Consider the following 56559-nt stretch of genomic DNA (forward strand, 5'->3'; position numbering starts at 1 on the left):
GCGCACGAAAATTTGCGCTATTCGGGCCAGAACGTGTTCAAGGCTCTGCACAAACGGCACCCGGAGATGACCCAGGAAGACGCCAGCGCCATTGCTTCGGGTGGGCCGGAGAAGGTGGCTGAAGCCATCTATGGTGGTCGCCGCGATCTTGGCAACACTGAGCCGGGCGATGGGTGGAAGTATCACGGCCGCGGCTTTGTTCAATTGACGGGCCGCTACAACTACGAGCGCTATGGCAAGGCGCTTGGCCTGGACCTCGTGAATCAACCCGATTTGGCTTCAGAGCCCGCGAACTCGGCCAAGATCGCTGTGCAGTATTGGAAGGAACGCGTGGTGGCACGCGGCCATCAGCACGATGTCACCCGTGCCACCGAAGACATCAATGGCGGCCGGAATTCCCTAACAGAACGCAAAGCCGCCGCCACGCAGTGGGAAACCAAACTCGCCCACGGCTACAAGCCCGGCGATCCGGAGCCTGGCCAGTCGCTGCAGGACAGCCCGCTGTTCAAGCAAGCAAAATCTGCCCTTCAAGAGATCGATGCTCAGTTCGGCCGCAAGCCCGATCAGTTGACCGACAACGCCGCGGCCGCCATCGCAGTAGCCGCATTGCGCGGCGGCTTGACCCGCATCGACCACATGACGCTGGGCGGCAACGACAACAGCACGATCTTTGCGATTCAAGGCAAGCCGGGCGCGGCGCTTTCCAAGTTTGTCGATGTACCGACAGTGGAGTCGATGCACACGCCGGTCGCTCAAAGCTCGCAGGCGTTCACAGTCGTGCAGCAGGCACAGCAGGCGCAGCAGCAAGTTCCTCAGCAGAACAACCAGCAGACCGCGCAGCAGGCGGCGCCTGCGATGGCTCGCTGAGAAGCCGAGTCACCCGCCAATGCCCATGAATACCGCAACACCGGTCCCCTCGCTCAACCTCCTGCCCAAGGGCTTTCGCATCCTCACCGGCCAGTCGCGCGAGCCGATGATTGCCCTGGTGGCCAGCATGAGCCGCAACGCCTTGATCGTGATCGCCGCAAGCACCATGGCCCTTGGGGGATCGGACCTGCACTCGATCTTCACGAACGGTCTGCTCAAGGAGATCAACTACATGGTCACCGGCGAGAAGGAATCTCCCGTCTCGGCCATCGACAAGAACCTGGTGCTCACCCAGGTGGTCATGTCGGCCATCGACAACGCACAGGGCCTGGACGTGAGCACCAGCGGCTCCAACGTCACCAGCGTGGGCGTCTCCTCGCTCGTGGGTGCGCTGGGCGTGTCCAGCCCGGCGATGACGGCCGGGGCGCTGCTGTTGACCTACCAGGTGGGGTTGGCTCTGTTCATCAGCCTGGGACCGCTGTTCATCCTGTGCCTGATTTTCAAGCAGACCGAGTCGCTGTTTCACAAGTGGCTGCTGTACGGCATCGGGCTGCTGTTTTCGATGGCGGTGCTCAGCTTCATGGTGTCGCTGGTGCTGGAGTTGAACCTGCGCATTGCTGCGGGGCTGTGGGCGAGCAAGGCGATCACCAGCTTTCTGGGCGTGGGCGGCAGCACGGGCCTGACCAGCCAGGCGATGCTGCAGGGGGGCATCGGGATGCTGCTGACGGTGCTGCTGGTGACCGCGCCTGCGGCGGCGGCGCAGTTCTTCGGGGGGACGCTGGGGCAGTTCTATACGAGCTCGGTGCTCGGTGGCGGGGCTGGTGCGCAGCAGGGGCCTGGGGGGCAGGCGCCAGGGACTTATGCGCCAGCTCCAAATAGGACGGAAACGGCTACCCCGGTAGAAAGAACCGGAGGTGGACTCGGCGGCAGCCTCAACCGCGTCTCGGCACAGCCACCTACTGATGAAATCAGAGCCGCATCAGTCCCCCTCGCCACCAAAGGCACTCAAGGTTGATGGAAAAGCATGATGAAGACGTTAGCGCGAACTTTGTTGACGATGGTGGCGGGGTTGCTTTGGAATGGCCTCGTGCATGCCGAGGGCGGATTCTGCCCACCCGGCTCTATCGACCATAACAACGGCAGAGCAGGCGCCATTGTTTGCTCGCCGATTCCGGGATATGGGCAGCAACAAGCGCCGCAGCAACCAGCAACGCAGTGGGAAAGCCGGTGGGGGGCGATTGCAACCTCCGTACCAGATGGAATTCTCGGCGTAGCCACCGACAAGCGAAGCAAGCAGGAAGCGTCACAAGTGGCCGTGCAGGATTGCCAGTCAAAAGGTGGTTTGAACTGCAAGATCAAAATTCCATATGACAACCAGTGTGCTGCGATTGTTGTCGGCGACGGTGGCTACAACGCATCCAGCGCTATCACGGTAGATAGAGCCGTTGAGTTGGGCATGAAGACATGTCGTGACGGTGGACTCGCCAACTGCCACACCTACTACACCGCCTGCAGCCTGCCAGCCCGCATCCGGTAGCTGCGCCGCCGCTTCACAAGCCAAGCAATCCACCAAATCCTATGAATACTGCGCACCCACTTAGCAGTTGGATAGCAAACCTGCGCCAACTCCTCGCGCCCGCATTTGCACTTGGCGTCGCACTGTGCGTTACCTTGCCTTGCACTGCGGACGAACGCAAGCTGTCGATCAACTGCGGCCAAGCCCATGCCACCCTCCAGTGCACTCCCCGAAACGCGAATTGCACACGCACAACGGTAGGTCTTCAGACAAGTGACGGGGCTTCGCTAAAGCCGTTGAGCAAACCCCAGGGGATGGCCCGCTACACGGCGATCGGTCTGGCATGCGCCCTCGCAAAGGACAACACGCCCTATTTGTTGGTGCAATTTGGCGAGCGCCCGGAGGGATGCAAGTTCTGCGAATGGCTTCATGTCTACACGCTGCGAGGCAAGCTGTTGACGAAAAGCAAGCCACCGATTCTTCGCGACAACACACAGCCCGATCAAAGCACCCTGATGCCGAACAACAGCGAATTCAATGCCTTGAGCAAGAAGCTCGGCCTTGAGCGCCCCCAGTTCGTGTTCTTGAAGTAGCCAGCCCCCTTATCCACCCCATCCTCAGGAAAAATCATGGCAAGCACCGACACTTATGACGCATTGGTCCAGCCAAAAGGAAAGGCATACCGCGACGAACAGATCACCACCTACAGCCACTACAACGATGCAATCGATCAGACGCCCGGACGTGCTGCCGGAAACTCGCGTGTCTGGGGCGATGCCAGCCCCGCGGCCCAGTCTAGGGCGATCGATGAGTTAATTGCGGCGGGCGAGCGAGCCGACCTGAAGCCGCGCGAGATTGCCTATGTATTGGCCACGGCGCGCGTGGAGTCCGGGCTCAACCTCGACGCTGCCGCTGGCACCACTTCGGCGGTGGGGCTGGGTCAGTTCATTGACAAAACGGGAGCCGCCTACGGCATCAACGATGTCAATCGTGGCGATTTGAGCAAGCAGGCAGAAGCCCTGGTTGCGCACTACATGGACAACGCCCGACTGGCAAAGTCGCACGGCGAAGGCGAGGCATACGTCTACAAGTACCACCATGACGGCCCGGTCAGTGACTATGGCGGACTCGATATCGCCAAGAAGCATGTCCTACCTTATCTCGACGTCTACGAGAAGTTCGTGAACGAGCATCAGAAAAAGTACGGTGTGGAGGCCACAGATCCCAAGTTGGTCAGCGGGCAGACTGCTGGCTCGCGAGGCCAAGCCCTGAACCAAGGCGCCCATGGCCCAGTAGTGAGCGAGCTTCAAGCCAAGATTGGCCAGTTGGGCTATACCGGCGCCAATGGCAAGCCGATCAATGCCGATGGCAATTTTGGGCGCGGCACGCGCGACGCCGTCAAAGCGTTTCAGCGCGACAACCATCTAAAGGAAGATGGGACTGTCGGGCCGGGCACGTTGCAAGCCATTGATGCCAAACTCAAGGAGCGCGTGGCTCCGTCTCTGTCACCGGGGCTGATCACCGACGCCAGCCACTCCGGCCACGCGATGTTTCAGCAGGCCAGGTCGGCCCTTCAGAAGATCGATGCCCAGTATGGCCGCAAGCCCGATCAGTTGACCGACAACGCCGCGGCGGCCATTGCAGTGGCCGCATTGCGCGGTGGTTTGACCCGCATCGATCACATGACGCTGGGCGGCAACGACAACAGCACGATCTTCGCGATTCAAGGCAAGCCGGGCGCTGCGCTTTCCAAGTTTGTCGATGTGCCGACGGTGGAATCGATGCACACGCCGGTTGCCCAAAGCTCGCAGGCGTTCACAGTCGTACAGCAGTCGCAGCAGCAAGCTTCTCAGCACAACAACCAGCAGGCCGCACAGCAGGCGGCGCCTGCGATGGCTCGCTGAGCCTCTCATTCATCAGCCAAGTCACCGCCAGCGCTCATGAATATCGCAACACCGGTCCGTTCGCTCATCACCCCGACCAAAAGCTTTCGCATCCTCACCGGCCAGTCGCGCGAGCCGCTGATCGCCCTGGTGGCCGGCATGAGCCGCAACGCCCTGATCGTGATCGCCGCAAGCACCATGGCCCTCGGGAGCTCGGACCTGCATTCGATCTTCACGAACGGCCTGCTCCAGGAGGTCAACTATATGGTCACCGGCGAGAGGGAGTCGCCCGTCTCGGCCATCGACAAGAACCTGGTGCTCACACAGGTGGTGATGTCGGCCATCGACCAAGCGCAGGGGCTGAACGTGAGCACCAGCGGCTCGAACGTGACCAGCGTGGGCATGTCTTCGCTCGTGGGTGCGCTGGGCGTGTCCAGCCCGGCGATCACGGCCGGGGCGCTGCTGCTGACCTACCAGGTGGGGTTGGCTCTCTTCATCAGCCTGGGCCCCCTGTTCATCCTGTGCCTGATCTTCAAGCAGACCGAGTCGCTGTTTCACAAGTGGCTGCTGTACGGCATCGGGCTGCTGTTTTCGATGGCGGTGCTCAGCTTCATGGTGTCGCTGGTGCTCGAGTTGAACCTGCGCATTGCCGCGGGGCTGTGGGCCAGTTCGGCGATCACCAGCTTTCTGGGTATCAGTGGCAGCACGGGCCTGACCAGCCAGGCGATGCTGCAAGGGGGCATCGGGCTGCTGCTGACGGTGCTGCTGGTGACCGCGCCCGCGGCGGCGGCGCAGTTCTTTGGGGGGACGCTGGGGCAGTTCTATACGAGTTCGGTGCTCGGTGGTGGAGCCGGCGCCCAGCAAGGGCCGGGGGGGCAGGCGCCGGGGACTTATACGCCTCCGGCTAGTGGTACCAATACCCCTGTACAAGGAGGAAGCGGAGGCTACGGCAATACACAGCCACAAGTTGGCAGCAATGCTTCAAGCTCGCGTACCTCGCCACAACCACCTGCTGACGAGATCAGGACTGCTTCCCTTCCCCCGCCACCAAAGGCGCTCAAGGTCGATGGAGAAGCATGATGAAGATGTTGGGGCGAGCTTTCTTGTTGGTGATAGCGGGACTTCTTTGGAATGGTCTCGCGCATGCTGAAGGCAACTGCCCTCCGGGGCAATACCCTGTTGGCGGACAAGGGTGGCAGGGTTGCAATCCCATTCCGGGCTACGGAAACCAGCAGCAAGCGCCACAACGGCCCGCAGAGGTTTGGCAGGATCGGTACGGAGCAATTGCGGGCGATGACAAAAACGGCATCCTGGGCTTAGCCACAGATATGCGTGCCGAAGGAGTGGCCAAAGATGCGGCCATGGTGGATTGCAACGCCAAGGGTGGTGTCGACTGCAAGGTAAAGATCGCCTTTAGAAATGCATGCGCAGCATTCTCAACAGGCGATAGGCAATACACCGTGGTGGCGCGCCCAAGGCTGGAGGACGCAGTCTCGGCCGGCATAAAAGGTTGCGTGGACACAGGCGACAGAAACTGCCGCACTGCTCTCAAAGTTTGCAGCCCCCCCGTGCGGGTTCAATAACCACCATGAAGCGCCTCTTCGCGTTCTCCGTCTTTCTTGCAATCACCACCGCCGCTTGCGGCCAAGCCATGAAACAACCCGATATCAAACTCAATCCGCATCCCAAGATGCGCTATGAAATCACGTTAACCATCGAAGACGCGCCTGGGCCGTTCGATGCCGTTGAAGGATCCGCCGGCTACCAAGTTTCGAATGACCGCTGCGTACCGCTGCAACCCATTAGTGGAGCGCAGCACACCCCCAGAAAATTCGTGCCGCTGAGCCTGACCCGCGTAAGCGACAAGGTCTACAAGGGCATGTTCTACGTCGACTACTTGCAGGACGAGGACTACTTCGGCCTGGGCGTGTGCCGATGGTCGATGACGTTCGTCGGCTTCAGTCTGCAGATCGGGAACTTGGTATTTAGCCATTCCCTTGATCTCAACGAAGCCCTGGTGGGCAAGCCAGTGCCTAGGTATTTCAACAATCGGTCTTACTTCAGCGAGGATGCCAAGTCGAAGCGGGACGACCATCCGCGTATCAGTAGTGGCAACGCACAACGCTCCGACTTCAAGGAGGATTCGAACAACACCTTCTCGATGACGCTCACTGCCAAGGAGAATTTCCAGTGACGATCAACTCCACGGATTACGCATTGCTGGCCAAGGATTCGTACAACGATCCTGATCCCGATCCGAAGAAAAGAGAGATCACCCTTGACGGTGTCAAGTACAAAATCGTCGACCATGTAGACAACCCGACGACCGGCTTCCAGGCGACGGCCTACCAGCGGGTCAATACGGGCGAAGTTGTCATTGCATTTCGCGGCACCGAGTTCGACCGCGAGCCGGTGCACGACGGCGTCGTCGATGTCGGCATGGCGTTGGCGGGCGTCAACGTACAAGCGGCCGATGCCGACGCTTTCACGAAAAGGGTGCTGAAACAGGCGGAGGCCGATGCACAAGAAACCCAACGACCTCTCAACGTCACCGTGACCGGTCACTCGCTGGGCGGCACGCTGGCCGAACTTCAGGCCCACAAGTTCGGCCTCAAAGGCGAAACCTTCAACGCCTTCGGCGCGGCCGGGCTGGTGCATGGCGCTCCCAAAGGCGGCCACCAAGTCATCAACCACGTTCGCGCCGGCGATCCGGTGAGCGCTGCCAGTGCGCACTTTGGCGAGGTGCGGGTCTACGCCGCCCAGCAGGATATCGACACGCTGGGCAAGGCGGGATACCGCGATGATGGCGGCGGTCTGACTATGCGCAATCCTGTCAAGGCGACCAATTTCAGCGCACATTCGATAGACAACTTCGTGCCCAACAGCGACACGCTGGGTCACTCGATCATTGCGCCAGAGAACCAAGCGCGCTATCACGCCCATCACGGCATGATTAATCGCTATCGCAACGACGTATACGCCGCCCGTGCCATCGCATCCGTTCCGCTGCAAACCGGGGTGCAGGCCGGCCAGGCGGTCGGCCAAGCGGCGGGGCAGGTCTACGACACCACAAGCACCGCGGTCATCCACGCGACAGAAACGACGGGCAAGGCGGTCGTTTCAGGCGCACAGGCGGTCGGCCACGCGGCCGAGCGAACCTACGATGCCACGCGCGAGCAGGTGATCACGGGCACCCAGCGGGCCGGGCGAGCGCTGGAGCAAGCCGGTGAAGCGGTGCGCGAGGGCGCCTCCCGCGCCATGGACAAGCTCACCGACAAGTTAGGGTCGTGGCTCAGCAGCGAGGCAGGGCCAATGCCGTTGTTGAACGATGGCCAGCATCCCGGCAACGGGTTCTACAAGCAGGCCTTGGCCGGGCTGGAGAAGATCAACGCCGAGCGCGGCATCCCCTCCGATCAACGCACCTGCAACGCCGCCGGCACGTTGGCCGCATCGGCGTGTGAATCCAGATTCAGGCAGATCGATCATGTGGTGTTGAACGACAACGGCAGCAAGCTCATTGCGGTGCAGGGCCAACCGGGCGCCGCGCTGTCGAAGGTGATCGGTGTGGACACGGTGGTGGCGCTGAACACGCCGCTTGCAGAAAGCTCGCAGGCCTTTGCCGTTGCCGAGGCGCAGAACCAGCAACAGACCCAGCAGCGCTCGCAGCAGGTGAATCAGCCTGTCCAGGCGCAAGCCGGGCCGGTTCTGGCTTGAGCTGGCGCTGTCAGTCATTCCAGCCCATTGCGTTACCCAAGGGAATTTGAAGTGAAATCAAAAACACACATCACGAGCATCGCTCTCAGCGTCTTTTTCAGTGTTTTCATGACACCCCTTGCCGCCCACGCGCAGGACAAGATTGTCAGGGTGCAAACTCTCCAGGACGCGTGGCAGGTACGCCGCGCGGAGACGCGTGCGTTCATCACGGCAATTGGTGACGAGAAAGCCACTCAGGCGCAGCACGCCAGCGCGCTACGCGACTTTGATGCTCGTTTGACTGCCGCCGAGAAGGGCGAACTAACGCCCATAGAGACCATGGAACTGTTTCAGGTCTTCTACATCCCCAAGGCGCTGCAGCAAAAGCCGCCGCGTTTCGACACAATGCTTCGAATCATTGCCGCGCAGGCCACGATGGGTTGGTACGACGCGTTGCGCTTCGCAGACGACAGTGGCCGGGCCGAGATCTCGAGCAACGAGGCCTTTTTTACGCTCGCCTTTGATAAAAGCGCTCGGGACTTTGTCCGATTCATGAAGGAGCAGCCTGATCAGGCCGCCGCAGCGGTCAAGGCCGGCATCCAAGATGCCCGCGACAAGATCGCGGCCAAACACATCAACTACGACGCGACTTGGCCGGCCTCCTATGGCATATTGCGCATGCAGTGCGCCATGAAGAACGCCAAGACATGCGAGGGGCCCGCGCCGCGCCCCGCTGGCGACTGGCCTGCGCTGCTCGATCAAGCCGCTCAGCGGGTCAGCACCGTCTACCGGGCCGCTAAAGGCGAGTAAATGACACGTGCTCCGTAGACCGTCGATGCCATGATTATTCCTTGCTGCCTGGTCGACCTGAATCCGGCGCCCTGCACCATCAGTTGGCCAGCAACTGCCGCAGCACAAACGGCAGGATGCCGCCATGCTTGTAGTAATCCACCTCGATCGGCGTGTCGATGCGCAGGCGCACCGTCACCTCCTGGTGCGAGCCGTCGGCGCGATGCACGACCAGCTTCACATCCATCTGCGGCTTGAGCTGGCCACCGATCACCACATCGATTTTTTCGTCGCCCTTGAGGGCCAGCGTCTGCCATGAATCGGCGCCGCGGAACTGCAGCGGCAGCACGCCCATGCCAACCAGGTTGGCGCGGTGGATGCGCTCGAAGCTGCGAGCCACCACGGCCTTGATGCCCAAGAGCTGCGTGCCCTTGGCGGCCCAGTCGCGCGACGAGCCCGTGCCGTATTCCTCGCCGCCGAAGACTACCGTCGGCACGCCCTGCTCCATGTATTTCATGGCGGCGTCATAGATGAACATCTTTTGATTGCCGGGCTGGAACAGCGTGACGCCACCCTCTTCCTGAGTGCCGTTGACGTCGGGCGGAATCATCAGGTTCTTGATGCGCACGTTGGCAAAGGTGCCGCGCATCATCACGTCGTGGTTGCCGCGTCGCGAGCCATAGCTGTTGAAGTCGGCCTTCGGCACGCCATGCGCCTTGAGCCAGATGCCTGCGGGCGAGCTTTCCTTGATGGAGCCGGCCGGCGAGATGTGGTCGGTGGTGATCGAGTCGCCGAACAGGGCCATGACGCGCGCGCCTTTGAAGCCCGCGTCCGATGCATGCGGCGCCATCTTGAAGTCGGAGAAGAACGGCGGCTCGGCGATGTAGGTCGACTTGGGCCAATCGTAGACCTGGCCCGCCGTGCCTTCGATGCTGCTCCAGAACTTGCCCGGGTCGCTCTTGACCTTGTCGTAGTTGTCGCGGAACGACTTGGCGTTCATCGCAAAGCGCAGGTTGTCGTCGATCTCCTTCGGCGTCGGCCAGATGTCGCCCAGGTATATGTTCTTGCCGTTCTTGCCCTTGCCCACGGGCTCGGTCATGAGGTCGACCATCACGTTGCCCGCGATCGCGAACGCCACCACCAGCGGCGGCGACGCCAGGAAGTTGGCCTTCAGGTTCGGATGGATGCGCGCCTCGAAATTGCGGTTGCCCGAGAGCACGGCCGCGCCGACCAGGTCGTTCTTGACGATGGCGTCGTTGATCTCCGGCGTGAGGTCGCCCGCATTGCCAATGCAGGTGGTGCAGCCGTAGCCGGCCAGATAGAAGCCCAGTTTCTCGAGGTACGGCAACAGGCCGGCTTTCTCGAGATATTCGGTGACGATGCGGGAACCGGGCGCGAGCGAGGTCTTGACGTGCGGCTTGACCGTGAGGCCCGCCTCCACCGCCTTCTTGGCCAGCAGGCCGGCCGCAAGCATCACACTCGGATTGGAGGTGTTGGTGCACGAGGTGATGGCCGCGATCAGTACATCTCCGTTGCCGATGGTCACGCCATCGGCCTTGGGCGCTGCCGGCGCGGTTGCGTTCACGTGGGCGGCTGCCTTGGTCGACCGATTGGCCACCATCTCGACCACTTCGCGCGGTGCGCCCGGCGGTGGCGGCGCGGCTTCCTCGTCGTCGCCTTGGCCGCTCGTGGTGAGCGGATAGCGCAGCTTCAGCCGCTCGGGTGGCTGGTTGAAGCCGTTGGCATCGTTGGGCTTGCTGAAGAGCTCGGAGAACTTGGTCGACAGGTGGCCCAGATCGATGCGATCCTGAGGACGCTTCGGGCCCGCAAGGCTCGGCGACACGGTGCCGAGGTCGAGCTTGACGATCTTGGTGTAGTCGATGTCGCCCGGCGCGGGCATGCCGAACAGGCCTTGCGCCTTGTAGTAGGACTCGAAGAGCTCGACCTCTTCCTTGGTGCGGCCGGTGCCTTCGAAATACGCGACGGTCATTTCATCGACCGGGAAGAAGCCCATGGTGGCGCCGTACTCGGGCGCCATGTTGCCGATGGTCGCGCGGTCGGGCACGGCGATGGAGGCGGCGCCTGGGCCAAAGAATTCGACGAACTTGCCCACCACTTTTTCGGCCCGCAGGATGGACGTGACGAACAGCACCAGGTCGGTGGCCGTGACCCCTTCGCGCAGCTTGCCGGTGAGTTCGAAGCCCACCACGTCGGGCGTCAGCATGTACACGGGCTGGCCCAGCATGGCCGCCTCGGCCTCGATGCCGCCCACGCCCCAGCCGACCACGCCCACGCCGTTGATCATGGTGGTGTGGCTGTCGGTGCCGACCAGCGAGTCGGGGTAATAGGTGGGCACGTCGGCGTTGTCGCTCGAACTCTTGTAGACGCCGCGCGCAAAGTATTCGAGGTTGACCTGGTGCACGATGCCGAAGCCCGGCGGCACGACGCGGAACGTGTCGAAGGCCTGCATGCCCCACTTCATGAACTGGTAGCGCTCGTTGTTGCGCTGGAACTCCAGCTTCATGTTCAGGTCGAGCGCCTTGGGCGTGCCGTAGTAGTCGACCATCACCGAATGGTCGACCACCAGATCGACGGGCACCAGAGGCTCGATGGTCTTGGGCGATTTGCCGAGCTTGGCAGCCACGCTGCGCATCGCGGCCAGGTCGGCCAACAACGGCACGCCGGTGAAGTCCTGCAGTATTACGCGGGTCACGACAAACGGAATTTCATCGGTGCGCTCCGCATTGGGCGCCCAATGCGCCAGCTCTTCCACGTGCTTGGCCGAGACCTTCTGCCCGTCGCAATTGCGCAGCACCGACTCGAGCACGATGCGGATCGAAACCGGCAGTCGGTCTACGGTGGGATATTGCTTGGCCAGTTCCTTGAGAGACCAGTATTTGCCGGATTTCCCCGATGCAGTCTTGAAGGTCTTGAGGGTGGACGCAAAGGCGTGTGCCGGTGCTTTGGCCATTGAGGAACTCCTGTGTGTTCGGTCGATTCGTGGAAGCACCTCAAAGATAGCAGGGATCGATGTCAGTTGTTGTAGTCTGCCTTCCCTGCCGCCCTCTTGCGACGACCTTTTCCTCATGGCGAAAAATGCCCGCGAGACGGGTGCGGCGGGCATTCCAACACTCACGCCAGCGCCATGTTCGTCCCGCCACGCGTGCGGCGCAAACCGGTCCATTGCAGTTCGGCCAGCACCACCACGCACAGCGCCTGCGCCAGCACCCACACCATGCCCAGCGCGCTGATCGCGAACATACCGCTCATCAGCAGTGCGATGCAGGCCACGGCCCAACCGAAGTTGCCGACCACGACGAGGCCGATCAACGTGCGCGGCGGCGTGCGGCGGCTGGCCATGAACGCGGCGGCGGCCGCATAGGCGAGCAGGAACACGCCCGTTCCCAGGAGCAGCGGCGCCGGCAATCCAGTCAGCCGTGCGAGCGCACCGGTGAACGCAACCTGCAGCGCGCCGGTCGCGGCGCAAGAGGCGGCGTCGGCCCACATCACGTTGGGCAGGAAGCGGGGGGATGCAAAGACGGACATGAGAATCTCCTTTGGGTTGGTTACGCCGCAAGCCTGTCCTGCCGCGTTGGAGCCAATGATTCCGAAGGCTGCGCACACGGTCGATAACCTGTGAGGTCATGGCGCGGCCCTGGCGCCACGCCAAAATCAGGGCCATGAACACTTCCCGCCCCCACTCGTCCAAGGCCAGCCAGCCCGGCGCGCGCGACCCGTTCGGCGTCCACCTGCGGCACTGGCGCACGCACCGCCGGCTGAGCCAGCTCGACCTCGCCCAGGAAGCCGAGGTATCGACCCGCCACCTGAGCTATGTGGAAACCGGCCGCGCCGCCCCCAGCCGCGAAATGGTGCTGCGCCTGGCCGAGCGGCTCGAAGTGCCCCTGCGCGAGCGCAATGCGCTCCTGGTGGCGGCGGGCTTCGCGCCGATGTACAGGCAGCGCTCGCTCGACGACCCCGCCATGGCGTCGGCACGGCGTGCGGTGGACCTGGTGCTCAAAGGCCATGAGCCCTTTCCCGCGTTGGCGGTGGACCGCCACTGGAACCTGGTGGCGCACAACGCGCTGGTGCCAATGCTGATGGCCGGCGCCGCGCCCGAGCTGGTGAAGCCGCCCATCAACGTGCTTCGCCTGAGCCTGCATCCCGACGGCCTGGCCTCGCGCATTGCCAATCTTGCGCAGTGGCGTGCCCATCTGCTCGAACGATTGCAACAGCAGATCGCCGCGACGGGCGACACGGCGCTGCAGGCCCTGCACGATGAACTCGAGGCCTATCCCACGCCCCAGGTGAGCCATGACACGCCCGCCGTGGACACCGAGCTCTCGGGCGTCGTGGTGCCCTTTCAACTGGCCACGCCGAATGGCGTGCTGAGCTTCATCAGCACCACGACCATCTTCGGCACGCCGGTGGACGTCACCCTGCAGGAGTTGGCGGTGGAGTCGTTCTTTCCGGCCGATGCGCAGACGGCCGCGGCGCTGACCGCATTGGCGGCCGGCTGAAGAAAGCCAGCTAGCGCCGGACGTAAAAAAGCCCCGCGCAAGCGGGGCTCTTCAGGTTGCGACGCAGCGCGTGGATCACGCCACGGCAGCCGCTTCGGTCTTGTAGTCGTCGATCTTGTCGAAGTTCAGGTACTGGTAGATCTGGGCGCTCGACGCATCGAGCACGCCGGTTGCGGCCATGTACTCTTCCCGCGTCGGGATGCGGCCCAGGCGCGAGCAGATCGCCGCCAGTTCCGCCGAGCCAAGGTACACGTTGGTGTTCTTGCCCAGGCGGTTGGGGAAGTTGCGGGTGCTGGTCGACATGACCGTGGCGCCTTCGCGCACCTGTGCCTGGTTGCCCATGCACAGCGAGCAGCCCGGCATTTCGGTGCGCGCACCTGCATTGCCGAACACTCCGTAGTGGCCTTCTTCGGTGAGCTGCTGGGCGTCCATCTTGGTGGGTGGCGCGATCCACAGCTTGACCGGGATGTCGCGCTTGCCTTCGAGCAGCTTCGACGCGGCGCGGAAGTGGCCGATGTTGGTCATGCACGAGCCGATGAACACTTCGTCGATCTGCGCACCGGCCACGTCGCTGAGCGTCTTCACGTCGTCAGGGTCGTTCGGGCAGGCCACGATGGGTTCGTGGATCTCGGCCAGGTCGATCTCGATGACGGCGGCGTAGTCGGCGTCGGCATCGCCCTTGAGCAGTTGCGGGTCCGCAAGCCAGGCTTCTTGCGCGGCGATGCGGCGGGCCAGCGTACGGGCGTCGGCGTAGCCTTCGGCAATCATCCACTTCATCAGCGTGATGTTGCTGTTGATGTACTCCTGAATCGGTTCCTTGTTCAGGTGCACCGTGCAGCCGGCGGCCGAGCGTTCGGCCGAGGCATCGCTCAGCTCGAAGGCTTGCTCCACCTTCAGGTCAGGCAGGCCTTCGATTTCGAGGATGCGGCCCGAGAAGATGTTCTTCTTGCCTTGCTTGGCCACGGTCAGCAGGCCGGCCTTGATGGCGTACAGCGGAATGGCGTTGACCAGGTCGCGCAGCGTGACGCCGGGCTGCATCTTGCCCTTGAAGCGCACGAGCACCGACTCGGGCATGTCCAGCGGCATCACGCCGGTGGCGGCCGCGAAGGCCACCAGGCCGGAGCCTGCGGGGAAGCTGATGCCGATGGGGAAACGGGTGTGGCTGTCGCCGCCCGTGCCCACGGTGTCGGGCGTCAGCAGGCGGTTGAGCCAGCTGTGGATCACGCCGTCGCCCGGGCGCAGCGAAACGCCGCCGCGGTTGGCCATGAAATCGGGGAGTTCATGGTGCATCTTGACGTCGACCTTCTTCGGGTACGCCGCCGTGTGGCAGAACGACTGCATCACGAGGTCGGCCGAGAAGCCCAGGCAGGCCAGGTCCTTCAGCTCGTCGCGCGTCATCGGGCCGGTGGTGTCCTGCGAGCCGACCGAGGTCATCTTGGGTTCGCAATACGTGCCCGGGCGAACGCCCTGGCCTTCGGGCAGGCCGCAGGCGCGGCCGACCATCTTCTGTGCGAGCGAGAAGCCCTTCTTGGTGTCGACCGGGCTTTGCGGCAGACGGAACAGCGTGGAGACGGGCAGGCCCAGCGCCTCGCGCGCCTTGGCCGTGAGGCCGCGGCCGATGATCAGCGGAATGCGGCCGCCGGCGCGCACTTCGTCGAACAGCACGTCGCTCTTGACCTGGAATTCGGCGATGACCTTGCCGTCTTTCAGGGCCTTGCCTTCGTAGGGACGCAGCTCGACCACGTCGCCCATGTTCATCTGCGTCACGTCGAGCTCGATGGGCAGTGCGCCCGAGTCTTCCATCGTGTTGTAGAAGATGGGAGCGATCTTGCCGCCGAGGCAGACGCCGCCAAAGCGCTTGTTCGGCACGAAGGGAATGTCTTCGCCGGTGAACCACAGCACCGAATTGGTGGCGCTCTTGCGCGACGAACCCGTGCCGACCACGTCGCCGGCGTAGGCCACGAGGTGGCCGCGTGCGCGCAGGTCTTCGATGAACTTCACAGGGCCGCGCTTGCCGTCTTCTTCAGGGACGATGCCGGGGCGGGCGTTCTTGTGCATCGCCAGGGCGTGCATCGGAATGTCGGGACGCGTCGTCGCATCGGGTGCGGGCGACAGGTCATCGGTGTTGATTTCGCCAGCCACCTTGAAGATGCTGACGGTAATGCTTTGCGGCACTTCGGGGCGGCTGGTGAACCATTCGGCATCGGCCCAGCTTTGCAGCACGCCCTTGGCGTGGGCGTTGCCCTTGTCGGCCTTTTCCTTGACGTCGTGGAACTGGTCGAACATCAGCAGGGTTTTCTTCAGGCCTTCGGCCGCCACGGCGCCAACTTCGGCGTCGTCGAGCAGGTCGATCATCGGGCTGATGTTGTAGCCGCCGAGCATGGTGCCGAGCAATTCGGTGGCACGGGCACGCGAAATGAACGCGTTCTTCTCGGTACCGTGGGCCACGGCCGCCAGGTAGCTCGCCTTGACCTTGGCCGCGTCATCGACGCCGGCGGGCACGCGATAGGTGAGCAGATCGAGCAGGAAAGCACCGTCCTTGGCATTCGCGCTCTTGAGGAGCTCGATCGCTTCGGCGGTTTGCTTCGCGCTCAATGGCAGCGGCGGAATACCGAGCGCGGCGCGTTCGGCAACATGGTCAACGTAGGCTTGCAACATCTTCTTTTCTCCGGAAACTAGGCTGGCGGGCGTGCGGTACGGCAAGCAAGAGCCGCGCCGCACCCCGTGTGGGGACTCTTACTTCTTGGCTGCGTCAGCGCCTTCGAACAGGCTCTTCGGCGGGTTCTTCTTCATTTCTTCGGCAAACGCAACCTGCTCGGCCGTCTGGCATTCGTCTGCAATGCGCAGGCCCGCCTTCTGGTTCATCAGCATCGACTTGTTGCCAAGCTGCAGCCACATGGCGCCTGCGCGGGGGTCTTCGAGGCGGATGGCGCCGGTGCGGCTTTCAACCGGGTGCATGCGGTACTTCACGCCCTTGGTCGACACGTTGAAGAAGCCGGGCTTCTTCTCGTCGGCGGCCACGGTCACGTCGGCGCCGAGCTCGCACTGGGCCTTGCCGAGCGAAACGCGCTTGGCGACTTCGAGGTCGGAGTCGGTCAGCACGATGTTGGTTTCATCGGCGATGGGCGTGACTTCCTCGACCGCCTTGGCGGCCTTGCGGGTGACCTGCTTCTTGGGGGGCGCCTTCTTGGCTTCGGCCTTGGGGGCGGCGGTCTGCGCCGTGGCGGCAAACGGGAGCGCCAGGGCCAGGGCTGCGATCAGAACAATTTTCTTCATGGGTGTTTCCTTGAGGCTGGATTCGGAGGTTTCAGGAGGCCGCGAGTGCAAACCAGGCTTTTGCCTCTGGAGGCAACACGCGCCCTGTTGCGTGGGCACGCGTCAGCACTTGCCAGAAATGGCGATAGCTCGCGCGGTCGTGCAATGTGCCATCGATTTGGGTCGGAGCCCAATTTGCGCTGGCCGCATTTGTAATGATTTTTGTGGCAATTTGAATTTGCGCCTCGTCCGGCGCAAAAGCCTCGAGGATGGGCCGGATCTGGTTCGGATGAATGCTCCACATGCGTGTGTAGCCGAATTCGGTGGCCGCCTTGCGGGCTGCCATGCGCATGACGTTGGTGTCGTTGAACTCGGTCACGACGCAATGCGACGGCACCTTGCCGTACGCATGCGCCGCGGATGCTATGGCCAGCTTGGCGCGCACCACCAGTGGATGCGTGAATTGACCGGCAGCCCCCATCCCATCAGCGGGAATGGCGCCCGCATGGGCGGAAACGAAATCCATCAGGCCGAAACTCAGCGACTGCACACGCGGATGCGCCGCAATTTCGAAGGCGTTGTGCACGGCCAGCGGCGATTCGATGAGGACGTGCAGCGGCAGCGCGTCTGCATCCGCGGCCTCGAGTGCCGCCACCGCCTGCACCACGTCGGCGACGGACTCGACTTTGGGCACCATCAGGTGGCTGAGCCTGTGGCCCGCGCGGCCGGCAATGGTGATCACGTCGCCGGCAAAGGCCGGATGATCGACCGGATGCACGCGCACGCCGACCCGCATGCCCGGCTTGGCTGCCAGCGCGAGTTCGGTCACGAGGGCGGCATGCTCCGCCTCGCCGCCCACCGGGGCACCGTCTTCGCAATCGAGCGTGACGTCGAACACGCAGGCGCCGAATTCATCGGCCATCTCGGCCTGCAGTGCCAGGCTCTTCTTCATGCGCGCTTCAACGCCGCTGTAGTGATCGCACACGGGCAACGTCACGGCACCGGCTTGCGCGCCGAGCAGCACTTCGCCGGGATGAACGGACTTCGTCATGCTTTTCTCTGCGCCACGATGAACATGCGCGGAAAGGCCAGCAGGCGCTTGCCGTCGGTGCGGGCGGGATAGGCTTCGTTCACGCGGCGCTCGTACTCTGCGAGATAGCTGGCCTGCAAGTCGGCCGGCAACCGATCGACAAAAGGCTTCAGCCCCGTGCCGCGCACCCATTCGACGATGGCCGCGGCATCGGCCATCGGGTGCTGGTAGATGGTGTGCCACACATCGACCTTGGCCGCATCGGGCGCCAGCAGGTCGTAGTAGCCGCTGTGCGGCAGCAGCAAGGTGCGCAGCCGGTCGGCATTGCCGATGGGCTCGGCCCAGGGCGCCTCGGCCGCCACGGCGCGCATCAGGCGGTGCGTGGGCTCCTCGCGGTTGTCGGGCATCTGGATGGCGAGCACGCCACCCGGGGCCAGTGCAGCAAACAGGCGCGGGATCAGCTTTTCGTGGTCCGGCACCCATTGCAGGGCTGCGTTGGCATAAATGAGGTCGGGCGCTTCTTGCGGCGCCCAGGTCGCGATGTCGCTCAACTCGAAGCGCGCCTGCGGCAGGCGCTCGCGCGCACTGGCCAGCATGGCTTCGGAGTTGTCGGTCCCGACGACTTGCGCCTTCGGGAACCGATGGACCAGCAGCTCGGTGGAATTGCCCGGCCCGCAGCCGAGGTCGACCGCACGGGCCGCCTCTTGCAACGGCACCCGCGCCAGGAGTTCCTGTGCGGGTCGGGTGCGCTCGTCCTCGTAGCGACGGTAGAGCGCGGGGTTCCAGTCGAGCATGCCGGCCGTCTGCTTAGATCAGGTGCGCAACGCCGGCTTGCTCGCCTTGCAGCTCTTCCAGGGTCTTGTTGATTCGTTCCTGGCTGAAGGCGTCGATCTCGAGGCCTTCGACCAGCTTGTATTCGCCGTTTTCGCAGGTGACGGGGAAGCCGAACATCGTGTCCTTCGGAATGCCGTACTGGCCGTCCGACGGGATGCCCATGGTGACCCACTTGCCGTTGGTGCCCAGGGCCCAGTCGCGCATGTGGTCGATGGCTGCGTTGGCGGCCGAGGCAGCCGACGACAGGCCACGTGCCTCGATGATGGCTGCGCCGCGTTTGCCGACAGTCGGCAGGAACACGTTCGCGTTCCATTCCTGGTCGTTGATCATCTTGGCGACGCTGTCGCCCTTGATGGTGGCAAAGCGGTAGTCGGCGTACATGGTGGGCGAGTGGTTGCCCCACACGACCAGCTTTTCGATGTCGGCCACGGGCTTGCCCGTCTTGGCAGCAATCTGGCTGGCAGCGCGGTTGTGGTCCAGGCGCAGCATGGCGGTGAAGTTCTTGCGCGGCAGATCAGGGGCGCTCTTCATCGCGATGTAGGCGTTGGTGTTGGCAGGGTTGCCGACCACCAGCACCTTGACGTTGCGGCTGGCAACGGCGTTCAGTGCCTTGCCCTGCGCCGTGAAGATGGCGCCGTTGACGGCCAGCAGCTCGGCACGCTCCATGCCCGGGCCGCGCGGACGCGAACCGACCAAGAGGGCGTAGTCGGCATCCTTGAAGGCGGTCATCGGGTCGCCGTGGGCTTCCATGCCGGCCAGCAGCGGGAAGGCGCAGTCGTCGAGCTCCATCATCACGCCCTTGAGGGCCTTCTGGGCCTTCTCGTCGGGGATTTCGAGCAGCTGAAGAATGACCGGCTGGTCTTTGCCGAGCATTTCGCCGGACGCGATACGGAACAACAGGGCGTAACCGATTTGGCCGGCGGCACCGGTGACGGCAACGCGGACGGGTTTTTTGCTCATGGGAAGACTCCAGAAGGTGGTGAAACGGTATCGGCGGGCGCGCTTGGCGCCGACGGTGCTGCAGGGCGGGAATCCTTCCCGCGGCGCAGGCCGGCCCGCATTTTAAGCCGATTCGATCAACGCCGTCTTATGTCTTATATAAGATATGCTCGGAGGTTCCGCCACGGCGCACCCCACCGCTGCCATGAATGCCGCCAACGTCCTCGAAGATTCCGCGACGCCCTCCTTCAGTCCGCTCTACCAGCAGATCAAGACATTGATCCTGCAGAGCCTGCAGGCCGGCGAGTGGAAGCCGGGCGAGCCCATTCCGAGCGAGATGGACCTGGCGGTGCGCTATCGCGTGAGCCAGGGCACGGTGCGCAAGGCCATCGACGAACTCTCGGCCGAAAACCTCGTGGTGCGGCGCCAGGGCAAGGGCACCTTCGTCGCCACGCATGCCGAGCAGCATGTGCAGTACCGCTTTCTCAAGCTCGTGCCCGACGTCGGCACCCCGAGCACCGAAGGCCCCGCCGAGCGCACCATCGTCGACTGCCGCCGCCAGCGTGCCTCGGCCGACGTGGCGCGTGCGCTGGGCCTGCGCACCGGCGATGCGGTGCTGCAGGTGCGACGCGTGCTCGCCTACGGGGGCGTGCCCACCATCCTCGAAGACCTCTGGCTGCCCGGTGCGCCCTTCAAGGGCCTCACCGCCGAGCGGCTGCGTGCCTGGCCGGGCCCGATGTACGCCATGTTCGAAACAGAGTTCGGCGTGCGCATGGTGCGCGCCGAAGAAAAGATCCGCGCCGTGCTGCCCGATGCGGAGCAAGCGGCGCTGCTCGACGTGTCACTGCAAATGCCTTTGCTGAGCGTGGAGCGCCTGGCGCACACGTACCACGACATGCCGATGGAATTGCGCCGCGGCCTCTATCGCACCGACACGCACCACTACCGCAACCAGCTCGGCTGAGATTCATCCAGATGACTTGCCGACCCAACTGCGCCGAAGCGCCCGCGACCCGCGCGCAGCACGCTACCAACTCAATAGCATCCGACTGCAGCGCGGCCCCGTCACGGGCACCGCCGCCGGGCAATGGTGCATTGCAATAGAATTTTGCGTTGTTTGCATTCCGCAGAAGAAACAAAAGCGTTCGCTCTCAGAACATCAGAACAAGCCACCAAGCCACGAAAGCCTTCCCCCAATGTCAGAGCTTGCAACCCCTCCCCGGCCACCGCGCCGCGAATTCCGAAACATCAACGCCTTCACCGATCTCACGACCTACCGGTTGCCGCCGGCCGGCATCGTGTCGATCCTGCACCGCGTAAGCGGCGTCCTCATGTTCCTGCTGCTGCCGTTCATCATCTGGATGTTCGACACCTCCCTCTCGTCCGACTATTCGTTCGCCAGGTTCAAGGCCGCCTTCAGCAGCGGCCTTGGTTTCGTTCCGGGCTGGTTCTTGAAGCTGGTGGTTCTCGCGCTGATCTGGGCCTACCTGCACCACTTCATCGCCGGCCTGCGCCACCTCTGGATGGACGTGAGCCACGCCGCCGTCACCAAGGAGTTCGGACACAGCTCCGCCCTGGTCACGCTGGTCCTGAGCGTTTTGCTCACCGTGGTGCTCGGCGCCAAGCTGTTCGGCCTGTACTGAGAAGGAGCCAACCATGTCTGTGAATTACGGCTCCAAGCGCATCGTCGTCGGCGCACATTACGGTTTGCGCGACTGGCTCAGCCAGCGCATCACGGGCGGCCTGATGGCGCTCTTCACGATCATCCTGCTCGCACAGCTGATCTTCACGCGTGGCCCCATCGGCTACGACCTCTGGGCCGGCATCTTCGCCGCGCAGTGGATGAAGGTGCTGACCTTCTCCGTGATCGTTTCCCTGCTCTATCACGTGTGGGTTGGCATGCGCGACGTGTGGATGGACTACGTCCAGCCCGTCGGCATTCGCCTCGCCCTGCAAATTTTCACCATCGTCTGGCTTGTCGGTTGTGCGGGTTGGGCCATTCAAGTGCTTTGGAAGATCTGACCCCGTCCCCACCATGACCTACACAAAAGACCAAATCACCAAGCGCAAGTTCGACGTCGTCATCGTCGGTGCCGGCGGCTCCGGCATGCGCGCCTCGCTGCAACTGGCCCGCGCGGGCCTGAACGTGGCGGTGCTCTCCAAGGTGTTCCCGACCCGTTCGCACACCGTGGCTGCCCAAGGCGGCGTGGGCGCATCGCTCGGCAACATGAGCGAGGACAACTGGCACTACCACTTCTACGACACGATCAAGGGTTCCGACTGGCTCGGCGACCAGGACGCGATCGAGTTCATGTGCCGCGAAGCCCCGAAGGTCGTGTACGAGCTCGAGCACTTCGGCATGCCCTTCGACCGCAATCCCGACGGCACCATCTACCAGCGTCCGTTCGGCGGCCACACCGCCAACTACGGTGAAAAGCCCGTGCAGCGCGCCTGCGCCGCGGCCGACCGCACCGGCCACGCAATGCTGCACACGCTCTACCAAAAGAACGTCGAAGCCCGCACCCAGTTCTTCGTCGAGTGGATGGCCCTCGACCTGATCCGCGACGCCGAAGGCGACGTGGTCGGCGTCACGGCACTCGAAATGGAAACCGGCGACCTGCACATCCTGCAGGCCAAGACCGTGTTGCTGGCCACCGGCGGTGCCGGCCGCATCTTCCAGGCCTCGACCAACGCCTTCATCAACACCGGCGACGGCCTCGGCATGGCCGCGCGCTCGGGCATTCCGCTGCAGGACATGGAGTTCTGGCAGTTCCACCCGACCGGCGTGGCCGGCGCCGGTGTGCTGCTGACCGAAGGCTGCCGCGGCGAAGGTGCCATCTTGCTGAACAGCAACGGTGAACGCTTCATGGAGCGCTATGCGCCCACCCTGAAGGACTTGGCACCGCGCGACTTCGTCTCGCGCTCGATGGACCAGGAAATCAAGGAAGGCCGCGGCTGTGGTCCCAACAAGGACTACGTGCTGCTGAAGCTCGACCACCTCGGTGCCGAGACCATCCACAAGCGCCTGCCTTCGGTGTACGAGATCGGCGTCAACTTCGCCAACGTCGACATCACCAAGGAACCGATTCCCGTCGTGCCGACCATCCACTACCAGATGGGCGGCATCCCCACCAACATCAACGGCCAGGTCGTGGTTCAGCAAGGCGAACAGAACAGCGCCGTGGTGAACGGCCTCTATGCCGTGGGCGAATGCTCCTGCGTGAGCGTGCACGGCGCCAACCGCCTGGGCACCAACTCGCTGCTCGACCTGCTGGTGTTCGGCCGCGCGGCCGGCAACCACATCGTTGAATTCAACGACAAGCTGAAAGAGCACAAGCCGCTGCCGGCCGATGCCGCCGACCGCACGCTGGAGCGCCTGAACCGGCTCGAAGCAGCCACCGGCGGCGAGTACGCGCAGGACGTGGCGGGCGAGATCCGCGCCGTCATGCAGCAGCACGCCGCCGTGTTCCGCAAGCAGTCCTCGATGGACGAAGGCGTGGTCAAGATCGCTGCCGTGCGCGAGCGCGTCAACGCCATCGGCCTCAAGGACAAGTCCAAGGTGTTCAACACCGCGCGCATCGAAGCGCTTGAAGTCGACAACCTGATCGAAGTGGCGCAAGCCACGATGGTCTCGGCCGCCGCCCGCAAGGAATGCCGCGGCGCGCACACCGTCGAAGACTACGAACGCCCGGCCGACGACCCGGTCGCGCCGCTCGGCCGCGACGACGCCAACTGGATGAAGCACACGCTCTGGTACAGCCAGGACAACCGCCTCTCCTACAAGCCGGTCAATCTCAAGCCGCTGACGGTCGACTCCGTTCCTCCCAAGGTCCGTACGTTCTAAACAAGAACAACATCACAAGGTTTCACGATGAAGCGCACATTCCAGATCTACCGCTACGACCCGGACAAGGACGCCAAGCCCTACATGCAGACGATCGAGATCGAACTCGACGGCCATGAGCGCATGCTGCTCGACGCCCTGATGAAGCTCAAGGCGCAAGATCCCACGCTGTCGTTCCGCCGCTCGTGCCGTGAAGGCGTCTGCGGTTCCGACGCGATGAACATCAACGGCAAGAACGGCCTCGCCTGCCTGACCAACATGCTCACGCTCAAGGGCACGATTGTGTTGAAGCCGCTGCCGGGCCTGCCGGTGATCCGCGACCTGATCGTGGACATGACGCAGTTCTTCAAGCAGTACAACTCGATCAAGCCGTACCTGCAGAACGACAACGTGCCGCCCGAGAAAGAGCGCCTGCAGTCACCCGAAGAGCGCGATGAGCTCAACGGCCTGTACGAGTGCATTCTGTGCGCGAGCTGTTCCACCAGCTGCCCCAGCTTCTGGTGGAACCCCGACAAGTTCGTGGGCCCGGCAGGCCTGCTGCAGGCCTACCGCTTCATCGCCGACAGCCGCGACGAAGCTACCGCCGAGCGCCTGGACAACCTCGAAGACCCGTACCGCCTGTTCCGCTGCCACACGATCATGAACTGCGTCGACGTGTGCCCCAAGAACCTGAATCCCACCAAGGCGATCGGCAAGATCAAGGAATTGATGGTGCGCCGCGCCATCTGAACTTTTGCCGGAGAAACCATGCAAACCGCCGCCGAACTCGCACAGCCGATCAGCGAACGAGCGCTGAGCAAGCTGAAATGGCGCTGCCGGCGCGGCTTGTTAGAGAACGACCTGTTCATCGCCCGCTTCTTCGAGCGGCACGAATCCCACATGACCAACGGCCAGGCGGGAGCGATGGAGACATTGATGGACCTGTCGGACAACGACCTCCTCGATCTTCTGCTGCGAAGAAAGGAGCCCGAGCCCGCATGGGCCGGGGCCGAGGTGGTCGAACTGCTGCAGTTGATGCGTACCGACGGCGCACAGCGTCCCGCAACCTCCGTTTCCTCTTCGCCCTCCTGAATACTCCTCTGAAAGAAACCCGAAATGAAAGCTTCCGATATCAAGGCCACGCTGTCGTTCAGCAACGGTGGTGACAGCGTCGAACTGCCGATCTACAAGGGCACCGTCGGCCCCGACGTGATCGACATCCGCAAGCTGTATGCGCAGACCGGCATGTTCACCTACGACCCGGGTTTCATGTCGACGGCCGCGTGCCAGTCGGCCATCACGTACATCGACGGCGACAAGGGCGAACTGCTGTACCGCGGCTACCCCATCGAGCAACTCGCAACCAACTGCGACTTCCTCGAAACCTGCCATCTGCTGCTGTACGGCGAGCTGCCGGACCAGGCCAAGAAGACCAACTTCACCAAGCTCGTGACCAACCACACGATGGTCAATGAGCAGATGCAGTTCTTCCTGCGCGGCTTCCGCCGCGACGCACACCCGATGGCCATCATGACCGGCCTGGTGGGCGCACTGTCGGCCTTCTATCACGACAGCACGGACATCAACAATCCCGAGCACCGCGAGATCGCCGCGATCCGCCTGATCGCGAAGATGCCCACGCTCGTGGCCATGGCCTATAAGTACACCGTGGGCCAGCCCTACATGTACCCGAAGAACGAACTCAGCTATGCGGGCAACTTCCTGCACATGATGTTCGCGACGCCTTGCGAAGAGTACAAGGTGAACCCGGTGCTCGAGCGCGCGCTCGACCGCATCTTCATCTTGCACGCGGACCACGAGCAGAACGCATCGACCTCGACCGTGCGCCTGTGCGGCTCGTCGGGCACCAACCCCTTCGCGGCCATTGCGGCCGGCGTGGCTTGCCTCTGGGGCCCGGCCCACGGCGGCGCCAACGAAGCGGCGCTCAACATGCTCTACGACATTCAGAAGGAAGGTGGCGTGGAGAAGATTGGCGAGTTCATCAAGAAGGTCAAGGACAAGAACTCGAACGTCAAGCTCATGGGCTTTGGCCACCGCGTGTACAAGAACTACGACCCGCGCGCCAAGCTGATGCAGGAGACCTGCAACGAAGTGCTGACCGAGCTGGGCCTGGAACAGGACCCGCTCTTCAAGCTGGCCAAGGAACTGGAAAAGATCGCCCTGGAAGACGAGTACTTCGTGTCGCGCAAGCTCTACCCGAACGTCGACTTCTATTCGGGCATCGTGCAGCGCGCCATCGGGATCCCGGTGCCGCTGTTCACCGCGATCTTCGCGCTGGCCCGCACCGTCGGCTGGATTGCCCAGCTGAACGAAATGATCGGCGACCCCGAGTACAAGATCGGCCGCCCGCGCCAGCTGTTCGAAGGCTCGCCCAAGCGCGACGTCAAGCCCATCGGCCAACGCTGAAGGCGCCCCGACGCTCACCCTGGAAAGCTGCCCTCGGGCAGCTTTTTTGCGTCTTGGCTGACAGGGCCGGCGGCGCGGGGTCGGTACGTTGTGCATCGGAGGCCCGGCTTCGGGTCGCCTTTTTCAACGCCTTCAGGAGACCCGTCATGAAGCAAATTGCCGCGCTGATCGCCGTCGCTTTCGCACTCGCCGTCCCGCTGGGTGGCTGCAACACCTTCCGGGGTGCAGGCCAGGACATCCAGAAAAGTGGCGAAAAGGTCGAGGACGCCGCCAAGAAGCGCCAGTAGGCACTCCGGGCCTTCCGGCCTTTTGAAACTCGCGGGCTGGACTGGACGACAGCTCACGCTCCGCGCAGATCCAGCGCACGCCTCGCCCCTCGCTTCAGTGCGAGGTGCGGGGCGTGTTGTCATTTGGGGCGACTGAGACTCCTCGCCCCAGGGCAACAAACCCATCGCACATGACGATGGCAGCCTAGCCAAAACCCTGGGAAAATGGGCGAACTCATCGCCAGACGCGATGTCAACAAGCCCCATGAGCACTTCCGAACGCAACTTCGCCCGGCGCATCGACCTCACGTCGCTGCAGCTGTTCGTGGCCGTGTGCGAACTCGGCAGCATCGGGCGCGCGGCGGAACGCGAATTCATTGCCGCCTCGGCTATCAGCAAGCGGCTGTCCGACCTCGAAGCCACCCTGGGCACCGCCCTCCTCTACCGCCACGCGCGCGGGGTCGATCTTTCGCCCGCGGGCGAAAGCCTGCTGCACCATGCGCGTTCGGTGCTCTACAGCCTCGAGAAGATGCAGGGCGAACTCAGCGAATACGCCGAGGGCGTGCGCGGCCACGTGCGGGTGCATGCCAACATTTCGGCCATCGTTCAGTTTCTTCCCGAGGATCTGGGAGCCTTCACGCGCGAGCATGACGCGATCAAGATCGATCTCGAGGAGCACCTGAGCGCCGAGGTGGTGCGCGCGGTGCAGGAAGGCGCCGCGGATTTAGGCATCTGCCACGTTCCTGACGGTACCAATGAGCTGCAGACGCTGCCCTACCGCCACGACCGGCTGGCGTTGATCGTGCCGGCCGCGCATCCGCTGGCTGCACAGGGTCCGATCGATTTCAGCGCCTCGCTCGACTTCGACCACGTCGGCCTGCACACCAACAGCTCGATCTACGTGGCCATGCACCAGGCCGCCGTGGAGGCCGGCCGCAGCGTCAAGCTGCGCATCCACGTGACCGGGCTCGACGCCATGTGCCGCATGATCGACAACGGTTTGGGCATTGGCGTGATGCCGCAGCGCGCGTTCGAACTGCTGCAAGCGGGTATTGGCAGCCGCCTGTGCAGCGTGGCGCTGAACGACGCCTGGTCGAACCGCGAAATACGTCTGGTGGCGCGCGACTTCTCGACCCTGCCGGTGGCCGCTCGCACGCTGGTGAACCACCTGCACACGCCTCTGGCCGCTCACGATGCCGTCGAGCCGCTTTTCGCATAGCGCATCAGAAAACAAGACAATTCACCTCCCCACGAAAGCAAGAGACCGACATGGCACGCACGCTCTACGACAAGATCTGGGACGAACACGTCGTCCACACCGAGGAAGACGGCACCGCGATCCTCTACATCGACCGCCACCTGGTGCACGAAGTCACCAGCCCGCAGGCTTTCGAAGGCCTGCGCGTGGCCGGCCGCAAGCTGTGGCGCATTAGCTCGGTGGTGGCCACGGCCGATCACAACACGCCCACTACCGGCTGGGAACGGGGCTACGAGGGCATTGCCGACCCGACCAGCAAGGAGCAGGTCACCACGCTGGACAAGAACATTGCGGAATTCGGCGCCGCCGCATTCTTTCCGTTCCTGAGCAAGCGCCAGGGCATCGTGCACGTGATCGGCCCCGAATCGGGCGCTACGCTGCCCGGCATGACGGTGGTCTGCGGCGACTCGCACACCTCCACGCACGGCGCTTTCGGCGCGCTGGCGCACGGCATCGGCACCAGCGAGGTCGAGCACGTGATGGCCACGCAGACGCTGCTCGGCAAGAAGGCGAAGAACATGCTCGTGAAGGTCGAGGGCAAGCTGCCGCTCGGCTGCACGGCCAAGGACATCGTGCTGGCGATCATCGGCAAGATCGGCACTGCCGGCGGGACGGGCTACACCATCGAGTTCGCGGGCTCGGCCATTCGCGACTTGAGCATGGAAGGGCGCATGACGGTCTGCAACATGGCCATCGAAGCTGGCGCGCGTGCGGGGCTGGTGGCGGTCGACGAAAAAACCATCAGCTACGTCAAGGGCCGCCCGCTCGCTCCCACGGGCGTGGAGTGGGAACAGGCCGTGAGCTACTGGCGCACGCTGCAGTCCGATCCGGGTGCGCACTTCGATGCTGTGGTCGAGCTCGACGCGACGCAGATCCAGCCGCAGGTGACCTGGGGCACCTCGCCTGAAATGGTGGTCGACATCAACGGCCGCGTGCCCGATCCCGAGAAGGAAAAAGACGCGAGCAAGCGCGGCGCGATCGAGCGCGCGCTGGTCTACATGGGCCTCGAACCCAACAAGCCAATGAACGACATCTTCATCGACAAGGTGTTCATCGGTTCGTGCACCAACAGCCGCATCGAGGACATGCGCGAAGCCGCCGCCGTGGTGAAGAAGCTCGGCCAGAAGGTCGCAAAGAACGTGAAGCTCGCACTGGTGGTGCCGGGTTCGGGTGTGGTGAAGGAACAGGCCGAGCGCGAAGGCCTCGACGTGATCTTCAAGGCCGCGGGCTTCGAATGGCGCGAGCCCGGCTGCTCGATGTGCCTCGCAATGAACGCCGACCGCCTGGAGCCCGGCGAGCGCTGCGCATCGACCAGCAACCGCAACTTCGAAGGCCGCCAGGGCGCCGGTGGCCGCACCCACCTCGTGAGCCCGGCCATGGCCGCGGCCGCTGCCGTGCACGGCCACTTCGTCGACGTGCGCACCTTCGCCTGATCTGGAGACACACATGCAGAAATTCACCGTGCACAAGGGCCTCGTGGCGCCGATGGACCGCGAGAACGTCGACACCGACGCGATCATTCCGAAGCAGTTTCTCAAGTCGATCCGCAAGACCGGCTTCGGCCAGAACCTGTTCGACGAATGGCGCTACCTAGACGCCGGCTTTCCGGGCCAGGACCCGGCCAGCCGCAAGCCGAATCCCGACTTCGTGCTGAACCAGCCGCGCTACGCGGGCGCATCGATCCTCCTGGCGCGCAAGAACTTCGGCTGCGGGTCGTCGCGCGAACATGCGCCGTGGGCGCTCGACCAGTACGGCTTTCGCGCGATCATTGCGCCGAGCTATGCCGACATCTTCTTCAACAACAGCTTCAAGAATGGTCTCTTGCCCATCGTGCTGCCCGAGTCGCAGGTGGCGCAGTTGTTCGACGAGACCTTCGCCTTCCCCGGCTACACGCTGACCATTGACCTGGAACGTCAGGTGGTGGTGAAGCCCGACGGCGGCGAATTCGCATTCGACGTGCAGGCCTTCCGCAAGTACTGTCTCATCAACGGGCTGGACGACATCGGCCTGACGCTGCGCCACCAGGACAAGATCAAGGCCTTCGAGGCCGAGCGCCTGGCACAGAAGCCCTGGCTCGCGCACACGATGATTGCCTGATCGCCCTTCGCATTTCCGTTTTCAAACTTCAGACCAAATCATGAAAATCGCAGTTCTCCCGGGTGACGGCATCGGCACTGAAATCGTGGCCGAGGCCATCAGGGTGCTCGACGCGCTCGACCTCTCGTTCGAAATGGAATCGGCGCTCGTAGGCGGCGCGGCCTACGAGGCGCACGGCCATCCGCTGCCCGAATCGACGCTCAAGCTCGCGAAGGAGGCCGACGCGGTGCTGTTCGGCGCCGTCGGCGACTGGAAATACGACAAGCTCGACCGCCCGCTGCGCCCAGAGCAGGCGATCCTGGGGCTGCGCAAAAACCTCGGCCTGTTCGCGAACTTCCGACCGGCCATCTGCTACGAGCAATTGGTAGGCGCATCGAGCCTCAAGCCCGAGCTGATTTCCGGCCTGGACATCCTCATCATCCGCGAGCTGACCGGCGACATCTACTTCGGCCAGCCACGCGGCCGCCGCACGGCGGTGGACGGCCACTTTCCGGGTGCCGAAGAGGCCTTCGACACGATGCGCTACTCGCGCCCTGAGGTCGAGCGCATCGCCCGTGTGGCCTTCGAGGCCGCACGCAAGCGCAACAAGCGCGTGACCAGCGTCGACAAGGCCAACGTGCTCGAGACCTTCCAGTTCTGGAAGGACGTGGTGACCGAGGTCCACAAGGACTATCCGGACATCGAACTCGACCACATGTACGTCGACAACGCAGCCATGCAGCTCGTGAAGGCGCCCAAGAAGTTCGACGTGATCGTCACCGGCAACATGTTCGGCGACATCCTTTCGGACGAGGCCGCCATGCTCACCGGCTCCATCGGCATGCTGCCTTCGGCCTCGCTCAATTCGAGCAACCAGGGCCTGTACGAGCCCAGCCACGGCAGTGCGCCCGACATTGCCGGAAAAGGGGTTGCCAATCCTTTGGCTACAATACTGTCCGCTGCCATGATGCTCCGCTTTTCTCTCAACCAAGCCGAAGCTGCCGACCGTATCGAGTCGGCGGTCAAGCACGTGCTCGCCTCCGGGCTGCGCACGGGTGACATCTGGTCAGAAGGTACGAAGCGCGTCGGCACCCGTGAGATGGGCGACGCGGTCGTTGCAGCAATCACCAAAAAGACGATTACCGGCTAACCGCAGCCCGCTTCGTCACGCCCCTCCCCGGCTCGACGAGTCGGGGGCAAGAAAAGACAACTTTTTTCTTTCTTTTTATAGGGCAAACTGAAATGGCGAACGCATCTCAACCTCTGGTCGGCCTCGTGGGCTGGCGTGGCATGGTCGGCTCGGTCCTGATGGACCGCATGCAGGCCGAAGGCGACTTCGGGCTCATCGAGCCGCTGTTCTTCTCGACCTCCAATGCCGGCGGCAAGGCCCCGGCCATGGCGAAGAACGAGATCGCGCTGAAGGATGCGAACGACATCGACGCACTGAAGAAGTGCGACATCATCATCACCTGCCAGGGTGGCGACTACACCAGCGAGGTGTTCCCCAAGCTGCGCGCCGCCGGATGGAGCGGCCACTGGATCGATGCTGCATCCACCCTGCGCATGCAGGACGACGCGATCATCGTGCTCGACCCCGTCAACCTGCCGGTGATCCAGAACGCGCTCGCCAACGGCGGCAAGAACTGGATCGGCGGCAACTGCACTGTGAGCTGCATGCTCATGGGCGTGGGTGCCCTCTACAAGGCGGGCCTTGTAGAGTGGATGACCAGCATGACCTATCAAGCAGCCTCGGGCGGCGGTGCTCAGCACATGCGCGAGCTGCTCACGCAGTTCGGCACGCTCAACGCCGAAGTGCGCGGCCTGCTGGACGATCCCAAGTCGGCCATCCTCGAGATCGACCGCAAGGTGCTGCACAAGCAGCAGAACCTGAGCGCCGCCGAAACGGCCAACTTCGGCGCCCCGCTCGGCGGCTCGCTGATTCCCTGGATCGACAAGGATCTGGGCGATGGCATGTCCAAGGAAGAATGGAAGGCCGGCGCCGAGACCAACAAGATTCTCGGCCAAGGCGCGGGCTTCGGCACCGCCGCCGTGCCGGTCGACGGCTTTTGCGTGCGGATTGGCGCCATGCGCTGCCACAGCCAGGCGCTGACCTTCAAGCTCAAGAAGGATGTGCCGCTGGCGGACATCGAAGCGATGATCGCGGCCGACAACGCCTGGGCGAAGGTGGTGCCAAACACCCGCGAAGCCACCGTCAAGGACCTGACGCCGGTGGCCGTGACAGGCACCATGAACATTCCGGTGGGGCGCATCCGCAAGCTGGCCATGGGCCCAGAATACGTCGGTGCGTTCACCATCGGCGACCAACTGCTGTGGGGCGCAGCGGAACCGCTGCGCCGCATGCTGCGCATCTTGCTTGAAGCCTGATGGGGCGCTTCGGCTCTTCCCAGACCAAAAATGTTGCCTTATGGCAACATTAAATGTGTGCGTAAGTATGCGCGCACTGGGTAGAACGGGCGCACCGCCTTGTCAGCACCCGGTGATGATGCTAACGTCCTCTTACAATTTCTGGGCCTGAGCCGCCCCCTATCAGCATGACAAGACATCTGTTGCCCGCGGCCCGCCCATCGGCCGCTCGCCCCTCCCTTCCCATGAACGGCCTTCGCCTCTCCGTTCTGGGCGCAGCCGTTGCGGTGGTTCTGGGCATTGCCAGCACCGACGCCAGCGCCTTCGCGTTGGGGCAGTTGAAGGTGCAATCGGCGCTGGGCGAACCGCTCCGCGCCGAGATCGACGTGACCGAAATGGCTGCCGCTGATGCGGAAAGCCTGAAGATCAACGTCGCGAATGCCGATGCCTTCAAGAAAGCAGGCGTCCCTTACAACGCCGCGCTGAGCGACGTGAAGGCCACGCTGCAGCGCCGGGCCGGTGGTCAATACGTCGTCCGGTTGACCGGCACCCGACCGCTCAACGACCCCTTCGTCGACCTGCTGCTGGAAGCCAACGGTTCGACGGGCCGCATGGTGCGCGACTACACCGTGCTGCTCGATCCGCCCGCAACCCGCCAGGCGGCGCCGAGCGCCCCTATTGCACCCGCCACGCCGCAGATCAGCACGCCGGTTGAGCGTCCCGCCGCCGCAGCAGCCCGCGCACGCCGCGAGCGTGCGGCTGCTGCACCGGTGGCACCGATCACGGCTCCTCCGGCAGCGCCGGCGCCCGCGGCGGCCGCACCGCAAGCGCCCAGTGCCGCAGCCACGGCTCGCCCTGCTGGCAGCGGCGGCGAGCAGGTCACGGTTCAGCGCGGCGATACCGCCAGCAAGATCGCCGGCGCCTACAAGCCTGCCGACATTTCGCTCGACCAGATGCTGGTGGCGCTGTTGCTCGCCAACCCCGATGCCTTCGTCGGCGGCAACATCAACCGCATGAGAGCGGGTGCCGTGCTCGATCTGCCAAGCGCCGCCGAAGCCGGCGCCATCCTGCCCTCGGAAGCGCGGCGCACCGTCACCGCCCAAAGCCGTGATTTCGGTGCCTACCGCCAGCGCCTGGCCGAGAACGCGCCCACATCCAACGTGGCCGCCGCCAGCCGCAAGGCGACGGGCAAGCTGCAAGCCAATGTCGAAGACCGCAATGCCGCGGCAAGCGCGCCCGACAAGCTGACGATTTCGCAGGGCAACGCAGCCGCCCGCGCTGCCGACGAAAAGGTCGCGCAGACCCGTCAGGCACAGGACAGCAACAACCGCGTGGCGGAGCTTTCCAAGAACATCAACGAACTCGCCAAGCTCAAGGCCGCTACTGGCACCGCGGCACCGGCCACGGGTTCGGCGGCGGCCCCGGCAGCACCTGGCATTCCGGTTCCCAATCCAGGCGTGGCTGCCACCGCATCGCCGCCAGCAGTGGCGCCCGCCCCGGCTGCTGCGCCAGCGCCCGCCGCTGCTCCCGCCGTGCCTGTGGCGCCAGCCGCGACTCCGGCGGCTGCTTCGACACCGGCAACGCCGGCACCGGCCACGACGCCTGCGCCAGTGGCGGCAACACCGGCAACAACCGCTGCGACCGCTGCCACGGCACCTGCCGCTGTGGCAACTCCCGATGCCGCGCCAGCCGCTCCCGCAGCAGCAGCCAGCGCCGCTGCTGCCCCTGCACCCGCTCCCAAGCCGGTGGTCAAGGCAGCCCCGCCACCGCCCCCGGCGGAACGCAGCTTCTTCGAAGAATTGCTCGACAACCCACTGATGATTGCCGGCGCGGCGCTGATCGCCCTGCTGGTCGCGTTCCTGCTGTACCGCGTGCTGGGTCGTCGGCGCGAGGAAATGAGCGAAAGCGTGTTCCTCGAGAGCCGCATTCCGAAAGACTCGTTCTTCGGCGCCAGCGGCGGCGAATCGGTCGATACAAAGCATCGCGGCGACTCCAGCGTCTCGTCCCTGTCGTACTCGCCGAGCCAGCTCGACGCAGGCGATGTCGATCCCGTGGCCGAAGCGGACGTGTACCTGGCTTATGGCCGTGACCTGCAGGCCGAGGAAATTCTTCGCGAAGCCCTGCGCGTGAGCCCTGACCGCACGGCCATCCACCTCAAGCTGCTCGAGATCCATGCCAAGCGCCGCGACGTGCGGGCCTTCGAAGGCCTGGCAACCGAGGTGCACAAGCTGACCAACGGCAACGGATCCGACTGGACCCGTGTGGTCGACATGGGCAAGGACCTCGATCCTGGCAATCCGCTGTACGAATCGGGCTCGTCCCGTGGCGTGAGCCCGGCCGAGAGCGCCGCCTTCGCGGGCGCCCTGGCCTCGGCAGCCAAACCCGCTGCAGTGGTTGCGCCGGCACCCGCCGCGGCTCCCGTCGCCGTGGCGCCCACGCCAGCCTTCGTGCCCTCCGTCGCACCGCTGGACTTCGATCTGGACCTGAGCCAGCCTCCAGCACCCGCCCCGGCCCCGGTGAGCGCCAGTTTGCCGAAGGCAGCGTATGCAGCGCCCGCCGCCGCAGCCGCTCCCTTGTCCAACGGCCATGCGCATGCACCCGCTGCGTCAGTCGATCTGGAAAACGATTTCGACACGGCTCCCGGCGCGCTGTCGCCTGTGACCCGCCCCTCGGCACTGAACGAAGCCGACGATGCCAATACGCGTCCTGCCGCTTTGCGCGGCGGACTCCCGGCGGATTCGGGTTTCATCGAATTCGACATGAGCGCGCTGGCCGGTCTTCCCTCCCGTCCCGTGGCCGGCACCGCAGAGCCGACGCGGCCTGCCGCGATGTCCGAGGATGACGACGGCGACGGCGACGGCGACGACAGCCCCCATGCCGTCAAGCTGTCGCTGGCACGCGAGCTGCAGGCCATCGGCGACGTCGAAGGCGCCCGCTCACTGGTCGAGGAAGTCGAAGCTGAAAGCGCTGGCGACCTCAAGTCGCAGGCGAAGCAATTGCTCGCCGAGCTGCGCTAAGAAGCGGCTCTCCCCGTCCCTTTGATTCGTGAGGCTGGCGCTAGGCATCCGCTACAACGGCCAGGCGTACGAGGGCTGGCAAAGCCAGCGCTCGGGCCGCACGGTGCAGGACAAGCTGGAAGCGGCGCTCGGCAAGTTTGCCGCACAGCCTATCGGCACGCTGTGCGCCGGCCGCACCGATGCCGGCGTGCACGCGCTGATGCAGGTGGTGCACTTCGACACCGACGTCGAACGCGAACCCTTCTCCTGGATGCGCGGCACCAACCGCTATCTGCCCGACGACATCGCCGTGCAATGGGCGCATCCGGTTCCCGACGAATTCCACTGCCGCGCGAGCGCGCTGGCGCGCCGCTACCTCTACGTGCTGTCGCAGTCGCCGGTGCGGCCCAGCCTCGACTCCGGCCGCGTCGGCTGGTCGATGCATGCGCTCGACGGCGACGCGATGCGCGCCGCGGCAGCCCTGCTGGTCGGGCATCACGATTTCAGCTCCTTCCGCGCCTCCGCCTGCCAGGCGCGATCGCCGGTCAAGGACCTGCGCCGCATCGAGATCACGCGTGTCGGCGCGGGCGACCGCTGCCGCTGGCACTTCGAATTCGAGGCCGATGCCTTCCTGCACCACATGATCCGCAATCTGATGGGCTGCCTGGTGCGCATCGGCCGCGGCGACGAGCGGCCCGAGTGGATCGCCGAGGTGCTCGAAGCGCGCAGCCGCAAGGTGGCGGCGCCCACCTTCTCTGCCGACGGCCTGTATTTTCTCGGGCCGTTGTATGACGCCAAGTGGGGTCTGCCGGCCGAGGCCACATTGCAGGCTGGCGGTGCTGCTTATGATGGGCCGCCATGACGCTTCCCCGCACCCGCATCAAGATCTGTGGCCTCACGCGTGAGGCCGACGTCGATGCCGCGGTCGAGGCGGGCGCCGACGCCGTCGGCTTCGTGCTCTATCCCGCAAGCCCCCGCGCCGTGACGGCCGAGCGCGCCGCCGAGCTGGCGTCCCGCCTGCCCCCTTTCATCACCCCGGTGCTGCTGTTCGTCAACGAGGATGCTCTTGAAGTCATAGCATCTCTCGCCCGCGTGAAGGGCGCCATAGCGCAGTTTCACGGCGAAGAAACGCCAGAACAGTGCGAGGAATCCACCGGCCCGGGCCGCTTTCGCTACATGCGCGCCGCGCGCATTCCGCTCGGGGCTGCCGGAGCGGGCTTCGACCTCGTAAAATACGCGTCCGTTTACTCCCACGCCCAGGCCATCCTGCTCGACGCCCACGTCGAAGGTTATGGCGGTGGCGGCAAGGCATTCGATTGGTCACTTCTTCCACCCGCCGTCGACGCTCACCTCGTCTTGAGTGGTGGGCTCACACCTGCAAACGTGAGCGATGGCATTCGCATCCTGCGGACGCGCTGCAAGACGCTGTCCGTTGATGTGAGCTCGGGCGTCGAAATCGACGGACCCGGGAACAAGGGCCTGAAGGACGCCGCAAAGATCCGGCAATTCGTCGCAGCGGTCAGAGCCGCCGACGCTTCGTCCTTCTCCAGTTAGCCGCCGCACCCGATCGTGATTTCGGGCTGCGGCCCAACGATCGAAAACCATGCAAAGCAACTACCAGCAACCGGACGCCACCGGCCATTTCGGCAACTACGGCGGCACATTCGCGAGCGAAACGCTCACCCACGCCATCAACGAGCTACGCGACGCCTATGCGAAGTTCAAGGACGATCCGGCGTTCCTCGCCGAATTCCACTACGAGCTGAAGCACTTCGTCGGCCGGCCCTCGCCGGTCTACCACGCAGCGCGCACCAGCCGCGAGATGGGCGGCGCTCAGATCTACCTGAAGCGAGAAGACCTCAACCACACGGGCGCGCACAAGATCAACAACGTGATTGGCCAGGCGATGCTCGCGCGACGCATGGGCAAGCCTCGCGTCATTGCCGAAACCGGCGCCGGCCAGCATGGCGTGGCCACGGCCACCATCTGCGCGCGCTACGGCCTCGAATGCGTGGTGTACATGGGCAGCCAGGACGTGAAGCGCCAGAGCCCCAACGTCTACCGCATGAACCTGCTCGGTGCCACCGTGGTGCCGGTCGAATCGGGCAGCAAGACGCTGAAGGACGCGCTCAACGAGGCCATGCGCGACTGGGTGACGAACGTGGAAAACACCTTCTACATCATCGGCACGGTGGCCGGCCCGCACCCCTATCCGACGATGGTGCGCGACTTCCAGAGCGTGATCGGCACCGAGTGCATCGACCAGATGCCCGCCATGCTCGCGGCGCAGGGCATCACGGGCGAGGCCGAAGGCCGGCAGCCGGACGTGGTGGTGGCCTGCGTGGGCGGCGGCAGCAATGCCATGGGCATCTTCCACCCCTACATTCCATTCGCGGGCACCCGCCTGGTGGGCGTCGAGGCGGCAGGCGAAGGGCTCGACAGCGGCAAGCATTCGGCTTCGATCCTGCGCGGCAGCCCGGGCGTGCTGCACGGCAACCGCACCTACCTGCTGCAGAGCGAAGACGGACAGATCACCGAGACCCACAGCATCAGCGCCGGCCTCGACTACCCGGGCGTGGGCCCCGAGCATGCCTACCTGGCCGACATCGGCCGGGCCGAATACGTCGGCATCACCGATACCGAGGCGCTCGAAGCCTTTCACTATCTGTGCCGCACCGAAGGCATCATTCCGGCCCTCGAATCCAGCCACGCCGTGGCCTATGCCATGAAACTCGCAAAAACCATGCGGCCGGACCAGTCGATTCTGGTGAACCTCTCGGGCCGCGGCGACAAGGACATCGGCACCGTGGCCGACCTGTCGGGCGTCGATTTTTACGACCGGCCCTCGATGCGCGGCTTGAGCGTGAAGGGAGGCAAGTGATGAGCCGCATTGCCGCCACCTTCGACGCACTGAAAAAAGACGGCCGTCGCGCCCTCATCCCCTACGTCACCGCAGGTTTCCCCTATGCGGACATCACGCCCGAGCTGATGCACGGCATGGTCGCGGCAGGTGCCGACGTGATTGAGCTCGGCGTGCCGTTTTCCGACCCGATGGCCGACGGTCCGGTGATCCAGAAAGCTGGCGAGGACGCGCTGGCCATGGGCATCGGCATGAAGCAGGTGCTTGCCATGGTGGCCGCGTTCCGCCAGCAGGACACGGCCACGCCCGTGGTGCTGATGGGTTACGCAAACCCGGTCGAGCGCTACGACCTCGTGCACGGCAAGAAGGCCTTCATCCGCGATGCATCGGCAGCCGGTGTCGACGGCCTCCTGGTGGTCGACTACCCGCCGGAAGAATGCGAAGGCTTTGCCGCCGAACTAAAGGCTGCGAACATCGACCTGATCTTCCTCCTGGCGCCCACCAGCACCAGCGAGCGCATGGCGCAGGTCGCGCGCATCGCGAGCGGCTACGTCTACTACGTGTCGCTCAAGGGCGTCACCGGCGCGGGCCACCTCGACACCGAGGCGGTCGGCCAGATGATCCCGCGCATCCGCGAGCATGTGAACATCCCTGTCGGCGTGGGTTTCGGCATTCGCGATGCGCGCACGGCGCAGGCGGTGGGTTCGGCCGCCGATGCGGTGGTGATCGGGACGAAGATCATCCAGTTGATCGATGGGCAGCCGCGCGAAAAGGTGGTGCCCGTGGTGAGCGAATTCTTGGCCGGCATTCGCGAGGCGCTCGATGCGCTCCCCGCGGCTATCCCCAAGAACGCGGCTGGCCGATAATCGCGGGTGCCCTCACCCCCAAGCCCCTCTTCCGCATTGCGGGAGAGGGGAGCTAAATCCGGAGTCCTATGAGCTGGCTTGAAAAACTGCTACCCGCCAAGATCGCACAAACCGACCCGTCGGAGCGCCGCCAGGTGCCCGAGGGCCTGTGGATCAAATGCCCCGCCTGCGAGACCGTTCTCTACAAGACCGATCTCGAGCACAACCAGAACGTCTGCCCGAGCTGCAACCACCATCATCGCATCGGTGCGCGTCCACGCCTGGACGCCTTCCTCGATGCCGAAGGCCGCTACGAGGTCGGGCAGGAAGTGCTCCCCGTCGACGCACTCAAGTTCAAGGACAGCCGCAAGTACCCCGAAAGGCTCAAGGAAGCCCTGGAGAACACCGGCGAGACCGATGCGCTGATCGTCATGGGCGGCTCGGTCCACAGCATCAGCGTGGTCGTGGCCTGCTTCGAGTTCGAGTTCATGGGCGGCAGCATGGGCAGCGTGGTCGGTGAGCGCTTCGTGCGCGGCGTCGAGACGGCCATCGAGCAGAAGGTGCCGTTCATCTGCTTTACCGCCACCGGCGGCGCGCGCATGCAGGAAGGCCTGCTTTCGCTCATGCAGATGGCCAAGACCAACGCCGCACTCACCCGCCTCGCGAAAAAGGGCCTGCCCTACATCAGCGTGCTGACCGACCCGACCATGGGCGGCGTCTCGGCTGGCTTCGCCTTCGTGGGCGACGTGGTCATTGCCGAGCCCAAGGCGCTGATCGGCTTTGCCGGCCCGCGCGTGATCGAGTCGACCGTGCGCGTGACGCTGCCCGAGGGCTTCCAGCGCGCCGAGTTCCTGCAGACCAAGGGCGCCATCGACTTCATCAGCGACCGCCGCGAATTGCGCAAGACCATCGCAAGCACGCTCGCGATGCTGCTTCGCCAGCCCGCCGACGCAGTAAGTTAGGCTCGCCCCCAGGCTGCGCGGCACTTCGTGTCCGCTTCGCCCTCCCCCTACCGGGGGCAACACCTGCGGCCCGGCGAAGCCGGTTCCGCGGTGTTTCACGAATCAGAGCGCACTTGCGCAAACAAGCTCCAGTCGGCGCTTGGTTTTCTCAAGCACCGAGTCGATAAGCCCAGACCAGCAGGTTGCCCAGCACGATGGCAATCACCTGAAGCACCACGATGGCGGCCAGGGGCGACAGGTCAACGCCGCCAATCAGCGGTATGAAGCGCCGAAACGGCCGCACCAGCGGTTCCGCCAGTCGGGAAATCAGGTCGAGCAGCACCGGCGATGCACCCGGTATCCACGACAGCACCGCATAGACCACCAGCAGCGCCGTAAGGCCTGAAACGGCCAATTGCATCAGTCCCACGAGCGAGACCAGCGGCAAGGCCGCGACCCGCCCCAGGTTGCCGATCAGAAGCCACAGCAACAAGAACTTTGCGAGCACCAGCAGCCATGCGGCAATGAGGCTTGCCAGGTCCCAGCGCTTGACCGCGGGCACGATGCGGCGCAGCGGCATCACGATCCAGTCGGTGATTGCAAATATGAAGCGGCCGAGCGGGTTGCCGAACGGCACCCGGTGGTACTGCATATAGAGGCGCAGCAGGCAGGCGCCGCCGAGCAGGCCGACGATCACGTCGAGAAGGAACGAGGGGATCTGGTAGAGCATGGGGCGTGGTCGTGAGGGGAATGCGATGATAGCCATGCAAGGTTCCTCGATGACGACACAGCCCCTTCTTCATTCACTGCCATTGTTCCCGCTCGGTACGGTCCTGTTTCCGGACGGCGTTCTTCCGCTGCGTATTTTCGAGGTGCGTTATCTCGACATGATCGGCAAGTGCCGCAAGGCCGATGCGCCTTTCGGCGTGGTCAGCCTCACGAGCGGCAGCGAGGTACGCAAGGCGGGCGCCGACGCGGAAAGCTTCGCCGCCGTCGGCACGCTGGCCGTCATCCGCGAATTCGATTCGCCGCAGAGCGGCCTGCTGCAGATCGAATGCGTCGGCACGCAGCGTTTTCGAATCCGCAATACCGAACTGCAGAAATATGGCTTGTGGGTCGCTGAAGTGGAGGCGGTGCTCGAAGACGCTGCGCTCGAAATTCCGGACGACCTCCAGCACACCGCCACAGCATTGCGGCGCTTGGTGGAAACGCTCGAAGAGCGCCGCCGCGCGCAAGGGGCCGAAGCGGTGCGCCTGCCCGTCGGCGAGCCCTATCGATTCAACGATTGCGGCTGGGTGGCCAACCGCTGGTGCGAGCTGGTGCCGATGCAGCTCGAACTTCGGCAACGGCTCATGGAACTGGACAGCCCGCTGATGCGGCTGGAATTGGTCAGCGATCTGCTCGCACGTGCGGGCATCACTGAATAGGTTGCTACTTTTTCAATAGCGTTTCATACAGGATTGGCGGGCGCTGTGGGCCGGTTTCATTCGAACCCTATCGGCTAAAATGGCGGGTTGCGCACGCTCCCGTTGCGCCCTCCTCCGCTCTCCATGTCCGATCACCTGATTCCCTCCATTCCCACGCCTGCAGCAGCCCCGGCCGCGGCGCCCGCCGTCGACGACAACCAGCTCATCGCGGAACGCCGCGAAAAGCTCAAGCTGATGCGCACCGCGCAAGCCGAAGGCAAGGGCGTTGCGTTTCCGAACGACTTCAAGCCGGGCCACCGCGCCGCGGCACTGATCGAGGCGCATGGCGCCACCGAAGCGGAAGCACTCGAAGCGCAGGCCGTCTCGGTGAGCGTGGCGGGCCGCATGATGCTCAAGCGCGTGATGGGCAAAGCCAGCTTCGCCACGGTGCAGGACGCCACCAGCCGCATCCAGCTCTACGTGACGCGCGATGCCATCGGCGAAGAAGCCTACGCCGAGTTCAAGCGCTGGGACCTGGGCGACATCGTGGGCGCCGAAGGCTCTCTGATGAAGACCAAGACCGGGGAGCTTTCGGTCAAGGTGACCAAGCTGCGCCTGCTCACCAAGAGCCTGCGTCCGCTGCCCGACAAGTTCCACGGCATGGCCGACCAGGAGCAGAAGTATCGCCAGCGCTACGTCGATCTGATCACCGACGAGTCGGCACGCGTACGCTTTACCGCGCGCAGCAAAGCCGTGAGCGCGCTGCGCGAATTCATGGTGGCCAACGACTTCCTCGAAGTCGAGACGCCGATGCTGCACCCCATTCCGGGCGGCGCCAACGCCAAGCCCTTCAAGACGCACCACAACGCGCTCGACCAGGAGATGTTCCTGCGCATCGCGCCGGAGCTCTACCTCAAGCGGCTGATCGTCGGCGGCTTCGAGCGCGTGTTCGAAATCAACCGGAGCTATCGCAACGAGGGCATCTCGGTGCGGCACAACCCCGAATTCACGATGATGGAGTTCTACGCGGCCTACTGGAACTACCGCGACCTGATGGACTTCACCGAGACGCTGATCCGCACCATTGCCGACAAGGCCGTGGGCACGCAGCAGCTCACCTACCAGGGCAAGCCGGTCGACCTGACCCAGCCCTTCGAGCGCCTGACGATCCGCGAAGCCATCCTCAAGCACACCGAGGCTGGTGATGGCGTCGATGACAGCACCTGGCTCATCAATGCGCTGCGCAAGATCGGCCTCAGCGAAGAAAAAGACAAGCTCTCGCAGCGCAGCCTTGCCAGCCTGCAGGTGATGTACTTCGAAGAGACGGTGGAAGAGAAGCTCTGGCAGCCGACCTTCATCATGGAGCACCCGACCGAGATCTCGCCGCTGGCGCGCGCCAACGACGAGCGCCCGGAAGTGACCGAGCGCTTCGAGCTCTACATCACCGGCCGCGAGTTCGGCAACGGCTTCAGCGAGCTCAACGACGCCGAAGACCAGGCCGCGCGCTTCAACGCGCAGGTAGCCGCCAAGGACAGCGGCGACGATGAAGCCATGTTCTACGACCACGACTTTGTGCGTGCGCTCGAATACGGCATGCCGCCCACCGGCGGCTGCGGCATCGGCATCGACCGGCTGATGATGCTGCTGACCGATTCGCCGAGCATCCGCGACGTGATCCTGTTCCCGGCGCTGCGCAGGGAATCTTGAGCGTGAAGTTACCGTCGTCGCTGCCGACGATCGGCATCGACTTCGGCACCTCCAATTCCGCCGTGGCCTGCCGGGTCGATGGCGTGGCCCGGCTGCTGCCCATCGAAGGTGCCGCCACCACCCTGCCCACCGCAATCTTCTTCAACGCCGAAGACCGAACCACGCACTTCGGCCGCGAAGCCGTCGCGCTCTATCTCGCGGGCATTGAAGGCCGCCTGATGCGCTCACTGAAGAGCCTGCTCGGCAGCGCGTTGATGCAGGAGAAAACGGCCGTCTACGATGGTCTGGTGAGCTTCGAGGACATCATCGCGCGCTTTCTGCGCGAACTCGCCGCACGGGCGGGCCGCGAGTTGGGCCGGGTGCCGGAGCGCGTGGTCATCGGCCGGCCGGTTCATTTCGTGGACGACGATTCCAAGCGCGACGAACGCGCGGAAGAAAGCCTGCGCCACGCGGCCCGTGCGGCCGGGTTCCGCGACATCGCTTTTCAGCTGGAGCCGATTGCCGCGGCCTTCGACTACGAGCAGCGCATCACTAGGGAGTCGCTGGTGCTGATCGTCGACATCGGAGGCGGCACCTCCGACTTCACGGTGGTGCGCGTCGGTCCGGACCGCGCCGCGCGCGAAGACCGCAGCGACGACGTGCTGGCCACCAGCGGCGTGCACATCGGCGGGACCGACTTCGACCAGCGCCTGAACCTCGATCGCGTGATGCCGGAATTCGGCTTTCGCCACACGGGCGCACAGGGGCGCGAAGTTCCGAGCAAGGTGTTCTTCGAGCTCTCGTCCTGGCACCTGATCAACTGGCTCTATGCGGCCAAGGCGGTGCGGCAGGCGAAGGATCTGCGCACCAGCTACAGCAATACGCGGCTGCACGACCGGCTGATGGCGGTGCTCGAAGAACGACACGGCCATCGCATTGCCAGCGAGGTCGAGCAGGCCAAGATCGATGCTTCGGTGAGCGATGCGCCCAGCGCCATCGACCTGTCGTGCGCAGAGTCGGGCCTGAGCGCGTCACTCTCGCCCGCCGACATGGCGCAGCAGCTTTCTCCGCTGCTCGAGAACGTCATTGCCTGCGCGCACGCTTGCGTCAAGCGCGCCGGGCTGCGCAGCGGCGACCTCGACGCCATCTACCTGACGGGCGGCTCCTCGGCGCTGCGGCCGTTTCAGCAGGCCTTGCAGAGGAGCTTTGCTGGCGTCAACCTTGTCGAGGGCGACCTGTTCGGCGGCGTGGCGACCGGGCTGGCCTGCGTGGGGCCGGTGGCATGAAATACCTCGCGGGGTATCCACCTACCCTGCTGGCCCAGGTTCAGCAACTGGTCGAAACCGAAGGACTCGCGCCGCTGCTGCGCAGCCGCTATCCCGGTCCGCTGCACGAGGTGCAGACCGACCGTGCGCTCTACGACTACGTGAGCGAACTCAAGAGCGATTTCATGCGCAAGGCGCCGCCGCTCTCCAAGGTGGCGTTCGACAGCAAACTGCATGTGATCCGCAACGCGCTCGGCACGCACACCACCGTCTCGCGCGTGCAGGGTAGCAAGCTCAAGGCCAAGCGGGAGATCCGGGTGGCGAGCCTGTTCAGGGAAGTGCCGCTGGAGTGGCTGCGCATGATCGTGGTTCATGAGCTTGCGCACATGAAAGAGCGGGACCATGACAAGAGCTTCTATGCGCTGTGCGAGCACATGGAGCCGGGCTACCACCGGCTGGAGTTCGACGTGCGGTTGTACCTGACGCATCTGGACGCAGGCGGCGAGCGGCTGTGGGCCAATCCGCCGCCGGTCGGCGCGCCGTAGCGGTTCGTCAGGCGCCCGCGGCTGACGCGAGTCTGGCCTTCGCCAGCACTTGCCTGGCGCCTTTGTAGCCTTCCGATTCGACCATCGCGTTCCAGTCGGTCGATGGCGTCTCCGGCAGCAGTGCCCGCCGCCGAATCTCGCTCCTTGGGTCCGCTTGCCAGCGCCCTGCCCTTTCGGCAGCGGCAAAGCCTTCGAGCAACTCGTCGAGCGGCCGCCCCTCGCCGATGCTCTGGTTGCAAAGCATCGCAAGATCGCAGCCCGCATCCAGCGCAGCAAGTGCGGCATCGGCATAGCTCAACAGCTCGCCATCGATGTAGCGCCCCGCCTCCATGCTCAGGTCGTCGCTGAAGATGGCGCCATCGAATGCAAGCCGGCTGCGCAGGATTTCTTTGAGCCACCGGAATGAAAAACCCGCAGGCCGCTTATCGACTTTCGGATAGATCACGTGCGCCGGCATCACGGCCGTCAGCGTGCCGGCGAGCCAGTCGTAAGGCCGCGCGTCATCGGCAAGGATCGTCTTGAGACTGCGCCGGTCGACCGGAATTTCCACGTGCGAATCGGCCGTCACAAAACCGTGCCCCGGAAAGTGCTTGCCGCAATGGCGCATGTCCATCTGCAGCATGCCGTGCATCACGCTCTTGGCCAATAGCGCCACCACGCGCGGATCGCGGTGAAAGCTGCGGTCGCCGATCACGCTGCTGCCGCCGTAGTCCAGATCGAGCACGGGTGCAAAACTGAAGTCGATGCCGCAGGCACGAAGTTCGGCGGCAAGCACCTGGCCGGTCGCCGTTGCGGCTTGCGTGGCGCGCATGGCATCGCGCATCCAGAGTTCGCCGAGTGCGCGCATGGAGGGCAGGCGCGTGACGCCGTCGGTGCGAAACCGCTGCACGCGACCGCCTTCGTGATCGACGCAGATCAGCAGGTCGGGGCGCAAGGCTTTCAGCTCGGCATTGAGCGCCGTCATTTGGGCGCGGTCTCGCCAGTTGCGGGCGAAATGAATGACGCCGCCCACCAGGGGGTTGGTAATGCGGCGGCGGTCCGCGTCGCTGAGTTCCGCGCCCGCCACGTCGATGATGAGGGGCGAGTGAGTGCTTGTCGTTGCCAGGGTCATGCCTCGTTCTTGTATTCGACCACGACGAAACTCGCGGCATATTCGGTTTCGTCGGTCACCGTGACATGGGCCGTGAGGCCTTTGGCCTCGAACCAGTCCTTGAGCTCTCCGTGCAGCACGATGACGGGCTTGCCGCTGGGCAGGTTCGCGATCTCGCAGAGCCGCCAGCTCATCGGCATGCGCATGCCCAGGCCGATGGCCTTGCTGAACGCCTCCTTGGCGGAAAAGCGTGTCGCAAGATAGCTCAGGCCGCGCTTGGGCCAGCGCGCGCTGCGGGCCTTCCAGACGGCGAATTCGGCGTCGCTCAGCACCCGGTGGGCAAAGCGCTCGCCCTGGCGCTCGAACGTTGCGCCGATGCGCCGCAGGTCGCAGATGTCGGTACCGATGCCGTAGATCATTCCGCTTGCGCGTTCACTGCGCCTCTTGGATGCAGCGGAGGTATTCCCGCGTCGTGGCGGCGTAGCCGAGCTCGAGCGCATCGGCAATGAAGGCATGGCCGATCGAGACCTCCTGGACGCCGCGCACAGCCCGGAGGAACGCGGTGAGGTTGTCGCGGCTCAGGTCGTGGCCGGCATTCACGCCTAGGCCCACCGCCTTTGCCGCTCGTGCCGACTCAACATAGCGCGCGAGCACGGCCTCTTCGTCCGGCGTGCCGCGCGATGCTGCATAGCCTTCGGTGTACAGCTCGACGCGGTCCGCGCCCACTTCCTTGGCCGCAGCCATCTGTTGCGCAATGGGGTCCATGAACAGGCTCACGCGCACGCCTAGCGCCTTGGCCTCGGCAATCAAGGGGCGCAGGCGCTCGGCGTCTTCGGGGAAGCTCCAGCCGTGGTCGCTGGTCGACTGGGTTTCGCTGTCCGGCACAAAGGTGGCTTGGTGCGGCTTCAGCTCGCGCACGAAGTCCATCAGGTTGTGGAACGGATTGCCTTCTATGTTGAACTCGATCGCCGGCCAGTCCTTGGCCAGCAGCGCGGACAAGTCGCTCACGTCGTGCGCGCGGATATGGCGCGCGTCAGGCCGCGGATGCACGGTAATGCCTTGCGCGCCGGCGGCAAGGCAGGCGTTGGCGGCGACGAGCACGCTCGGAATGCCGAGCGTGCGCGTGTTGCGCACCAAGGCCACCTTGTTCAGGTTGACCGACAGCGAAGTGGTAGCGGAATGGCGGGATGTCGTGCTCATAGGGCTTGCAAATCTCTCATCATCTGCCGCGTGCGCAGCGTGGACACACCGCAATGGTAGTTGAGCAAGGTGCGCAGCTGGTTTCGGAGGGCACTGTTGCTGCCGGCGTTCATGGTCGCGATTTCGCGCAGCGTGGCGGTAAACGGCGCACGGTCGTCCAGCACGCCCTGCAGCGACCGCCAGTCGGCGCCTGCCAGCGCGGCCTCGTCGTCACCCGCCAGCCGCAAGCCGGCTTCCGGCACCAGGGTGTAGCGTTGGTCGGCCGCCAGCGGCTCGAGCGTGAGGGTCTGTGCGTCGAGCGACGGCAACAGGCCCACTTCGCGCAGCAGCAGCAGCTCGAAGGCGCGCAGCGCGGCGGCATGGGTGGCCGCTTGCGCGCCGGCGTGTTCGCTGGCCAGCACCTGCACCACGCCCGCATAAGCGTCGAACAGGGCTTCATGGGCGTCGTCCCGCGCCAGGAGGCGCAGCAGCAGTTCGTTGACGTAATAGCCCGAAAGCAGCGCCTCGCCGGTCGGCATGACGTGCCCGCCCATCCACTCGGCACCCTTGAGCGTGCGGATTTCGGCGTCGCCGCCATAGTTGAGTTGCAGCGGCTGCAGCGGCAACAGCACCGGCCTGAAATTGGAGCTCGGCCGCTTCGCCCCCTTGGCCACCAGCGCAATGCGCCCGTGGTGCCGGGTGAAGACCTCAAGGATCAGGCTCGACTCGCTCCAGTCGTAGCGATGGAGCACATACGCCGGTTCGTGCGAAACGCGATGGGCAGTCGCCACTTCATTCGTAACCGAACGAGCGCACGCGCGCTTCGTCGTCGGCCCAGCCGGAGCGCACCTTCACCCACAGTTCGAGGAACACCTTGGCATCGGCCAGCTTTTCGAGCTCGACGCGGGTTTCCATGCCGATGCGTTTGATGCGCTCACCCTTGTCGCCGATCACCATGGCCTTGTGGCCGTCGCGCTCCACCACGATGGTGGCGGCAATGCGCAGCAGACGCTTCTGGCCCTTTTTCTGGGGCGGCTCTTCCTCGAACTTGTCGATGATCACGGTCGAGGTATAGGGCAGTTCGTCACCAGTCAGGCGGAACAGCTTTTCACGCACCAGCTCACCTGCGAGGAACTTTTCGCTGCGGTCGGTGAGCTCGTCCTCGGCGTAGAACCAGGGCTGCTCGGGCAGGTATTTTTCGCAGATGCCGAAAAGGCGCTCGACGTCCTTGGGGTTCTTGGCCGACATCGGCACGAACTCGGCAAAGGGGTGCTTCGCTTGCATCGTCTGCAGCCAGGGCGCGATGTCGCCGCGGCGGTGCACGTTGTCGAGCTTGTTGGCCAGCAACACCGTCGGAATGCCCTTGCCGAGCAGCTTGAGAACCCGCTCGTCAGCGGGCGTGAAGCTGCCCGCCTCGACCACGAAAAGAATCAGGTCCACATCGCCGACCGCGCCTTGAACGGTCTTGTTGAGCGACTTGTTGAGCGCGTTGGCGTGCAAAGTCTGGAAACCTGGCGTATCGACAAACACGAACTGCGTGGCACCGATGGTGCGCATGCCCGTGATGCGGTGCCGCGTGGTCTGTGCCTTGCGCGAGGTAATGCTGATCTTCTGGCCCACCAGCGCGTTGAGCAGCGTCGATTTGCCCACGTTGGGCTTGCCCACAATGGCCACCAGGCCGCAGTGCTGGGGTCCGGTAGGGACCGTGTCGCCCGCTGCGTCTTCGGGAGTTGCTGCTGAATTTATAGCGTCGTTCATTTCTGGTTTCACGCGGCTCCGCGTGCCTTGAGCCGGATCAACATGGCTGCCGCGGCAGCCTGCTCGCCGGCGCGTCGCGAGCCACCGATGCCGCGTTCGCGCAGGCCAAGCTCGGGCACCTCGCACTCGACATCGAAAGTTTGTTTGTGCGCAGCGCCGAGCGTGGCCGCCACGCGGTACACCGGCAACTTCATTTTGTGGCCCTGGAGCCATTCCTGCAATTCGGTCTTCGGGTCCTTGGCGACCGCGTCCATGCGCGGATTGATCTCGACCGACTCGTAGAGCCGGCGCACCAGCGCCTCCGCGGCCGAAAAGCCCGCATCGAGGTAGACCGCGCCGATCAGCGCTTCGAGCGCGTCGGCCAGGATCGAAGGCCGGCTGGGCCCGCCCGAGCGCGCCTCGCCTTCGCCGAGCCGAAGCAGCGGCGACAGCTGCAGCTCCAGCGCCAAGCGATGCAGGGTGTCCTGCTTGACCAGGTTGGCCCGCACGCGCGACAGATCGCCTTCGGGCAAGGCCGAGAGGCGGGTGTAGAGCAGGTGCGAAACCGCGAGATTGAGCACCGAGTCGCCGAGAAACTCGAGGCGCTCGTTGTGGTCAGCCGAAAAACTGCGGTGCGTGAGCGCGAGCTGGAGCAGCCGCGGGTCGGAGAACGAATGCTTGAGGCGCTCCTGCAGCGCTGCGAGGCCGCCGTCCACCTTGCGTATCGCCGCGTTCAGCGGGTCTCGCCTTTGTACTTGAGCACCAGGAAGGCTGGCCCGAACAGGGGAATCTCCCGCTCGTAGGCATACGACACGACGACCTTGTCGCCGACCTTCTTGATGTCGAGGTCCCTGCCGGAAACCGACTTGAAGTCGTCGATGGCCTGGGCCCGGTCGAAGATGGCGCGCACTTCAGGCACGGTGGTGCCTTCCTTGGCCTTGTTGGCCGCCTTGTCGATCGCCTGGTATTCGATCAGCGTCGGGATGACCTGCGCGACGATGACGCCCAGGCAACCCAGCACCACGGCGACGAACACCAGGCCGATGAACGAGATGCCGCGCTGGTGCGCGGCCCTGCTGCGGATGGACCGATTTGCTCTCATGCCCTCTTACCCCTCGAACAATGCTGACTGCTTATTGGAATGGACCGATGCGACCCAGGTCGCCGAAGTTCATCCAGACGAAGAACGCCCTGCCCACGATGTTCTTGTCCGGCACGAAACCCCAGAACCGCGAGTCCGCCGAATTATCGCGGTTGTCGCCCATCATGAAGTAGTTGCCGGCCGGCACTTTGCAAACCACGCCTTCGACGGAATAGCGGCAGTTCTCGCGAAACGGGAAGTCGCTGGCACCCTGGACGAAAGCCGGGCCGGCATCGTCGTTGAGCAACCGGTGCTGCTTGCCGCCGAGGTCTTCGTTGAACTGCTTGAGCAGGCGCATCGAATCGCTGTCGAGGTAGTCGGGCATGGCCGACTTGGAAACCGGCTGCCCGTTGATGGTGAGCTTCTTGTTCAGGTAGGCCACCTCGTCGCCGGGAATGCCAACCACGCGCTTGATGTAGTCCATGCTCGGCTTGGGCGGGTAGCGGAACACCACCACGTCACCGCGCGCCAGCGGCGTGCCGTCGGTGATTTTGGTGTTGATGACCGGCAGGCGCAGGCCGTAGGTGAACTTGTTGACCAGGATCAAATCGCCGGTCAGCAGCGTCGGCATCATCGAGCCCGACGGAATCTTGAAGGGCTCGTAGAGGAACGAGCGCAGCAGGAAAACAACCAAAATGACCGGGAACAGCCCGGCCGTCCAGTCGAGCCACCACGGTTGCATCAACAGGCGTTCGCTGGCCTTGGCATCGACCGTGTCGACCTGGGTGATGCCCTGGCCGGCCAGGCGCGTGTTGCGTTCGTGGAGCGAGGTCTCCAGGGCGGCGGCGGCGCGTTCGCGGCGCGGCAGGAAGTAGAAGCGCTCGGCCAACCAGTAGAGGCCGGTGACCACGGTGGCCAGGAACAGCAGCAGTGCGAAGTTGCCTTCGATGGCGCCAAAGTACCAGGCACCGACGTAGCCCGCAAAGGCCGCGAGGACCAAAGTTGTGATGAATGCCATTTTTTGAGATCAGTCTTCGACTTGCAGAATCGCGAGGAAGGCCTCTTGCGGGACCTCGACCGAGCCGATCTGCTTCATTCTTTTCTTGCCCGCTTTCTGCTTCTCGAGCAGCTTCTTCTTGCGGGTGATGTCGCCGCCGTAGCACTTGGCAAGAACGTTCTTGCGCAGGGCCTTGATTGTCTCACGCGCAATGATGTTGACCCCGATAGCCGCCTGGATGGCGACGTCGAACATCTGGCGCGAAATGATCTCGCGCATCTTCGACACCACGGCACGGCCGCGGTACTGAGACTGGCTCCGGTGCACGATGATGGAGAGCGCGTCGACCTTCTCGCCGTTGAGCAGGATGTCGACCTTGACCACGTCGGACGCGCGGTACTCCTTGAACTCGTAGTCCATGGAGGCGTAGCCACGGCTGACCGATTTCAGCTTGTCGAAGAAATCGAGCACGATCTCGCCAAGCGGCATTTCGTAGGTCAGCATGACTTGGCGGCCGTGGTAGGCCATGTTCATCTGCACGCCGCGCTTCTGGTTGGCCAGCGTCATGACGGCGCCGACGTATTCCTGCGGCATGTAGAGATGCACGGTGACGATCGGCTCGCGAATCTCGCTCATCTTGCCGACATCGGGCATCTTGGACGGGTTCTCGACCATGATGACTTCGCCGTCGTTGCGCACCACCTGATAGACCACGCTCGGCGCGGTCGTGATCAGGTCCTGGTCGAACTCGCGCTCCAGACGCTCCTGCACGATTTCCATGTGCAAGAGGCCGAGAAAGCCGCAGCGGAAGCCGAAGCCCAGCGCCTGGCTCACCTCGGGCTCGTAGCGCAGCGACGAATCGTTGAGCTTGAGTTTTTCCAGCGCGTCGCGCAGCGAGTCGTACTCGCTGGCTTCGGTCGGGTAGAGGCCGGCAAACACCTGCGGCTGGATTTCCTTGAAGCCCGGCAGCGCCTCGGTGGCGGTAGCGGCCGCGCCCCCGGTGCCTGGCTTGATGAGCGTCACGGTGTCGCCGACCTTGGCGGCCTGCAACTCCTTGATGCCCGCGATGATGTAGCCCACCTCGCCAGCCTCGAGCGATGCGCGCGGTTCGTTGGCGGGCGTGAAGACGCCGACGTTGTCGGCGTTGTACATGGCGCCGGACGCCATCATCTTGATGCGCTCGCCCTTCACCAGGCGGCCGTCGACCACGCGCACCAACATGACCACGCCGACGTAGGGATCGAACCAGCTGTCGACGATCATCGCACGCAGCGGCCCGTCGGGATTGCCGCGCGGCGCGGGCATCTTGTGGACGACGGCTTCGAGAATCTCGTCGATGCCGAGGCCGGTCTTTGCGGAACACGGAATCGCATCGGTCGCATCGATGCCGATGACGTCTTCGATTTCGGTGCGCGCGTTGTCGGGATCCGCGTTGGGCAGATCCATCTTGTTGAGCACGGGCACCACTTCAACACCGAGGTCGAGCGCGGTGTAGCAGTTGGCCACCGTCTGCGCTTCAACGCCTTGCGATGCATCGACGACGAGCAGCGCACCTTCGCATGCGGACAACGATCGACTCACTTCGTAAGAGAAGTCGACGTGGCCCGGCGTGTCGATCAGATTGAGGTTGTAGACCTGTCCATCGAGCGCCTTGTAGTGCAGCGCAGCGGTCTGTGCCTTGATGGTTATCCCACGCTCTTTTTCGATGTCCATCGAGTCGAGCACCTGCGCTTCCATCTCGCGTTCCGCGAGGCCGCCGCAACGTTGGATCAAACGGTCTGCGAGCGTCGACTTGCCGTGGTCGATGTGCGCAATGATCGAAAAATTTCTGATGTGATTCATCAACGGGAACGCTTAAGTACTTGAATTGGCTCGTGCGCAGAGTGCGACAGGCAAGAAAAAAGGGCGCGTCTTCTGGAGACGCGCCCTGAACCAACAAGCAATGGCAACTGCAGTAGTTGGAACTTCATTGTAGGCAAAAAGGGAGGCACGTACATCCAGGGACAGGGTCAAAACGGGTCGTTGCAGGTCCACAACATCAAAGATATAAACAACTTATCCACAGGAACGGTGGAGCACCCTATGAACAACTTGTGGGCGATCTGTGGAGCACCGGTGGACTGCTGTCTGACATCTCGCATGGTGGAGGAAACCATACTCTTTATGCCCGGACTGACTGTCCACTGACCTCTATTCTACCGAAAACCGTCCTAAGCCCTTACGCAAGTTAGTGAACACAAACAAATTCGGGGCGAATTTCGCCTCTAATTTTTTTTGAAACCGGGCGCTCCGGCGTCGCAAACACCTCAAAAAAAGGCCCCAAACCCGACTGACGGGTGGGGCCACTTGACGCCGGGGCCGGATCAGCGTGCGGGTCGGATCAGGGCATATTGCGCCCACTCGCCCCTGCGGAACAGCACGCTGAGCGGCTTGTTCTTGTCGGCCTTGGCAATCGCGGACTCGAATTCCTTCACGCTCGCCACCTCAATGTTGCCGACCGAGAGAATCACGTCGCCCTCGCGCAAGCCGGCCTTCGCGGCCGCATCGGTGGCTGCATCGATACGCACGCCGCGCACCTTGAGCTCCTTCTTCTGCGCGTCAGTGAGGTCGCTGACCACCAGGCCGAGCGATTTGCCGGCAGCGGACGACGGCTTGGGTTGGGGCTCATCGCGATCCTGCTGACGCTTGCCGGACGGCTTGGCTTCGGGATCGCCCTCGGCCACGGTGATGGCGAGTTCGCGCGAAGCGCCGTTGCGGAACAGGGTCAGCGTGCTCTTGGCACCTGGCTTGGTGCTGGCCACGGAACGCGAGAGGTCGCTCGGCGTTTCGATGACCTTGTCGCCGTACTTGGTGATGATGTCGCCTTCCTTCACGCCGGCCTTGTCGGCCGCCGAGCCCGGCACCACGCTGTTCACGAGCGCGCCGCGGGCCTTGCCCAGGCCGATCGATTCGGCCACGTCCTTGGAGACGGTACCAATCGTCACGCCGATGAGACCGCGCGAAACCCGACCGGTGGCGCGCAGCTGCTCGCTGACACGGATCGCTTCGTCGATCGGGATCGAGAACGAGATGCCCATGTAGCCGCCCGAGCGCGAATAGATCTGGCTGTTGATGCCGACGACCTCGCCGCGCAAATTGATGAGCGGGCCACCCGAATTGCCGGGGTTGATTGCAACGTCGGTCTGGATCAGCGGCACCAGGTCGCCGGTGTCGCGCTGCTTCGCGCTCACGATGCCGGCGGTCACGGTGTTCTCCAGGCCAAAGGGCGAACCGATCGCCATCACCCATTCGCCAACGCGCAGCTTCGAGATGTCGCCGATCTTGACCACGGGCAGGCTGGACGCCTCGATCTTCACCACGGCGACGTCGCTGCGCTTGTCGGCGCCGATCAGCTTGGCCTTGAATTCGCGCTTGTCGGTCAGCGTGACGAGGATTTCGGATGCGTCCTCGATCACGTGGGCATTGGTCATGACATAGCCGTCGGCCGAGAGGATGAAGCCCGAGCCCACGCCGCGCGGGCGCTCTTCCTCCTGGGGCTGCTGCGGCCGGTTCGGGCGCGGGCCCGGACGCGGATTGCCGGGCAGCGGCTGGCCGAAAAAGCGCCGGAAAAATTCCTGCATCTCCTCGTCCATTTCCCCGCCACCGCCGCTGCGCGCGGAAACCTTCTCGACGGTGCGAATGCCGACCACCGCGGGGCCGACCTGCTCCACCAGATCGGCGAAATCGGGCAATCCGCGCGCCTGCGGCGTCTGCGCCATGGCGGGCGTTGCCGGCAGGAAACCCGTTGCAGCCGAGCAGGCCACGCCGAACGCGAAAAGATAGGAACGAAGCTTGTGTCCCTCGACTTTGAACATCATCGGTTTTCTTTCAAAAGAACAGAGAACAGCCAAAAGTAGAGCTATGAGTCAGTGATGCGGACTTGGTTCAGCGCCGGCTGCGCGCGGCCGGCCGATCAGCGCGTGCGCGCGAGGCTTTGCGCAAACGCGTTGAGGGTCTGCTGCGGCACCTCGCCCACGGCGGTAAGCCACCAATCATTCGCCGGCTCGGGCAATCGCCGGCGAATGGCGTTGGTTGCACCGATTGTGAGCACACCATCCCGGGGTGCACGTTTCTCATCGTAGCGCTCGATGAAAAGCGACACCGAGGCAAGGCCATCGGAGAAGGTCCACTGAACGGTTCGGTCCTGCCCGGTCTTGTCGCCGCGGCGATAGAAGCTGCGCGGCTTGAAGCCCGCCACGGGCGACTTGAGCGCCCAGCCCTCGTCCTGTGCGCTGGTGCGCTCCAGCTCGAGCTTCTCGATCCGGTAGCCGCCGGTGTTGGCCATCATCTGCGCGAGTGCCTGGGCCTTGACGGGCGCATCGAGCTGCAATTCGGAGAACGCCGACTGCTCCACCACGCGGGAGTCGCTGTCGATGGTCTGCAGTTTCATCACGAGGCCGGAACGGCGCTCGCTCCAGATACGATAGCCGAAGCGCAGTCCGTCGTGCGGCACCAGTTGCACCACGTCGGCGTCGAAACCCGCCACGCGGTCCTTGCCGATGGCGCGGACGTCGTAGAAATCGCCGATCGAAGAATCGGGCTTATCCGGCAGATTGGGAAAAAGATCGAGGTTCTCGCGTTTCTCGACCTTCACGACCTTTACCTCTGGCAGGAAGGTCATCACATGGTGGTTGCGCCTGAAGGTGGAGCGCGGCGGGCCGGACAGGGCCTCGATGCGTTCGATCTGCATGTCGCCGTCGCGCACATGCCAGATGCGCGCACTCGACAGATCACCGCCCGCTGCCGAAACCACGAAGGTGCCGACGTAATTCCGCTGCCGGGCGCCGGCGTGCATGCGCTGCAGCCATTCGACGACGCCCATCGCGGGCGGCGCGTCGCCGGCCTGCATAGAGGCCGCGCTCTTGGCATTGGCTGGACTCGGCCGGCTCTGCGCCGCCGCGATCTGCACCAGACAAAAGGCAGCAAACACCAGCGCGAACGCGCGTGCAGAGATCGGCATCTGGACGGTCATTGGAGCGACGGCAGGCGCGCGTCAGCGCGTCGGGCCTTCGAAGGTCGCGTTTCGCAGGAAACCTGAAGGCATTTGCGAAGCACCGCCGGCTTGCTGGTGCGCTTCGAGCAATTGGTCGAGCCGCGGGTCGCGCAGCATGACCTGCGGGCTTCCACCGCCGACCACCACGCGGGTCGACGCCAGCGGCGCAGCGGCGGGCAGCGGATTGCTGGGGGCAGCGGCGGCCAGCACAGCATTGGCCGCCGGTTGCTGCTGCTGCACTGCTGCTATCTGGGCACTCTGCGATGGAAACGGGGCGCCGTTTCCGACCAGCGTCCAGCTGATTGCGGCCACGGCCACCAGCGACGCGGCGCCGGCCACCAGCTTCCAGCGAAAGACCGGCTCATTGGCTGCGTCGGTTTTGTGCCGCACCGCATGCATCGTTGGCGCCTGGGTCGAGGACACAGGCGCGGCCGAAGCGACGGGCTCCGCCGCCAGGCGCTGCTGAAAACGGGCCAGGAACGCGCTGCTATCGCTGCATGGCGAGTGCGCGCCCGCGCGCAGGACGTCGCCCACGAGGTGATAGGCGCGCCAGACCCGGTGGGCCTCGTCGTCCGCGCACACGGCCTCGATGGCCCGCGCGAACTCCTCGCCTTGCAAATGACCGTCCGCCAATGCGGACACCTGCTCACGAACCGTCATCGTCTGATTCATTTCATTCACCTGCTTACCTACCAACGCTTGCCGGACTGGTTGTCCAGCAGCGGTTTGACCCTGGCCGAAATGGCCTCGCGCGCCCGGAAAATACGCGAGCGCACGGTGCCGATCGGGCAATCCATGACCTCGGCAATCTCTTCGTAACTCATGCCCTCGATCTCGCGCAGGGTGACAGCCTGGCGCAGCTCGGACGGCAACGCCTCCATGGCCGCCTCGACCACGCGGGCGATTTCGTTTGCCGCCAGGACCGATTCGGGGGTTTCGTCGCTGATTGGTTCGTTTCCGGGCCGGTAAGTTTCATCGTCCTCTTCAGAAGACGGCCTCATGGCGCTTTCGGAAATGGTCGGGTCGCGCTTCATGTCTACCAGTGCCTTCTTGGCGGTATTCACCGCGATCCGGTAAAGCCAGGTGTAGAACTGCGCGTCGCCGCGGAACTGATGGAGCGCGCGGTAGGCGCGAATGAAGGTTTCCTGCGCAATGTCTTCGACCAGGTCGACGTCGCGCACCATGCGCCCGATGAGGCGCTCGATCCGGCGCTGGTACTTGATGACCAGCAGTTCGAATGCCTTCTGGTCACCCGCGACCGTGCGCTGGACCAGCAGCAGGTCGACCTCGCCCGGCCGCGGCGCCTCGGCGGACACATCGGGCAAGCCGGAGTCCGGTGGCACTGGCGGCGGAGAAGTGGTC

55 protein-coding genes (1 of these 55 only partly in view) are annotated in these 56559 nt (G+C 64.2%); 34 read left to right on the forward strand and 21 right to left on the reverse strand.

Features of this window, described 5'->3' with window-relative positions; all coding sequences use genetic code 11:
- The 10 genes from J2X92_RS11435 to J2X92_RS11480 all read left to right on the forward strand — a co-directional run.
- Nucleotides 1-867: XVIPCD domain-containing protein (locus J2X92_RS11435; protein WP_307575786.1), on the forward strand; the 867-nt coding region annotated here is incomplete at its 5' end.
- A gap of 25 nt (nucleotides 868-892) precedes the next feature.
- The gene (locus J2X92_RS11440) at nucleotides 893-1882 is read left to right on the forward strand and encodes a type IV secretion system protein (RefSeq protein WP_307575788.1); all 990 of its coding nucleotides are present in this window, start codon (nucleotides 893-895) and stop codon (nucleotides 1880-1882) included.
- A gap of 9 nt (nucleotides 1883-1891) precedes the next feature.
- A complete protein-coding gene (locus tag J2X92_RS11445; RefSeq protein ID WP_307575790.1) occupies nucleotides 1892-2404 on the forward strand; it encodes a DUF4189 domain-containing protein in 513 nt (170 codons plus the stop codon).
- A gap of 275 nt (nucleotides 2405-2679) precedes the next feature.
- Nucleotides 2680-2976, forward strand: a complete 297-nt coding sequence (locus J2X92_RS11450; RefSeq protein WP_307575792.1) for a hypothetical protein — start codon at nucleotides 2680-2682, stop codon at nucleotides 2974-2976.
- Nucleotides 2977-3012: 36 nt separating this feature from the next.
- Entirely contained in the window at nucleotides 3013-4287 is a 1275-nt protein-coding gene (locus tag J2X92_RS11455) for a peptidoglycan-binding protein (RefSeq protein WP_307575794.1), read from the forward strand.
- 36 nt (nucleotides 4288-4323) lie between these two features.
- The gene (locus J2X92_RS11460) at nucleotides 4324-5346 is read left to right on the forward strand and encodes a type IV secretion system protein (RefSeq protein ID WP_307575796.1); all 1023 of its coding nucleotides are present in this window, start codon (nucleotides 4324-4326) and stop codon (nucleotides 5344-5346) included.
- Complete coding sequence (locus J2X92_RS11465; protein WP_307575798.1) at nucleotides 5343-5849, forward strand: DUF4189 domain-containing protein; 507 nt, start codon at nucleotides 5343-5345, stop codon at nucleotides 5847-5849. Before J2X92_RS11460 ends, J2X92_RS11465 begins: the two co-directional genes overlap by 4 nt.
- Before the next feature lie 5 nt (nucleotides 5850-5854).
- A complete protein-coding gene (locus J2X92_RS11470; protein ID WP_307575800.1) occupies nucleotides 5855-6460 on the forward strand; it encodes a hypothetical protein in 606 nt (201 codons plus the stop codon).
- Nucleotides 6457-7980: an XVIPCD domain-containing protein gene (locus J2X92_RS11475; protein ID WP_307575802.1), complete on the forward strand. Its 1524-nt coding sequence runs from the start codon at nucleotides 6457-6459 to the stop codon at nucleotides 7978-7980. The genes J2X92_RS11470 and J2X92_RS11475 overlap by 4 nt, the downstream gene beginning before the upstream one ends.
- Nucleotides 7981-8031: 51 nt before the next feature.
- The gene (locus J2X92_RS11480) at nucleotides 8032-8769 is read left to right on the forward strand and encodes a hypothetical protein (protein WP_307575804.1); all 738 of its coding nucleotides are present in this window, start codon (nucleotides 8032-8034) and stop codon (nucleotides 8767-8769) included.
- Between the two features lie 79 nt (nucleotides 8770-8848).
- On the opposite strand, the gene J2X92_RS11485 is transcribed toward J2X92_RS11480, so the two are convergent.
- Both J2X92_RS11485 and J2X92_RS11490 read right to left on the reverse strand, forming a co-directional pair.
- A complete protein-coding gene (locus J2X92_RS11485) occupies nucleotides 8849-11719 on the reverse strand; it encodes an aconitate hydratase (RefSeq protein ID WP_307575806.1) in 2871 nt (956 codons plus the stop codon).
- A 161-nt stretch (nucleotides 11720-11880) separates the two neighbouring features.
- Nucleotides 11881-12294 carry a hypothetical protein gene (locus J2X92_RS11490; protein ID WP_307575808.1) on the reverse strand — a complete coding sequence of 138 codons (414 nt, stop codon included), beginning with the start codon at nucleotides 12292-12294 and terminating at the stop codon, nucleotides 11881-11883.
- Nucleotides 12295-12428: 134 nt separating this feature from the next.
- Here J2X92_RS11490 and J2X92_RS11495 point away from each other — a divergent pair, with 134 nt between their 5' ends.
- A complete protein-coding gene (locus J2X92_RS11495) occupies nucleotides 12429-13265 on the forward strand; it encodes a helix-turn-helix domain-containing protein (protein WP_307575810.1) in 837 nt (278 codons plus the stop codon).
- Nucleotides 13266-13340: 75 nt separating this feature from the next.
- On the opposite strand, the gene J2X92_RS11500 is transcribed toward J2X92_RS11495, so the two are convergent.
- The 5 genes from J2X92_RS11500 to J2X92_RS11520 form a co-directional block, all read right to left on the reverse strand.
- On the reverse strand, nucleotides 13341-15923 hold the full coding sequence (locus J2X92_RS11500; protein WP_307575812.1) for a bifunctional aconitate hydratase 2/2-methylisocitrate dehydratase: 2583 nt from the start codon (nucleotides 15921-15923) through the stop codon (nucleotides 13341-13343).
- 78 nt (nucleotides 15924-16001) lie between these two features.
- Nucleotides 16002-16541 (reverse strand): hypothetical protein, encoded by a 540-nt coding sequence (locus tag J2X92_RS11505; RefSeq protein WP_307575813.1) that lies wholly within the window; start codon nucleotides 16539-16541, stop codon nucleotides 16002-16004.
- A 31-nt stretch (nucleotides 16542-16572) separates the two neighbouring features.
- Nucleotides 16573-17571 (reverse strand): HpcH/HpaI aldolase/citrate lyase family protein, encoded by a 999-nt coding sequence (locus tag J2X92_RS11510; protein WP_307575815.1) that lies wholly within the window; start codon nucleotides 17569-17571, stop codon nucleotides 16573-16575.
- Nucleotides 17568-18344: a trans-aconitate 2-methyltransferase gene (gene tam / locus J2X92_RS11515; protein WP_307575816.1), complete on the reverse strand. Its 777-nt coding sequence runs from the start codon at nucleotides 18342-18344 to the stop codon at nucleotides 17568-17570. The genes J2X92_RS11510 and tam overlap by 4 nt, the downstream gene beginning before the upstream one ends.
- A 13-nt stretch (nucleotides 18345-18357) precedes the next feature.
- Nucleotides 18358-19344 (reverse strand): malate dehydrogenase, encoded by a 987-nt coding sequence (locus J2X92_RS11520; RefSeq protein ID WP_307575818.1) that lies wholly within the window; start codon nucleotides 19342-19344, stop codon nucleotides 18358-18360.
- A gap of 184 nt (nucleotides 19345-19528) precedes the next feature.
- Here J2X92_RS11520 and J2X92_RS11525 point away from each other — a divergent pair, with 184 nt between their 5' ends.
- From J2X92_RS11525 to accD, 19 genes are all read left to right on the forward strand, one after another.
- The gene (locus J2X92_RS11525; protein ID WP_307575819.1) at nucleotides 19529-20287 is read left to right on the forward strand and encodes a GntR family transcriptional regulator; all 759 of its coding nucleotides are present in this window, start codon (nucleotides 19529-19531) and stop codon (nucleotides 20285-20287) included.
- A 232-nt stretch (nucleotides 20288-20519) separates the two neighbouring features.
- Nucleotides 20520-20966 (forward strand): succinate dehydrogenase, cytochrome b556 subunit, encoded by a 447-nt coding sequence (gene sdhC, locus J2X92_RS11530; RefSeq protein ID WP_307575820.1) that lies wholly within the window; start codon nucleotides 20520-20522, stop codon nucleotides 20964-20966.
- A 13-nt stretch (nucleotides 20967-20979) separates the two neighbouring features.
- Nucleotides 20980-21345 (forward strand): succinate dehydrogenase, hydrophobic membrane anchor protein, encoded by a 366-nt coding sequence (gene sdhD / locus J2X92_RS11535; protein WP_028259020.1) that lies wholly within the window; start codon nucleotides 20980-20982, stop codon nucleotides 21343-21345.
- A 13-nt stretch (nucleotides 21346-21358) separates the two neighbouring features.
- Nucleotides 21359-23167, forward strand: a complete 1809-nt coding sequence (gene sdhA, locus J2X92_RS11540; protein ID WP_307575822.1) for a succinate dehydrogenase flavoprotein subunit — start codon at nucleotides 21359-21361, stop codon at nucleotides 23165-23167.
- Nucleotides 23168-23194: 27 nt separating this feature from the next.
- Nucleotides 23195-23896, forward strand: a complete 702-nt coding sequence (locus J2X92_RS11545) for a succinate dehydrogenase iron-sulfur subunit (RefSeq protein ID WP_055804283.1) — start codon at nucleotides 23195-23197, stop codon at nucleotides 23894-23896.
- 18 nt (nucleotides 23897-23914) lie between these two features.
- The gene (locus J2X92_RS11550) at nucleotides 23915-24238 is read left to right on the forward strand and encodes an FAD assembly factor SdhE (protein WP_055804281.1); all 324 of its coding nucleotides are present in this window, start codon (nucleotides 23915-23917) and stop codon (nucleotides 24236-24238) included.
- Nucleotides 24239-24262: 24 nt separating this feature from the next.
- Entirely contained in the window at nucleotides 24263-25573 is a 1311-nt protein-coding gene (gene gltA / locus J2X92_RS11555; RefSeq protein WP_055804278.1) for a citrate synthase, read from the forward strand.
- Between the two features lie 146 nt (nucleotides 25574-25719).
- Nucleotides 25720-25860 (forward strand): entericidin A/B family lipoprotein, encoded by a 141-nt coding sequence (locus tag J2X92_RS11560; RefSeq protein ID WP_093018700.1) that lies wholly within the window; start codon nucleotides 25720-25722, stop codon nucleotides 25858-25860.
- Nucleotides 25861-26104: 244 nt separating this feature from the next.
- A complete protein-coding gene (locus J2X92_RS11565) occupies nucleotides 26105-27058 on the forward strand; it encodes a LysR substrate-binding domain-containing protein (RefSeq protein ID WP_307575825.1) in 954 nt (317 codons plus the stop codon).
- A gap of 50 nt (nucleotides 27059-27108) precedes the next feature.
- Nucleotides 27109-28530 (forward strand): 3-isopropylmalate dehydratase large subunit, encoded by a 1422-nt coding sequence (gene leuC / locus J2X92_RS11570; RefSeq protein WP_307575827.1) that lies wholly within the window; start codon nucleotides 27109-27111, stop codon nucleotides 28528-28530.
- Between the two features lie 13 nt (nucleotides 28531-28543).
- The gene (leuD, locus tag J2X92_RS11575; RefSeq protein WP_307575828.1) at nucleotides 28544-29194 is read left to right on the forward strand and encodes a 3-isopropylmalate dehydratase small subunit; all 651 of its coding nucleotides are present in this window, start codon (nucleotides 28544-28546) and stop codon (nucleotides 29192-29194) included.
- Between the two features lie 40 nt (nucleotides 29195-29234).
- Nucleotides 29235-30323: a 3-isopropylmalate dehydrogenase gene (leuB, locus tag J2X92_RS11580; RefSeq protein WP_055804262.1), complete on the forward strand. Its 1089-nt coding sequence runs from the start codon at nucleotides 29235-29237 to the stop codon at nucleotides 30321-30323.
- 92 nt (nucleotides 30324-30415) lie between these two features.
- On the forward strand, nucleotides 30416-31558 hold the full coding sequence (gene asd, locus J2X92_RS11585; protein WP_307575830.1) for an aspartate-semialdehyde dehydrogenase: 1143 nt from the start codon (nucleotides 30416-30418) through the stop codon (nucleotides 31556-31558).
- A 224-nt stretch (nucleotides 31559-31782) separates the two neighbouring features.
- Entirely contained in the window at nucleotides 31783-34554 is a 2772-nt protein-coding gene (locus J2X92_RS11590; RefSeq protein WP_444875711.1) for a FimV/HubP family polar landmark protein, read from the forward strand.
- A 28-nt stretch (nucleotides 34555-34582) separates the two neighbouring features.
- Nucleotides 34583-35395 carry a tRNA pseudouridine(38-40) synthase TruA gene (gene truA / locus J2X92_RS11595; protein WP_307575834.1) on the forward strand — a complete coding sequence of 271 codons (813 nt, stop codon included), beginning with the start codon at nucleotides 34583-34585 and terminating at the stop codon, nucleotides 35393-35395.
- Nucleotides 35392-36087: a phosphoribosylanthranilate isomerase gene (locus tag J2X92_RS11600; protein WP_307575837.1), complete on the forward strand. Its 696-nt coding sequence runs from the start codon at nucleotides 35392-35394 to the stop codon at nucleotides 36085-36087. Before truA ends, J2X92_RS11600 begins: the two co-directional genes overlap by 4 nt.
- Nucleotides 36088-36136: 49 nt before the next feature.
- Nucleotides 36137-37414, forward strand: a complete 1278-nt coding sequence (gene trpB, locus J2X92_RS11605) for a tryptophan synthase subunit beta (RefSeq protein ID WP_307575838.1) — start codon at nucleotides 36137-36139, stop codon at nucleotides 37412-37414.
- On the forward strand, nucleotides 37414-38259 hold the full coding sequence (gene trpA, locus J2X92_RS11610; protein ID WP_307575839.1) for a tryptophan synthase subunit alpha: 846 nt from the start codon (nucleotides 37414-37416) through the stop codon (nucleotides 38257-38259). The genes trpB and trpA overlap by 1 nt, the downstream gene beginning before the upstream one ends.
- Before the next feature lie 68 nt (nucleotides 38260-38327).
- Nucleotides 38328-39200, forward strand: a complete 873-nt coding sequence (gene accD / locus J2X92_RS11615) for an acetyl-CoA carboxylase, carboxyltransferase subunit beta (RefSeq protein ID WP_307575840.1) — start codon at nucleotides 38328-38330, stop codon at nucleotides 39198-39200.
- 148 nt (nucleotides 39201-39348) lie between these two features.
- On the opposite strand, the gene J2X92_RS11620 is transcribed toward accD, so the two are convergent.
- On the reverse strand, nucleotides 39349-39909 hold the full coding sequence (locus J2X92_RS11620; RefSeq protein ID WP_307575841.1) for a YggT family protein: 561 nt from the start codon (nucleotides 39907-39909) through the stop codon (nucleotides 39349-39351).
- 49 nt (nucleotides 39910-39958) lie between these two features.
- Here J2X92_RS11620 and J2X92_RS11625 point away from each other — a divergent pair, with 49 nt between their 5' ends.
- From J2X92_RS11625 to J2X92_RS11640, 4 genes are all read left to right on the forward strand, one after another.
- Nucleotides 39959-40606: an LON peptidase substrate-binding domain-containing protein gene (locus J2X92_RS11625; protein WP_307575843.1), complete on the forward strand. Its 648-nt coding sequence runs from the start codon at nucleotides 39959-39961 to the stop codon at nucleotides 40604-40606.
- Nucleotides 40607-40729: 123 nt separating this feature from the next.
- Nucleotides 40730-42292: a lysine--tRNA ligase gene (lysS, locus tag J2X92_RS11630; protein ID WP_307575844.1), complete on the forward strand. Its 1563-nt coding sequence runs from the start codon at nucleotides 40730-40732 to the stop codon at nucleotides 42290-42292.
- A complete protein-coding gene (locus J2X92_RS11635) occupies nucleotides 42289-43557 on the forward strand; it encodes an Hsp70 family protein (RefSeq protein ID WP_373424828.1) in 1269 nt (422 codons plus the stop codon). The genes lysS and J2X92_RS11635 overlap by 4 nt, the downstream gene beginning before the upstream one ends.
- A complete protein-coding gene (locus J2X92_RS11640; protein ID WP_307575849.1) occupies nucleotides 43554-44081 on the forward strand; it encodes a M48 metallopeptidase family protein in 528 nt (175 codons plus the stop codon). The genes J2X92_RS11635 and J2X92_RS11640 overlap by 4 nt, the downstream gene beginning before the upstream one ends.
- A gap of 7 nt (nucleotides 44082-44088) precedes the next feature.
- Here the strand turns inward: J2X92_RS11640 and nagZ are convergent, their stop codons facing one another.
- The 13 genes from nagZ to rpoE all read right to left on the reverse strand — a co-directional run.
- The gene (gene nagZ, locus J2X92_RS11645; protein WP_307575851.1) at nucleotides 44089-45192 is read right to left on the reverse strand and encodes a beta-N-acetylhexosaminidase; all 1104 of its coding nucleotides are present in this window, start codon (nucleotides 45190-45192) and stop codon (nucleotides 44089-44091) included.
- Entirely contained in the window at nucleotides 45189-45590 is a 402-nt protein-coding gene (gene acpS, locus J2X92_RS11650) for a holo-ACP synthase (RefSeq protein ID WP_055804225.1), read from the reverse strand. Before acpS ends, nagZ begins: the two co-directional genes overlap by 4 nt.
- A gap of 13 nt (nucleotides 45591-45603) precedes the next feature.
- Nucleotides 45604-46371, reverse strand: a complete 768-nt coding sequence (locus J2X92_RS11655) for a pyridoxine 5'-phosphate synthase (RefSeq protein ID WP_307575853.1) — start codon at nucleotides 46369-46371, stop codon at nucleotides 45604-45606.
- A complete protein-coding gene (gene recO, locus J2X92_RS11660; protein ID WP_307575854.1) occupies nucleotides 46368-47141 on the reverse strand; it encodes a DNA repair protein RecO in 774 nt (257 codons plus the stop codon). The genes J2X92_RS11655 and recO overlap by 4 nt, the downstream gene beginning before the upstream one ends.
- Nucleotide 47142: 1 nt before the next feature.
- Entirely contained in the window at nucleotides 47143-48108 is a 966-nt protein-coding gene (gene era, locus J2X92_RS11665; protein ID WP_307575856.1) for a GTPase Era, read from the reverse strand.
- An 8-nt stretch (nucleotides 48109-48116) separates the two neighbouring features.
- Nucleotides 48117-48803 carry a ribonuclease III gene (gene rnc / locus J2X92_RS11670; protein ID WP_307575858.1) on the reverse strand — a complete coding sequence of 229 codons (687 nt, stop codon included), beginning with the start codon at nucleotides 48801-48803 and terminating at the stop codon, nucleotides 48117-48119.
- 17 nt (nucleotides 48804-48820) lie between these two features.
- On the reverse strand, nucleotides 48821-49189 hold the full coding sequence (locus J2X92_RS11675; RefSeq protein ID WP_307575860.1) for a DUF4845 domain-containing protein: 369 nt from the start codon (nucleotides 49187-49189) through the stop codon (nucleotides 48821-48823).
- A 31-nt stretch (nucleotides 49190-49220) separates the two neighbouring features.
- The gene (lepB, locus tag J2X92_RS11680) at nucleotides 49221-50186 is read right to left on the reverse strand and encodes a signal peptidase I (protein ID WP_307575861.1); all 966 of its coding nucleotides are present in this window, start codon (nucleotides 50184-50186) and stop codon (nucleotides 49221-49223) included.
- A gap of 9 nt (nucleotides 50187-50195) precedes the next feature.
- Nucleotides 50196-52007: a translation elongation factor 4 gene (gene lepA, locus J2X92_RS11685; protein ID WP_055804203.1), complete on the reverse strand. Its 1812-nt coding sequence runs from the start codon at nucleotides 52005-52007 to the stop codon at nucleotides 50196-50198.
- A 521-nt stretch (nucleotides 52008-52528) separates the two neighbouring features.
- Nucleotides 52529-54022, reverse strand: a complete 1494-nt coding sequence (locus J2X92_RS11690) for a DegQ family serine endoprotease (RefSeq protein ID WP_307575862.1) — start codon at nucleotides 54020-54022, stop codon at nucleotides 52529-52531.
- Between the two features lie 95 nt (nucleotides 54023-54117).
- Nucleotides 54118-55176, reverse strand: a complete 1059-nt coding sequence (locus J2X92_RS11695; protein ID WP_307575863.1) for a MucB/RseB C-terminal domain-containing protein — start codon at nucleotides 55174-55176, stop codon at nucleotides 54118-54120.
- A gap of 21 nt (nucleotides 55177-55197) precedes the next feature.
- Nucleotides 55198-55869: a sigma-E factor negative regulatory protein gene (locus J2X92_RS11700; protein WP_307575865.1), complete on the reverse strand. Its 672-nt coding sequence runs from the start codon at nucleotides 55867-55869 to the stop codon at nucleotides 55198-55200.
- A 17-nt stretch (nucleotides 55870-55886) separates the two neighbouring features.
- Nucleotides 55887-56559 carry the 3' portion of an RNA polymerase sigma factor RpoE gene (gene rpoE, locus J2X92_RS11705; protein ID WP_307575866.1) on the reverse strand. It continues 2 nt past the right edge of the window, so the window shows 673 of its 675 coding nt (coding positions 3-675); only part of the start codon is in view: it crosses the right edge, with 1 base visible at nucleotide 56559; the stop codon is at nucleotides 55887-55889.

Source organism: Variovorax paradoxus, assembly GCF_030811855.1.
In the GTDB taxonomy this organism is placed as follows: domain Bacteria; phylum Pseudomonadota; class Gammaproteobacteria; order Burkholderiales; family Burkholderiaceae_C; genus Variovorax; species Variovorax paradoxus_L.

What these genes read in the sequence shown, in the direction of transcription:
- J2X92_RS11455 (WP_307575794.1), top strand. Translation starts at nt 3,013, where the DNA reads ATGGCAAGCACCGACACTTATGACGCATTGGTCCAGCCAAAAGGAAAG.
- J2X92_RS11590 (WP_444875711.1), top strand. Translation starts at nt 31,783, where the DNA reads ATGAACGGCCTTCGCCTCTCCGTTCTGGGCGCAGCCGTTGCGGTGGTT.
- sdhA (WP_307575822.1), top strand. Translation starts at nt 21,359, where the DNA reads ATGACCTACACAAAAGACCAAATCACCAAGCGCAAGTTCGACGTCGTC.
- J2X92_RS11700 (WP_307575865.1), bottom strand. Translation starts at nt 55,869, where the DNA reads ATGAATCAGACGATGACGGTTCGTGAGCAGGTGTCCGCATTGGCGGAC.
- J2X92_RS11460 (WP_307575796.1), top strand. Translation starts at nt 4,324, where the DNA reads ATGAATATCGCAACACCGGTCCGTTCGCTCATCACCCCGACCAAAAGC.
- lepA (WP_055804203.1), bottom strand. Translation starts at nt 52,007, where the DNA reads ATGAATCACATCAGAAATTTTTCGATCATTGCGCACATCGACCACGGC.
- leuC (WP_307575827.1), top strand. Translation starts at nt 27,109, where the DNA reads ATGGCACGCACGCTCTACGACAAGATCTGGGACGAACACGTCGTCCAC.
- leuB (WP_055804262.1), top strand. Translation starts at nt 29,235, where the DNA reads ATGAAAATCGCAGTTCTCCCGGGTGACGGCATCGGCACTGAAATCGTG.
- trpA (WP_307575839.1), top strand. Translation starts at nt 37,414, where the DNA reads ATGAGCCGCATTGCCGCCACCTTCGACGCACTGAAAAAAGACGGCCGT.
- J2X92_RS11545 (WP_055804283.1), top strand. Translation starts at nt 23,195, where the DNA reads ATGAAGCGCACATTCCAGATCTACCGCTACGACCCGGACAAGGACGCC.
- J2X92_RS11695 (WP_307575863.1), bottom strand. Translation starts at nt 55,176, where the DNA reads ATGACCGTCCAGATGCCGATCTCTGCACGCGCGTTCGCGCTGGTGTTT.
- J2X92_RS11490 (WP_307575808.1), bottom strand. Translation starts at nt 12,294, where the DNA reads ATGTCCGTCTTTGCATCCCCCCGCTTCCTGCCCAACGTGATGTGGGCC.
- J2X92_RS11505 (WP_307575813.1), bottom strand. Translation starts at nt 16,541, where the DNA reads ATGAAGAAAATTGTTCTGATCGCAGCCCTGGCCCTGGCGCTCCCGTTT.
- J2X92_RS11620 (WP_307575841.1), bottom strand. Translation starts at nt 39,909, where the DNA reads ATGCTCTACCAGATCCCCTCGTTCCTTCTCGACGTGATCGTCGGCCTG.
- J2X92_RS11550 (WP_055804281.1), top strand. Translation starts at nt 23,915, where the DNA reads ATGCAAACCGCCGCCGAACTCGCACAGCCGATCAGCGAACGAGCGCTG.
- J2X92_RS11525 (WP_307575819.1), top strand. Translation starts at nt 19,529, where the DNA reads ATGAATGCCGCCAACGTCCTCGAAGATTCCGCGACGCCCTCCTTCAGT.
- J2X92_RS11520 (WP_307575818.1), bottom strand. Translation starts at nt 19,344, where the DNA reads ATGAGCAAAAAACCCGTCCGCGTTGCCGTCACCGGTGCCGCCGGCCAA.
- lysS (WP_307575844.1), top strand. Translation starts at nt 40,730, where the DNA reads ATGTCCGATCACCTGATTCCCTCCATTCCCACGCCTGCAGCAGCCCCG.
- asd (WP_307575830.1), top strand. Translation starts at nt 30,416, where the DNA reads ATGGCGAACGCATCTCAACCTCTGGTCGGCCTCGTGGGCTGGCGTGGC.
- gltA (WP_055804278.1), top strand. Translation starts at nt 24,263, where the DNA reads ATGAAAGCTTCCGATATCAAGGCCACGCTGTCGTTCAGCAACGGTGGT.
- J2X92_RS11625 (WP_307575843.1), top strand. Translation starts at nt 39,959, where the DNA reads ATGACGACACAGCCCCTTCTTCATTCACTGCCATTGTTCCCGCTCGGT.
- lepB (WP_307575861.1), bottom strand. Translation starts at nt 50,186, where the DNA reads ATGGCATTCATCACAACTTTGGTCCTCGCGGCCTTTGCGGGCTACGTC.
- J2X92_RS11445 (WP_307575790.1), top strand. Translation starts at nt 1,892, where the DNA reads ATGATGAAGACGTTAGCGCGAACTTTGTTGACGATGGTGGCGGGGTTG.
- trpB (WP_307575838.1), top strand. Translation starts at nt 36,137, where the DNA reads ATGCAAAGCAACTACCAGCAACCGGACGCCACCGGCCATTTCGGCAAC.
- J2X92_RS11470 (WP_307575800.1), top strand. Translation starts at nt 5,855, where the DNA reads ATGAAGCGCCTCTTCGCGTTCTCCGTCTTTCTTGCAATCACCACCGCC.
- J2X92_RS11500 (WP_307575812.1), bottom strand. Translation starts at nt 15,923, where the DNA reads ATGTTGCAAGCCTACGTTGACCATGTTGCCGAACGCGCCGCGCTCGGT.
- leuD (WP_307575828.1), top strand. Translation starts at nt 28,544, where the DNA reads ATGCAGAAATTCACCGTGCACAAGGGCCTCGTGGCGCCGATGGACCGC.
- nagZ (WP_307575851.1), bottom strand. Translation starts at nt 45,192, where the DNA reads ATGACCCTGGCAACGACAAGCACTCACTCGCCCCTCATCATCGACGTG.
- J2X92_RS11440 (WP_307575788.1), top strand. Translation starts at nt 893, where the DNA reads ATGAATACCGCAACACCGGTCCCCTCGCTCAACCTCCTGCCCAAGGGC.
- J2X92_RS11560 (WP_093018700.1), top strand. Translation starts at nt 25,720, where the DNA reads ATGAAGCAAATTGCCGCGCTGATCGCCGTCGCTTTCGCACTCGCCGTC.
- J2X92_RS11510 (WP_307575815.1), bottom strand. Translation starts at nt 17,571, where the DNA reads ATGACGAAGTCCGTTCATCCCGGCGAAGTGCTGCTCGGCGCGCAAGCC.
- tam (WP_307575816.1), bottom strand. Translation starts at nt 18,344, where the DNA reads ATGCTCGACTGGAACCCCGCGCTCTACCGTCGCTACGAGGACGAGCGC.
- J2X92_RS11495 (WP_307575810.1), top strand. Translation starts at nt 12,429, where the DNA reads ATGAACACTTCCCGCCCCCACTCGTCCAAGGCCAGCCAGCCCGGCGCG.
- J2X92_RS11565 (WP_307575825.1), top strand. Translation starts at nt 26,105, where the DNA reads ATGAGCACTTCCGAACGCAACTTCGCCCGGCGCATCGACCTCACGTCG.
- acpS (WP_055804225.1), bottom strand. Translation starts at nt 45,590, where the DNA reads ATGATCTACGGCATCGGTACCGACATCTGCGACCTGCGGCGCATCGGC.
- accD (WP_307575840.1), top strand. Translation starts at nt 38,328, where the DNA reads ATGAGCTGGCTTGAAAAACTGCTACCCGCCAAGATCGCACAAACCGAC.
- J2X92_RS11675 (WP_307575860.1), bottom strand. Translation starts at nt 49,189, where the DNA reads ATGAGAGCAAATCGGTCCATCCGCAGCAGGGCCGCGCACCAGCGCGGC.
- J2X92_RS11655 (WP_307575853.1), bottom strand. Translation starts at nt 46,371, where the DNA reads ATGAGCACGACATCCCGCCATTCCGCTACCACTTCGCTGTCGGTCAAC.
- J2X92_RS11600 (WP_307575837.1), top strand. Translation starts at nt 35,392, where the DNA reads ATGACGCTTCCCCGCACCCGCATCAAGATCTGTGGCCTCACGCGTGAG.
- era (WP_307575856.1), bottom strand. Translation starts at nt 48,108, where the DNA reads ATGAACGACGCTATAAATTCAGCAGCAACTCCCGAAGACGCAGCGGGC.
- J2X92_RS11690 (WP_307575862.1), bottom strand. Translation starts at nt 54,022, where the DNA reads ATGATGTTCAAAGTCGAGGGACACAAGCTTCGTTCCTATCTTTTCGCG.
- J2X92_RS11465 (WP_307575798.1), top strand. Translation starts at nt 5,343, where the DNA reads ATGATGAAGATGTTGGGGCGAGCTTTCTTGTTGGTGATAGCGGGACTT.
- sdhC (WP_307575820.1), top strand. Translation starts at nt 20,520, where the DNA reads ATGTCAGAGCTTGCAACCCCTCCCCGGCCACCGCGCCGCGAATTCCGA.
- J2X92_RS11640 (WP_307575849.1), top strand. Translation starts at nt 43,554, where the DNA reads ATGAAATACCTCGCGGGGTATCCACCTACCCTGCTGGCCCAGGTTCAG.
- J2X92_RS11485 (WP_307575806.1), bottom strand. Translation starts at nt 11,719, where the DNA reads ATGGCCAAAGCACCGGCACACGCCTTTGCGTCCACCCTCAAGACCTTC.
- sdhD (WP_028259020.1), top strand. Translation starts at nt 20,980, where the DNA reads ATGTCTGTGAATTACGGCTCCAAGCGCATCGTCGTCGGCGCACATTAC.